Origin of the sequence: Neotabrizicola sp. VNH66 (assembly GCF_049445895.1) — a bacterium.
GTDB lineage: Bacteria > Pseudomonadota > Alphaproteobacteria > Rhodobacterales > Rhodobacteraceae > Pseudogemmobacter.
The window spans coordinates 219286-274326 of sequence record NZ_JBMSDW010000003.1; the positions used below are offsets into that span (position 1 = coordinate 219286).

Consider the following 55041-nt stretch of genomic DNA (forward strand, 5'->3'; position numbering starts at 1 on the left):
TCTGGATCGCGGGCACGCTGATGGCGCTGCCCCTGTCGGTGCCGCTGGTCAACCTGCTGGTCCCGGTGGTGGGCACGGCCACCTTTACCCATATCTTCCACAGGCTTGCCGCGGCAGGCCGGTAGCCGCGCGCTTTCAGGACGCTTGTGGAAACCCCGGAGGGCTTCGCGCCCTCCGGACCTCCCGCGGGATATTTATGAACAGATGAATGGGGCGCGAGTGCCCCGGGTCTGTTCGCCGCGGGGCGCCCTGCCGGGGCGCCCAGAGGGTTTCGGGCGGCCCGCAGCATGCGTTCAGACGGAGGGTTCCGCCCCCGCGGATCAGCCCGCGGGGCGGTTCAGCACATTCAGGAAGTCGATATCCTCGATCCCGATCCAGCCCGACAGGATGATCCCGGCGATCACCGCCCAGATCGCGGTGGCCCAGACCGTGGCGATTTTCGCGCTGCGGCCCACATCCTCGGTGGCGGGGGCACCTGCGGGGGTGCCGGGCACCACTTCTCCGGTGTCACCCTGGGTTTTCGTGCGGATCTGCAGCACGATGTAGAAGGTCAGGAACCAGATGACGGCATAAAGGACGACGGCGCCGGTGAGGTTCATACCTGTTCAAGCTCCACGAGGCAGCCGTTGAAATCCTTCGGATGCAAGAACAGCACCGGCTTGCCATGGGCGCCGATCTTCGGCTCTCCGGTCCCGAGGACGCGCGCGCCCTGGGCCTTCAGCCGGTCGCGCGCGGCAAGGATGTCTTCCACCTCATAGCAGATATGATGGATGCCGCCCGCCGGGTTCTTCTCCAGAAAGCCCTTGATCGGAGAGGCCTCGCCCAAGGGGTAGAGGAGTTCGATCTTGGTGTTCGGCAGTTCGATGAAGACCACGGTCACGCCGTGATCGGGTTCGTCCTGCGGGGCGCCGACCTTCGCGCCAAGGGTATCGCGGTACTGGGCCGAGGCGGCCTCAAGGTCGGGCACGGCGATGGCGACGTGGTTGAGGCGTCCGATCATTTGCGGCTCCTGTAGGGGCGTGTTCGCGCCGTTATGCCGGTGCGGGGGCGGCCGGGCAAGGGGGCGACAGGTCGCATGCGGGGCCGGGCAGGGTGGATACTGCCGGGAGAGGGTGTCTGATTGGGGCAGGGGTGATGTGGCTTCAGGGGGCGGACGGGGCGGTTATGCCTGTATCTCGCCGTCTGCGGTGCCCGGAGGCGGGCGTTAACGCGGTCTTCACCCTTTGCGGCCCAGACTGGCGCATCCCTTTTTGACGGAGCGCGGCCATGCCCCGACCGGATTCGGTTCCCGATCCCGCCACCCTCTCGCCGTCTGAGGCCGGGCCGGGCAGCAGCCTGCCCCTGCGGGGGCTGACCGTGCTGGCGGTGGAGGACAGCCGCTATGCCTCGGACGCGCTGCGGCTGATGTGTCAGCGGTCCGGCGCGCGGCTGCGCCGGGCCGGGGATATCGCCGCGGCGGAGACGCATCTGCGGCTTTACCGCCCGGATGTGGTGATCGTGGACCTCGGCCTGCCTGACGGGCGCGGGGAGGATCTGATCGCCCGTCTGGCCGCGGCGCGGGGATGGGCGGTGATTCTGGCCACCAGCGGTGATCCGGCCGGGCAGGCCGCGGCCCTTGCGGCGGGGGCCGCGGGTTTTCTGGAAAAGCCCTTGCCCTCGCTGGCTGCGGTTCAGGCGATGATCCTGCGGCACCTTCCTGATGCGCCGCTGCGGGCACCCGCGCAGGGCGGCGCCGTCACACCGGACCCGCTGGCGCTGGCCGATGATCTGCGCGCGGCGCAGGCGGTGCTGGCGGGCGATCCTGGCGCGGCGGAGCGGGCCTGGATCGAGGGGTTTCTGGCGGGTATTGCGCGGCAGACCCGGGATGGCGGGCTGGCCGCCGCGGCGCGGGGCCTGCGCGAACCGGGCAGCCCCACGGCGCGGCTGGCGGGGGTGCTGGCGGACCGGATCGCCCGCGGCGCGGGCTTTGGCCCCGGTTCAGCCCTGCAGGGCCGGGTCTGAGGTGACGCGGACCAGCCGGGTCAGATCGGACAGCCGTTCCTTCTGCCGTCCGGTCGCATCGAAATTGGTGGATGAGAACCACGCGGCAAAGGCTTCTGACAAGGCGGGCCAGTCGCCATCGGTCACCGCAAACCATGCGGTGTCGCGGTTGCGGCCCTTGACCACCGCGGCCTGCCGGAACACGCCTTCATAGCTGAAGCCCAGCCGTTGCGCCGCGCGGCGCGAGGCCAGGTTCAGCGCGTTGCATTTCCATTCATAGCGGCGATAGCCCGCGCGGAAGGCCCAGTCCATCATCAGCCACATCGCTTCGGTCCAGATGCGGCCGCGCTGAAGTTCTGGCGCGATGCAGATATGGCCGACCTCGATGGCGCCATTGGCCGGGTCGATGCGCAGAAAGCTGGCGATGCCGCCGCAATGGCCGGTGGCGCGGTCGCGCAGGACAAAGAACCGCGGATCCTCGCCCGCCTCACGCTCTTTCGCCCAGCGGTGATAGGCCGAGGCGGATGCGAAGGGGCCATAGGGCATGTAATCCCACAGTGCATCATGGCCGGAAAAGGCGCGGAACAGATCGGCGGCATGAAGGTCGGCGGACAGGGGCTCCAGCCGCACGCTGGCCCCCTCCAATGCGTCAAGGGGCGGGCGGGGCGGCGGGGTCCAGCCGGTCACAAACCTGCCCAGTCGGTCCGCCTCGTCCATGGTACCGTCCTTTGTTGTCCGGGGTCAGGCTATGTGCGCCGCGCGTGCGCCGCAAGTCCGGCCCTCAGGCGTCGAACCGGAAGCCCGGGGCATAGAGATGGAAACCGTCGAAATCCGCCTTGCCCAAGGCCACGCCCGCGGCCCGGAGCGCGGCATAGCCCATGGTGACATGAAAGAAAAAGTTTGGCAGGCCATAGAGATAAAGGAAATCCTCGGCGGTCTGCCGCAATTCGGCCTGTCCGGCGATATGGGTGATCACGCGGGCCTCGGCACCCTCGAACTCCGCCGGTTTCATCGCGCCGAGCAGCGCACGCGCCACCGCCAGCCGGGGGCCAAGCGCCTGCGGCAGGTCCGGCACCTCTCGCCCGGCCAGCGGGCAGGCGATGCGCAGGGAAAAGCCCGCCGCAGTGGCGAACTGCTGGCGGGCCGGGAAGGCGTCGGCGATCTGGTGGTCCAGCGCCTCGGGTCCCGCGATGGCCACCATATCCGCAATGCGGGAGAGGTAGTGGCGAAAGACGGGGACCGTGGCCTGATACATCAGCTTTCCTTGGGGATTACCCGCAGGTGCAGCTCGCGCAGCTGCGTGTTGGTCGCCTCGCTGGGGGCGTTCATCAAGAGGTCTTCGGCGCGCTGGTTCATCGGGAACATGATGACTTCGCGGATGTTGGTCGTGTCGGCCAGCAGCATGACCAGCCGGTCGATCCCCGCCGCACAGCCGCCGTGGGGCGGTGCGCCGTATTTGAACGCCTTGACCATGCCGCCGAACCGCTTGTCCACCTCGCTGTTCGGATAGCCCGCCAGCTCGAACGCCTTATACATGATTTCCGGCTTGTGGTTGCGGATGCCGCCCGAAATCACCTCATAGCCGTTGCAGGCTAGGTCATACTGGTAGGCATAAACGGCCAGCGGATCGCCGTTCAGCGCCTCCAGGCCCCCCTGCGGCATGGAGAAGGGGTTGTGGCTGAAGTCGATCTTCCCCTCATCCGTCTTCTCATACATCGGGAAATCGACGATCCAGGCAAAGCGGAAGCAGTCCTTCTCGGTCAACCCGAGCTCACGCCCGATCTCGTTCCGCGCGCGGCCCGCGACGGGTTCGAACACCTCGGCCTTGCCGCCCAGGAAGAAGACGGCATCGCCTTCCTTCAGCCCGAGTTCCGTGCGGATCGCCTCGGTCCGCTCCGGCCCGATGGCCTTGGCGATGGGACCGGCAGCCTCGGTCGAGCCATCCTCGGCCTTGCGCCAGAAGATATAGCCCATGCCCGGCAGGCCTTCTTTCTGGGCGAAGGCGTTCATGCGGTCGGCGAATTTGCGGCTGCCACCCGTGGGCGCGGGGATGGCGCGGACCTCGGTGCCTTCGTTTTCCAGAAGGTTGGCAAAGATCGCAAAGCCCGAGCCGCGGAAGTGGTCGGAGACATCCTGCATCTTAATCGGGTTGCGCAGGTCGGGCTTGTCTGAGCCATACCATTTCAGGCTGTCGCGATAGGCGATGCGGGGCCAGTCGCCATAGACCTTGCGGCCTTTGCCAAAGTGTTCGAACAGGCCCTGCAGCACCGGCTGGACGGCGGCGAACACGTCATCCTGCGTGACGAAGGACATTTCGATGTCCAGCTGGTAGAAGTCCGTGGGCGAGCGGTCGGCGCGGGGGTCTTCGTCGCGGAAGCAAGGCGCAATCTGGAAGTAGCGGTCGAAGCCCGCCACCTGGATCAGCTGCTTGAACTGCTGCGGCGCCTGCGGCAGGGCGTAGAATTTGCCGGGATGCAGGCGCGAGGGGACGAGGAAGTCGCGCGCGCCTTCGGGGCTGGAGGCGGTGATGATCGGCGTCTGGAATTCGTTGAACCCCTGATCCCACATCGCATTGCGCAGCCAGCGCACCACATTCGACCGCAGGATCATGTTATCGTGCATGCCCTGACGGCGCAGGTCGAGGAAGCGGTAGGTCAGCCGGGTTTCCTCGGGGTATTCGGTTTCACCGAAGACGGGCAGCGGCAGGTCGCCGTCCACCGGGCCCAGGACTTCGATATCAAGGGCATAGACCTCGATTTCGCCCGTGGGGATCTTGGCGTTCACAAGGCTGGCGTCGCGGGCCTTGACCCGGCCGTCGATGCGGATGACCCATTCCGAGCGGACCTTTTCCAGCGCGGCGAAGGCCGGGCTGTCGCTGTCGGCCAGCACCTGGGTGATGCCGTAATGGTCGCGCAGGTCGATGAAGAGGACGCCGCCATGGTCGCGCACCCGATGGACCCAGCCCGACAGGCGGACCGTTTCGCCCACATTGGCCTTGTTGAGGCCCGCACAGGTGTGGCTGCGATAGGCGTGCATCTTCGTTCCCCTTCCCGAGGCTGTTCGTTCCGCGCCGATAGAGCGAAGCGTTTGGGCGAAGTCAAGCCCGCAAGGCCGGCGCAGGGGTCCGCCCTTGCGGGCGGATGCCTCCGGCGGGAATATTTGGGCCAGTATGAAAGGGCTTTGGGACGGAATGCGCGGGGGTCAGAGCCCGTGCAGCGCGGCGATCTCGTCGATCCAGCCGCGGGCGAAGGCGTCGAACCGGGCCGAAGGCTGGCGTTTCTCCAGCGTCGTGGCCAGCGGGTCGGGCGCGCGGATGGGGCTGCCGGACAGTTCCTCGATCACCGCATGGCCGCAGAAGGGGACGTGGACTTCGGAATAGCCGCCTTCGTGGACAAGGACGAGGCGGCCCTGACACAGGGTTTCGGCGGCGGCTTTGATCCGGGCGGTCATCTGGCGGAAGGTTTCCGCCGTGCAGAACATCCGGCCCAGAGGATCGACGCCCGAAGCATCGTAGCCGCAGGCCACCACGATCACCTCTGGCACGAAGGCGTGAAGCGCGGGCAGCACGATCCGGTCGAAGGCATGCAGATAACCGGTGTGGCCAAGGCCGGGCGGCAGCGGCACGTTCAGGTTGAAGCCGAGGCCCGCGCCGCGGCCGCGGTCTTCGGCATCACCGGTGTCGAGGGGGTAGTTCCGCTCCTGATGCAGGCTGATGGTCAGGACGGAAGGGTCTTCGTAGAACAAAGCCTCGGTCCCGTTGCCGTGGTGCACGTCCCAGTCCACCACGGCGATGCGGCGGGCGAGACCTTCGGCCTGCATGGCGCGGATGGCGATGCCGATGTTGTTCAGGAGGCAGAACCCGTTTGGCCAGTCGGGAAGGCAATGGTGGCCCGGCGGGCGCGAGAGGGAATAGGCATTCCGGACATCGCCGGTCAGGACGGCACGCAGGGCGGCGGAGGCAAGACCCGCCGACAGGGCGGCGATCTCGAACCCGCCTTTGCCAAAGGGGGTGCGCAGGCCCAGTTCCCCGCCGCCCGCATCCGAGGCGGCCTTGAAGGCGAAGAGATAGCTTTCGGGATGGACGCGGGCCATCTCTTCCCAGGTCACCTCGGGTGCGGTGCGGACATCCAGCTCCCGCAGAAGGCCCGTCACCTCGAGCAGGTTTTTCAGCCTCCGCTTCGTCTCGGGGCTTTCGGGCAGGCCGCCACCGGGCTGGACCAGACCGCCCGCGGGCAGGGTGAAGGAATAGTTCCCGCCGCCATGCCAGAAGCAGCGTTCGTCGGTGAAAAAGGCGGTGGTCATCGGCGTTCTCCGGGGGCTTGCGGGCATGGTGGCGGCGGGGCAGGGTGGCCGCAAGGGGAAAGAGATGACGCTGCCTGACCTGTCCAGCCTTGCCCTGCCGGGGGCCGAGATCGCCGTGCGGGTGACGCCGAACGCCCGCCGCGCCGGGATCGAAGCCGGGCCGCCCCTGCGCATCAGCGTGACCGTGGTGCCCGAGGACGGCCGGGCCACCGCCGCCGCGCAGGAGATGCTGGCCCGCGCCATGGGGGTGGCGAAATCGCGGCTGACCCTGATCCGCGGGGCGAAATCGCGCGACAAGCTGTTCCGGCTGGATTGACCGGAACGCAGGGCCGCAGATGCAGAGAACCGCCCCGCCGCTGTTGTGCCGGGCCCCGAGAGAAGGGCAGCGCGCGGTCAGCCCGGTTTGCGGGTGACGCGGTAGCTGCCCTCCGGCAGGTTCAGCGCCGCGGCCAGATCGGCCAGCTGTGCCGTGGACAGGGTCAGGCGGACGGTTTCGTCCGTCTCGGGATCGGTCTGTTCGACGGTGATGCAATCCTCGAAGGCGGTGATGATGACATCGCCCTGCAGGGGCAGGCCATCGCCTTCGTCGATCAGGGTGACGACCGTGGCGTCGAATTCGTGCTCGATGGTGAACATGCGGGCAGGCTAGCCCGTGGCAGCGCGGCGGGCAACGGTTTTGCGCCGATCCGGCGGGGCGGATGCCACAGAGGGCCTTTCCGCCGCCGATCAGGGTGGTAGGAATGGGGGAAAGAACAGGCATGATCCCATGACACCCATCCTCCGGACCCTGACCCGCCTGTGCGGGATTGCCGTGCTGTCGCTGACGGCGGGCTGCGTCATGACCGGGGGGCCGGGGGCCGGGCGGGTGTCCGGCGTCTATCCGCTGTCGGGCAAGCCGCTGCCGGCGGGCCTGCCACTGGTGACGGTGGCCGCGCGGATGGAGCCGGTGGCCGAATTCGCCTGCGCCGAGGCGCGGCCGCATGCGGTCTGCGATTTCGTCATCGCGGTGGATGACGACCCCTCGCAGCCGCCGAATGCGTTCCAGACCTTCGATTCCGACGGCCGGCCGGTGATCGTCTTCACCTGGGCGCTGCTGCAGGCGGCGCGCAATTCGGACGAGCTGGCCTTCGTTCTGGGGCATGAGGCGGCGCATCACATCGCGGGCCATATCGCCAAGCGCGAGGTCGAGGCGCGGGCGGGTGCGGTTCAGGCGGCGACGCTGGCGCGCACAGCCGGGATGACGGGCGCCGCAGTGCGCCGGGCGGCCGCGGCGGGCGCGCAGGTGGGGGCACAGCGCTATTCCATCGAATATGAGCTGGAGGCCGATGCCCTTGGCGCCCGGCTGGCCTGGGAGGCGGGGTTCGATCCGATGCGCGGTGCGGCCTTCTTCCTGCGGCTGCCCGATCCGATGGATCATGCCATGTCCAGCCATCCGCCGAATGCCGCGCGCCGCGCCGTGGTGCAGGCGGTGGTGGCCGAGCTGGAAGGCCGCTGACGGGCCTTGATCTGCGTCAAGGCGCCGCGCCATCCCCGCGCGCAGGCTGTCCCGGACGCAGCGGGCAGGAGGCGGCGATGTTCGGATTTTCTGAGGCACCGAAGGCATGGTGGCTGACGCGGGGCATGGCGCGACTGGCCGGGGTCAGCCTGCCGCAGGCGGTGGTGGACGGCTGGCTGACCCGGGCAGAGCTGGCCGTTCTGGTCGAGCGTTGCGCGGGTTGCGGGTCAGGCGCGCGCTGTGGCCGCTGGCTTGCGGCGGCCGGGGCGCAGGAAATGCCCGTCTTCTGCCCCAACCGCCCCGCGATCGAGGCTTTGGTCCCGCATTGATTGACCGCGGGGCCGTGGCGGGCCAGAAGGCCTTATGCTGCGAATCGAAGATGTCGTCCGTGACCGCGGGTCGCGCTATGCCGTTTCGGGCGGGCCGGTGCAGGGCCGCGCCGGAGTGTCGGCCTTTCTGGCCACGCTGAAGCGCGAGAAGAAATATGCCAAGGCCACCCATAACACCTGGGCGGCGGTCCTGTCGGACGGCGGTCCACAGAAGAATGATGATGGCGAATCCGGGGCTGCGGCCATCATCCTGAAGATGCTGGAGCGTGAGGGGCTGAACGATCACATCGTGGTGGTCACCCGCTGGTATGGCGGCACCCATCTGGGCGGCGACCGCTTTGCCCATGTGGTGACCTGCGTGCGGGCCTGGCTCGACGCATGGCGCAAGGGCGGCTAACCTCTTCCGCAGGGACGAGGAGAGACGCGATGCACTTCATCCGGGCCGAGGCGCGGCGGCTGGCCAATACCTGTATCTGGTCGTGGCAGGGCTGGCGGGCGGCCTGGGCCAGCGAGAAATCCCTGCGGCAATGGACGCTGGCCAATGTTTTGTCGGCCGCGCTGGCCTTCGCCTTGGATCTGACCCCGGGGGAGCGCGGGGTGATCCTCGGTCTTGGCCTGCTGGTGCTGGCGGCGGAACTTTTCAACACCGCCATCGAAGAGGTGGTGGATGTGCTGTTTCCCGGCCCCGATCCGCGGGCCAAGAAGGCCAAGGATTGCGGCAGCGCCGGGGTGGCGCTGGCCGCACTGGCCGCAGGTGCGGCCTGGGCCGTCATCCTGACCGGCCTTCTGGCCTGACGCGCCTCAGCGCGCGGCGCGCCAGAGGTTCGCCAGCCAGAAGATCGCGCTCAGCAGCACCATGCCCTCGGCCACCGGCATCACCGGGCCCACCGTCTCGGGCGGCAGGGTGCCTGACATAAGGAGGTAAAGCGCGACCAGCAGCACCAGCCCGCCGATCTGGTGCAGCCAGAACTGCGCCACCCCCAGCCAGCCTGCATTCAGCCCGGGGATCAGCCGGTAGGCCAGCCCGAAGATGGTCATCAGGGTGAAGCCCAGAAGGTTGATATGCGCATGGACCGGGGCCAGGGAATGGTCGCCCGAAGCGCCCATATGTCCGCCAAGGGCGATGCCGATCAGCAGGTAGACCGCGCCTGTCAGTAGGAATCCGCGCGAGATGTTCATGATGTGTGGTCCTGATTTTTGAATGTGCAGTGCCCTGTGCAGGGCGTGAAAGAGGTGGACCCGGCGTCCTGCGGAGCGCGCCGGTCTCTGGTCCGCGGGTCATGGCTCCCCTTGGCGGGGAACTGCGGGGGCCGTCCGGAAAGTCCTGTGAAACAAGGTCATTCTTCAAATACTCGGGCAGGCTGACCCCAGAGGGACAAGCGGGCTGGAGAATTTGTGCTCTGCGCCTTTGCCGGATTTGCGTCAAGATGCCGCAGCAGGGCTGGCGCAGGAAATCTGCGGGAAAGATGCGGAATTCCTGCCCCTGCGGCGCGTTCCGCGGTGGTTCGGGTGGCTTTCGCGGCGGGGGCGGGCCTTTCCGGGACCGGCGGCAGCCCGCCACCGTTCCGCGCCCGATCGGCGGCGTCCTGCCGGTGCTGCCCCATCTTTTGACCCGGGCGGAACGGATGGGCGTGTGGGGTGTTGTGTCCGTGTGACCTGTAACGAATGGAGGACGACATGCAGCACGAAGCCCAGATCCCCTATGACGCCGCCCGCGCCGCGACCACGGTTTCCAGCGCGGATGTGAACGGGACCGATGTCTACAGCCCCTCCGGCGATCATCTCGGCAAGATCGACCATCTGGTGATCGACAAGGTTTCGGGCCAGATCTCTTATGCTGTGATGAGCTTTGGCGGCTTCCTTGGCCTTGGGGCCAGCGAGCATCCGATCCCGTGGAAGAAGCTGCGCTATGACACCCGGCTTGGCGGTTATGTGACCGACATCACCAAGGATCAGCTGGAAGGCGCTCCGGTCCGCCCGGATGACTGGCGCGGGAACCGCGACTACGAACGCCGTGCTTATGATTACTACGGCATTCCGCCCTACTGGCTGTAACGCCTGACCTTTTCGTTCTGTCTGCATCCCGGGGATGTCAAGGTCGCCCGCCGCAGACAGAGCGGGCCCCGGCGCCACCCGCGCCGGGGCCTACGATGGCAGACCGTCCGCTTCGGGCCGCCCCTCATGGCCCTCGGCGGGCGGTCTCTCGCTTTTCACATCCCGTCTATGGTTCGTTTGCGCGATCGCGCGGCCCCGGTTGAGTTTGCCGCGCCCCGCGCCTAGGGTCGCAACCTGAAAAGAGGGGCGGGTGGTGCGGGACAAGCGGATACTTCTGATCATCGGTGGCGGCATCGCAGCCTATAAAGCGCTGGACCTGGTCCGGCGGCTGAGGGAGCGCGGGGCGAAGGTGCGGGCGGTGATGACCGCGGCCGCGCAGCAGTTCGTCACGCCGCTGTCCGTCGGCGCGCTGACCGCGGATCATGTGTTCACCGATCTGTTCGACCGTCAGGATGAGCAGGACGTGGGCCATATCCGCCTTGCGCGCGAGGCGGACCTGATCGTCGTCGCCCCCGCCACGGCCGATCTGATGGCGAAACTGGCGCAGGGGCTGGCCGGGGACCTTGCCTCGGCCGTGCTGCTGGCCACCGACAAGCCGGTGCTGATGGCGCCTGCGATGAACCCGCGGATGTGGGCGCATCCGGCGACGCGGCGCAACCATGCGCAGCTCAAGGCCGATGGTGTGAGCTTCATTGGCCCCAACCGTGGCGAGATGGCCGAAAGTGGCGAGGCGGGCGAGGGCCGGATGGCCGAACCGCTGGAAATTGTCGCGGCGGTGGCGGCCCTTCTGGACGATGCGGCGAAGCCTTTGGCCGGAAAGCGGATTCTCGTCACCTCCGGTCCCACGCATGAACCGATCGACCCGGTGCGCTACATCGCCAACCGCTCCTCGGGCGCGCAGGGGACGGCGCTGGCCGCCGCCTTGCGCGATCTGGGGGCCAGCGTGGTCTTCGTGACCGGCCCGGCCAGCGTGCCACCGCCTTCGGGGGTAGAGGTGGTGCGGGTGGAAACCGCGCGCGAGATGCTGGCCGCCGTGCAGGCCGCGCTGCCCGCCGATGCGGCGGTGATGGCGGCGGCGGTGGCCGACTGGCGCGTTGCCAATCAGGGCGCGCAGAAGATGAAGAAAGACGGCTCCGGCCGGGCGCCCGCGCTGGAATTCGCCGAAAATCCCGACATCCTTGCCACCGTGTCCAAGGGCGACGCGCGCCCCCGGCTGGTGGTGGGGTTTGCGGCCGAGACCGAGACGGTGGTGGAGCATGCCACGGCGAAACGGCTGCGTAAGGGCTGCGACTGGATCGTCGCCAATGACGTATCGCCCGCCACGGGCATCATGGGCGGGGCCGAAAATGCGGTCACGCTGATTTCCGCCGCGGGGGCCGAGGTCTGGCCCCGCATGGCAAAGGATGAGGTCGCCCGACGGCTGGCCCAAAGAATAGCGGAGGCGCTGGCATGAGCGTGACAATCAGGGTTCTGCGCGAGGATTGGGCCGATCCCTCGGTGCCGCTGCCCGCCTATCAGACGGCAGGTGCCGCGGGGGCCGACCTCTGCGCCAACCTGCCGCCCGATCTGCGCGAGACGGGGCTGGTGCTGGCGCCGATGGCGCGGGCGATCTGCCCCACCGGACTGCGGGTGGAAATCCCCGACGGCTATGAGATGCAGGTCCGTCCGCGCTCCGGCCTTGCGACGAAGCACGGGGTGACGCTGCCCAACACGCCCGGCACGGTGGACAGCGACTATCGCGGCCCCTTGGGTGTGCCGCTGGTCAATCTGGGGGCGGAGCCTTTCGTGATCCGCCACGGCGACCGGGTGGCGCAGGCGGTGATCGCCCCGGTGATCCGCGCGACCTATGAGATCGTGGACGAGTTGGGCGATACGGCGCGCGGAACCGGCGGCTTCGGATCGACCGGGGTGCAATGAGCTCGGGGAAATGAACGGGCTTCTGGGCTTTGCCGTGATCTGGGGCCTTGGCCGCCGGTTCGGCTGGCCCGGGCGGGTTCTTCTGGCCGCGCTGGCGGGGTGGTGGCTGGTGCTGGTTGCGGCCACGGCGCCCGGCGGGCCGCTGCCCGGTCTGGGCGTGGCCTTGGGCGGCGAGTTCCGGCTGTGGGTGCTGGCCGGGCCGGTCGCGGCGCTGGTGCTGGCCTATAGTCATGGGCTGCGGCTGTTGCGCGCCCGCGCGCGGCCTGCCGCGGTGCCCGCCCCCGCGCCGCAGGGACCGTTCAGCCCGGCGGAGACCGAGCGTTATGCCCGCCACCTTCTCTTGCGCGACATCGGCGGGCCGGGGCAGCAGCGGCTGAAGGCGGCGCATGTCCTTGTGGTGGGGGCCGGGGGCTTGGGCGCGCCCGTGCTGATGTATCTGGCCGCCGCCGGGGTGGGGCGGATCACCGTCATCGACCCCGATGTGGTGGAGGTGTCGAACCTGCAGCGCCAGATCATCCATGCCGAGGACCGCCGCGGGCAGGCCAAGGTGCACTCTGCCACCACGGCGATGCGGGCGCTGAACCCGTTCGTGACGGTCGAGGCGGTGCAGGCCCGGCTGGACGAGGCAAATGGCCCCGCGCTGGTGGCATCGGCGGATCTGGTGCTGGACGGGACGGACAATTTCGACACCCGATATCTGGTGAACCGGCTGTGCGTCGCGGCGCGGGTGCCGCTGATCGCCGGCGCCATCACCCAGTGGGAGGGGCAGCTGTCGCTGTATGATCCCGCGCGCGGCGGGCCGTGCTACGACTGCGTCTTTCCGGTGCGCCCGGCGCCCGGGCTGGTGCCGACCTGTGCCGAGGCCGGGGTGGCCGCGCCGCTGCCCGGCGTTCTGGGCGCCATGATGGCGATGGAGGCGGTGAAGGAGATCACCGGCGCGGGGCAGGGGCTGCGTGGGCGGCTGCTGATCCACGACGCACTTTATGCGGAAACCCGGGTGGTCCGCACCCATGCCCGCACGGGCTGCCCGGTCTGCGGCGGCGCCGGGTAGACGCCCCGCCGCAGCCACGCCGTGCGGCCCACCCGCCCACCCCCGCCCGGCGGGCACGGCTTGCGCCGGAAGGACCTTCTCTGCCACCCGGGCCGGACGCGTGGTCTGTTCTCCCGGCGGGGGCCGGGGTCCCCTTGTCTCGGCCGCGGGCGGGCGGCATAGTCCGGGCACACCTCTGTGACAGGGAGCCCCCGATGAAACCGACTGCCGCCCTTGCCGGGCTGATGCTTGGCCTTTCCGCAACCGCCGCGCTGGCGCAGGACCTGCCCGATCTGGCGGGGCGCGAGGTGACGGTGGTGACCGAGAACGCCTATCCGCCCTTGCAGTTCATCGACAGCACCGGCGCGGCCATCGGCTGGGAATATGACGCCATGGCGGAAATCGCCAAGCGGCTGAACATCACCGTGAAATATGAGAATATCAGCTGGGATGCGATGATCCCCGCCGTCAGCGAAGGCCAGTTCGACCTTGGCATGACCGGCATCACCATCAAGGACGAACGCAAGGCGGCGGTGGATTTCTCGGCCCCCTATATGCGGTCCGAGATGCTGATGATCGTGCGCGGCGATGAGGCGCGGTTCACCGATGCGGCCAGCTTCGCGGCGATCCCTGATCTGCTGATCTCGGCCCAGCCCGGCACCTCGCCCTTCTATGCCGCGGTCTACAACATTCTGGACGGCAACGAAGAAAATTCGCGGATCATCAAATTCGAGACCTTCGGCGCCGGGCTGGAGGCGCTGAAGGCGGGGGATGTGGACCTGACCCTGTCGGATTCGACCGCGGCCAACGGCTATGTCGCGGCGTCGGACGGCGGGCTGAAGATCATTGGCGAGCCGCTGGCCTCGGAAGATTTCGGCTTCATCTTCCCCAAAGGCTCTGACCTCGTGGCGCCGGTCGATGCGGCGATTGCCAGCATGGCGGCCGATGGCACGCTGGAGGCGCTGAACAAGAAGTGGTTCCTCGACTACAAGTTCGGCGAGTGATCCGCGCGCAGGCGGGCTGCGGGGCCGTCGAATGACCCCGCAGGCGGCGCCCGAGAAGGATTTTCCGTGGTGGCTGGTGATCCTTGCGCTGACCGGCCTGTGGCTGTTCTGGGAAATCCTGTCGGACCCGGACTACACCGCCGCGCTGCGGACGCTGTCCAAGGGCATCTGGGTCACCATCGGCGTCGCGGTGGTGGCGTATCTGGGCGCCTGCCTCATCGGGCTGGGGCTGGCGGTGATGGGCCTGTCGCGCCGTATCGTGCTGCGGCAGGTGGCCCGGCTGTATATCGAGGTGATGCGCGGCGTTCCGATCATCGTGCTGCTCCTCTATGTGTCTTTCGCGCTGACGCCCTTGGTGGTGTCGGGGATCGGCTGGCTGATGGCGCAGGCGGGGCTGGAGCCTGTGCGGACCCGCGACGTTCCTCTGCTGGCGCGGGCAGTGATCGCGCTGATGCTGGCCTATTCGGCCTTTCTGGCGGAAATCTTCCGCGCGGGGCTTCAGGCCGTGGACAAGGGACAGGTGGAGGCTGCGCAGGCCCTTGGCCTGACCGGCTGGATGCGGTTCCGCCACATTGTCTTTCCGCAGGCCTTCCGCATGATCCTGCCGCCCTTGGGCAATGATTTCGTGGCCATGGTCAAGGACAGCTCGCTGGTGGCGGTGCTGGGGATCACCGATATCGCCCAACTGGCCAAGGTGACGGCGGCGTCGAACTTCCGCTATTTCGAGACCTATAACGTGGCGGCGCTGCTTTATCTGGTGATGACGGTGACGCTGTCGGTCCTCTTGCGGCGGTTCGAGCAGCGGATGCGGATGCGCGGACGGGAGGCCGGGTAGGGGGCGCTGCCCCCTCGGGCCCTTGCGGGCCCTCTCCCCCGGGATATTTATGAACAGATGAATGGGCTTTGGCAGGAGTGGTGATGAACGTTTTGCTGGAAAACTGGGACACGCCCTTCGGCCTGCCGCCGTTCGACAAGGTGCGGGATGAGGATTTCGGCCCGGCGTTCGATGCGGCGCTGGCGCTGGCGCGCGACCGGATCGCGGCGATTGCCGGGGGTCCGGCCACGGATTTTGCCGGTGTGATCGAGGCGCTGGAACTGGCCGAGGGCGAATTGGACCGGGTGTCGGGCCTGTTCTACAATCTGGCGGGTGCGGATTCGAACCCCGCGCGTGAGGCGCTGATGCGCGATCTGGCGCCGAAGCTGAGCGCGTTTTCCAGCGAGATCACCAACAACAAGGCGCTGTTCTCCAAGATCGAGGCGCTGTGGCAGGGCCGCGCCGCGTTGGAACTGAGTGCTGAACAATTGCGCGTGCTGGAGCTTTACCGGCGGATGTTCGTGCGTTCCGGCGCCGCGCTGGACGGGGCAGCGGCTGACCGGCTGACGGCGGTCAAGGCGCGGCTGGCGGTTCTGGGCACGCAGTTCGGCCAGAACCTGCTGGCGGATGAGCGGGACTGGTTCATGGAACTGGCCGAGGGCGATCTGGAAGGCCTGCCGGGCTTCGTGGTGGATGCCGCCCGCGCGGCAGGGCAGGAGCAGGGGCTTGGCGCCGTGGTCACGCTGAACCGCAGCCTGATCGTGCCCTTCCTGCAATTCTCGCCGCGCCGTGCACTGCGGCAGAAGGCCTATGAGGCTTGGGTCGCACGGGGGGCGAATGGCGGAGCCACCGACAACCGCGGCATTGCGGCGGAAATCCTGAAACTGCGCGAGGAACGGGCACATCTCCTCGGCTATGCGGATTTCGCGGCGTTCAAGCTGGAACCGGAAATGGCCAAGACACCGCAGGCGGTGCGCGACCTGCTGATGCGGGTCTGGGAGCCGGCCCGCGCCAAGGCCAATGCCGATGCCGCGGTGCTGGAGACGATGCTGCGCGCCGACGGGATCGCCGGGCCGCTGGAGGCCTGGGATTGGCGCTATTACAGTGAGAAACGGCGGAAGGCGGAGCATGACCTCGATGAGGCGGTGCTGAAGCCCTATCTGTCGCTGAATGCCATGCTGGGCGCGATGTTCGATTGCGCGACCCGTCTTTTCGGGTTGGAATTCCGCGAGATCGACGGACCCTTCTACCACCCCGATGTGCGGGGCTGGGAGGTGACACGGGGCGGCCGGCACATCGCCGTCTTCCTTGGCGATTATTTCGCGCGATCGTCGAAACGGTCCGGCGCATGGTGCAGCGCGATGCGCAGCCAGCGCAAGCTGGGCGGCGACGTGCGGCCCGTCGTGGTGAATGTCTGCAACTTCGCCAAGGGCGAGCCGGCCCTGCTGTCCTATGACGATGCGCGGACGTTGTTCCACGAATTCGGCCATGCTTTGCATCAGATGCTGTCCGATGTGACCTATGGCTTCATCTCCGGCACCTCCGTGGCGCGGGATTTCGTGGAACTGCCCAGCCAGCTTTATGAACACTGGCTGGAGGTGCCCGCCGTGCTGGAGGCGCATGCCCGCCACTGGCAGACCGGAGAGCCGATGCCCGCGGACCTGCTGAAGCGCCTTCTGGCCGCGGGAACCTATGATCAGGGCTTTGCCACGGTGGAATTCGTGGCTTCCGCTCTGGTGGATCTGGAGTTCCACAACGGCCCCGCCCCCGCCGGTCCGATGCAGAAACAGGCCGAGGTGCTGGAGGCTTTGGGCATGCCGCGCGCGATCCGCATGCGCCACGCCACGCCGCATTTCGCCCATGTCTTCAGCGGAGACGGCTATTCCTCGGGTTATTACAGCTACATGTGGTCCGAGGTTATGGATGCCGACGCCTTTGCGGCATTCGAGGAAACCGGCGATGCCTTCGACCCCGCCACCGCGAAGAGGCTGGAAACCTTCATCCTCTCCGCCGGTGGCTCGCAGGAGGCCGAGGCGCTCTATCTTCAGTTCCGCGGCAAGATGCCGGGGGTGGAGGCGCTGCTGAAAGGGCGGGGCCTGCTGGAACCGGCGTAAGGGGCGCTGCCCCTCGCGCTGGCGCGCTCACCCCGGGATACTTGTGCAAACTGGAAAGGGCTTTCCACTTTGTGCAAATATCCTCGCCGAAGGCAAACCTGAGGAGGAGCGCGAAAGCGCGACGACGAGGCAAAAGCAATGCGGCGCAAGCCGCGCCTTGAGGTTACCGGCGAGATCACCGCCGTAACCGGCCGGGCGGGTGGCCGAAAGTCTTGGCGAAGGCCCGGCTCAGCGTGGCGGGGCCGGAAAATCCCGTGCGCAGTGCCACTTCCGCCAAAGGGTGGCGCGTGTCGGTCAGCATCCGCCGCGCAGCCTGCAGCCGCAGGCTCAGCGCATAGGCGCCTGGGGTGGTGCCAAGGGTCTGGCGGAAGAGCGTCTCCAGCCGTCGCGGCGACAGGCCCACGGCGGCGGCGGTCTCCGTCACCGCTTCGGGCGTGTCGATCCGCGCTTCCATCCGGGCGGCGGCGGCGGCCACGCGCGGATCCAGCCCTGGCGCGGGGCGCTGGGCCACCTGCGGCTCGGCCCCCGGGCGGGCGACGGTCAGGAAGCTGTTGGCCACCTGCCGCGCGAGCGGGCCGCCGTGGCGCGCGCCGATCAGATGCAGCATGAAATCCGCCGCCGGGGCCGCGCCGCCGATGGTTACGCGGTTGCGGTCGATGACCCAGCGGTCGGGCACCACCTCGACCTCGGGGTGGGCGGCGGCCAGATCCTCCAGATCCTCCCAATGCACGGTCGCGCGGTGGCCGTCCAGCAGCCCCGCCCGCGCCATGACCCATGGTCCGGCGTCGATCCCGCCCACCAGCGCGAAGCGCGGCGCGATCCGGCGTAGTTCCCGCATCAGCGGGCGGGTCGCCACCTCGGCCAGCCGGTAGCCCGCAATGATCATCAGCACCTCATTGCCCACGGCATCGGCCATCGTGCCGGTGGCGGGCAGCGACAGGCCGCAGGTCAGCGGCACCGGCGCCCCGTCGGGCGAGACGACGCGCCAGCGGAACGCCTCGCGCCCCAGCTGGCGGTTCGCATTGCGCAACGGGTCCAGCGCCGAGGCGACCTCAAGGATGGACGCCTGTGGCAGCACCAGAAGCGACAGGCCGAGGGGAGCGGTGGCCGGAGCGAAGATTGCCTTTTCCGTCATGCGAATTTCGTAAATCGCAAAGCCGCGCCGTGCAAGACCGCTAGTCTGGCGGCAGAGAAGGAGTGAGCCCATGCCGCTGACCATGAACCGCGAGGTTTTCATCACCTGTGCCGTGACCGGATCGGGCGGGACGCAGGACCGCAGCCCGCATGTGCCGCGCAGCCCGGCCCAGATCGCCGAAAGCGCCATCGCCGCGGCCAAGGCCGGGGCGGCGGTGGTCCACTGCCATGTGCGTGATCCCGAGACGGGCAAGCCCGCGCGTGACCCGGCGCTGTATCGCGAGGTGACAGAGCGCATCCGCGACAGCGACACCGATGTCGTCCTGAACCTGACCGCAGGTATGGGCGGCGATATCTATTTCGAGGGCACCGAGGATATGGGCCGCCTTGGCCGGCGCAGCGATATGGCGGGCGCGGCCGAACGGGTGGCCCATGTGGTGGAATGCCGCCCCGAGATTTGCACGCTGGACTGCGGCACGATGAATTTCAACGAGGCCGATTATGTGATGGTCAACACCCCCGGCATGCTGCGGGACATGGCGAAGCGGATGACGGCAGCGGGAGTGCGGATCGAGATCGAGGCTTTTGACACCGGCCATCTGTGGCTGGCAAAGGCGCTGGTGGACGAGGGCGTGATCCCCGATCCGGTGCTGGTGCAGCTGTGCATGGGCGTGCCGTGGGGCGCCCCGGACGATCTGAACACCTATCTGGCGATGGTGAACAACGTGCCGAAGGGCTGGCACTGGTCGGCCTTTGCGCTTGGCCGCCATCAGATGCCCTATGTCGCGGCGGCGGTGATCGCGGGCGGCAATGTGCGGGTCGGGCTGGAGGATAACCTCTGGCTGGACAAGGGCGTGCTGGCCACCAATGCGCAGCTGGTGGAGCGTGCGGCGACGATCATCGAAAACCTGGGCGCGCGGGTCATCACCCCGGCCGAGGTCCGCGCCCGGCTGAAGCTGGAAAAGCGCGCGCCGGTGGCGAAGTAGCCCCTATCCCTCCCCCATAAAGGGGAGGGAAGCGCCCGGCTGGCCGGGGCGCGCATCTGTGATGAGACGAGCGCCTCCCTCCCCCCTTTGTGGGGGAGGGATGGGGTGGGGGGATCCCCGGGGAAGGAAAAGACATGACACGGAAAGCGGCAATCATTGGCGGCGGGGTGATCGGCGGGGGCTGGGCGGCGCGGTTCCTGCTGAACGGCTGGGATGTGGCGGTGTTCGATCCTGACCCCGAAGCCGAGCGCAAGATCACCGCGGTCATGGCCAATGCGCGGCTTGCGCTGCCCGCGCTGTCGGATGTGCCGATGCCGCCCGAGGGGGTGCTGACCTTCGCGGGCACCATGGCCGAGGCGGTGGAAGGCGCGGAATATGTGCAGGAATCCGTCAGCGAGCGGATCGAGCTGAAGCACAAGGTCTATGCCCAGTTGCAGCAGGCCAATCCGGGCGTGCTGATCGGCTCCTCCACCAGCGGCTTTACCGCGACGGATCTGCAGAAGGGCAGCCCGGCGCCGCAGAACATCATCGTCGCGCACCCGTTCAACCCGGTCTATCTGCTGCCCTTGTCCGAGGTTTCGGGCAGCCCGGCCAACCCGCCCGAGGTGGTCGAAAAGACCGTGCAGATCATGAAGGACATCGGGATGTTCCCGCTGGTGATCCGCAAGGAGATCGACGCCTTCCTGGGCAACCGCTTCCTTGAGGCGGTCTGGCGTGAGGCTTTGTGGATGCTCAAGGACGGCGTCGCCACCACCGAAGAGATCGACGAGGCGATCCGCATGGGCTTTGGCCTGCGGTGGGGCCAGATGGGCCTGTTCGAGACCTATCGCATCGCGGGGGGCGAGGCGGGGATGCGGCATTTCATGGCTCAGTTCGGCCCGGCGCTGAAATGGCCCTGGACCAAGCTGATGGATGTGCCTGAGTTCAATGACGAACTGGTGGAGCTGGTCTCCAGCCAGTCCGACGCGCAGTCCGGCCAATATGGCATCCGCGAACTGGAACGCATCCGCGACCAGAACCTCGTGGGTTTCCTGCGGGTGCTGAAAGAACGCGACTGGGGCGCGGGCAAGGTGCTGCGGGAACATGATGCCGCGCGCGCCGCGGCCTTCCATGCCCAGACCGACTCTGCGCCCAAGAGCGAACCGCTTGTGATGGCGCATATGCAGGTGTTGCCGGGCTGGATCGACTACAACGGCCACATGACCGAAAGCCGCTACTACTTCGCCAATTCCGAGACGATCGATGCCTTCCTCCGGCTGATCGGGGCGGGGATGGATTACGTCGCGGCGGGCCACAGCTACTATTCCGCCGAAACCCATATCCGCCATCTGGGCGAGGCCAAGCTGGGCGACCGGCTGACCGGCACGCTGCAGATCCTCAGCGCGGATGAGAAACGCTTCCGCTCCTTCGTGCGGGTGATGAAGGGGGACAGCTGCGTCGCCACCATCGAACAGCTGTGCCTGCATGTGGATATGGCCGCGGGCAAGACCGTCCCCGCCGCCCCGGAGGTCTGGGAGAAGCTGCGCGCCGTGGCCGAGGCCCATGCCGCCCTGCCGCTGCCCGAAGGGGCGGGCCGGGCCATCGGCCAGAAGAAGGGCTAGGCGATGGACTTCGGCCTGACCGACGAACAGAAGATGATCGTCGAGACGACGCGCGCCTTCGTCGAGACCGAGCTTTACCCGCATGAGCAGGAGGTGGAGCGGACGGGCGTCCTGCGCGCCGACCTGCGGCGGGAGTTGCAGCAAAAGGCCATGGCCGCAGGGCTTTACGCCGCCAACATGCCCGCCGAACTGGGGGGCGCAGGCCTCGATACGCTGACTTGGCTGCTGTATGAAAAGGAACTGGGCCGGGCGAATTACGCGCTGCACTGGACCTGCGTCTGCCGCCCGTCCAACATCCTGCTGGCCTGCGAAGGCGAACAGCGCGACCGCTATCTGATGCCCGCCATCCGCGGCGAACGCCACGATGCGCAGGCGATGACCGAGCCGGGCGCCGGATCGGACCTGCGCGGGATGAAGGCCTTCGCGCGGCAGGACGGCGGCGATTTCATCCTGAACGGCACGAAACATTTCATCAGCCATGCCGATGTGGCCGATTTCGTCATCGTCTGGGTGGCGACCGGCGAAGAGGCGACACCGCGCGGCCCGAAAAAGCGGATCACCGCCTTTCTGGTCGACAAGGGCACCCCCGGCTTCACCGTGCGCGAGGGCTACAGGAACGTCAGCCACCGCGGCTACAACAACTGCGTGCTGGAATTCGATGACTGCCGCCTGCCCGCAGCCCAAGTGCTGGGCGAGGTGCACAAGGGGTTTGAGGTGGCAGGCAAATGGCTGGGCGCCACCCGGCTTCAGGTCGCCTCCACCTGTCTGGGCCGGGCGGAACGCGCGCTGTCCCATGCGCTGTCCTATGCCGCCGAACGCAGGCAGTTCGGAAGCCAGATCGGCAAGTTCCAGGGTGTCAGCTTCAAGCTGGCCGATATGGCGACGGAGCTGAAGGCGGCCGAGCTTCTGACGCGCGAGGCCGCGTGGAAATACGATCAGGGCACGGTGACCGAAGGCGACATGGCCATGGCCAAGCTGAAGGCCACCGAGGTGCTGGCGATGATCGCGGATGAGGCGATCCAGATCCATGGCGGCATGGGGCTGATGGACGAACTGCCGCTGGAGCGCATCTGGCGCGACGCGCGGGTGGAACGGATCTGGGAGGGGACCTCGGAGATCCAGCGCCACATCATCAGCCGCGAGCTTCTGCGGCCTCTGGGGGCATGATGACGGGACCGGCGATCACCATCACCTATTGCACGCAATGCAACTGGATGCTCCGCGCCGCCTGGCTGGCACAGGAGCTGCTGCAGAGCTTCGGGCAGGATCTTGGGTCTGTCACGTTGGTGCCGGGGACCGGCGGGATCTTCGTCATCACCCTGGACGGCAGGCAGATCTGGGAGCGGAAGGCCGACGGCGGCTTCCCCGAGGCCAAGGTGCTGAAGCAGAAGGTGCGCGACATCCTCTGGCCCGAGAGGGACCTCGGCCACGTCGACCGCCCGCGCGAAGGTCCGGGCTGAACCGCCCCGCCGCACCGGCCGGGGGCGCTTCGCCCCCCGGACCCCCCGAGGATATTTATGAACAGATGAAAGATACGAAGTGTTAACCCTCTGCATCCATTCTGGTGAGGCCGAACAGGCGGGGACGCCGATGACGGTAACAGGTGAAGATTCCCTGCCTCGTTGGATCGGGGCAGGGCGTCTCTTCTATCATTCATCTGTTCAAAAATATCCCACGGGGGTCCGGGGGTGTGAAACCCCCGGTCCGCGGTCAAAGCAGGGCGCGGCGACATGACCCGTCTCGACCGCCTTCTCCGCCCGCGGCACATTGCGGTTCTGGGCGCTGGCTGGGCGCTCAACGTCATCGACCAATGCCGCAAGATGGGCTTTGCCGGGCCGGTCTGGCCGGTGCATCCGACCAAGGCCGAGATCGGCGGGCTTCGGGCCTATGCCAGTCTTGGGGACCTGCCGGAGCCGCCGGATGCTACCTTCATCGGGGTGAACCGTTTCGCCACGGTGGAGGTGGTGGCGGAGCTGGCCGCTATGGGCGCGGGCGGCGCGATCTGTTTTGCCTCCGGCTGGGAGGAGGCGGGTGCGCCCGAGTTGCAGGCGCAGCTGGTGGCGTCGGCGGGCGGGATGCCGATCCTCGGCCCGAACTGCTACGGGGTGATCAACTATCTGGACGCTGCGCTTTTGTGGCCGGACCAGCACGGCGGCGTTCGTGTGGACCGCGGGGTGGCGCTGTTGAGCCAGTCGTCCAACATCGTCATCAACATGGGGATGCAGGCCCGCGGCCTGCCGGTGGCCTATGTGGCCTGTCTGGGCAATGCCGCGGTGGTCGGGCTGGCGGAGCTGGCGGGCGCGTTGCTGGACGATCCGCGGGTCACCGCGCTTGGGCTATATATCGAGGGGATCGATGATGCCCCGGCCTTTGCCGCGCTGGCCGAGCGGGCGCGGGCCATGGGCAAGGGGATCGCGGCGATCAAATCCGGCAAGACCGAGCTGTCCCGCACCGCGGCGGCCTCGCATACGGCTTCGCTGGCGGGGAGTGGGGCGGCCTCGTCGGCCTTCCTGCGGCAGGTGGGCGTGGCGGAGGTCAATTCGCCCTCCGAGCTGATCGAGGCGCTGAAGATCCTGCATCTGCACGGGCCGGGATTGGGACCGCGGCTCTGTTCGCTGTCCTGTTCGGGCGGCGAGGCGGGGCTGGTCGCTGATCTGGCGGCACCCTACGGGTTGGATTTCCCGCCGGTGCCGCAATCCACGCATGACCGGCTGCGCGCGGTGCTGGGCGAGATCCCCGCCATCGCCAACCCGCTGGATTATCACACCTTCATCTGGGGAGACGGGCCGAAGACGACCGAGGTCTTCACCGCCATGCTGGAGGCCTATGACGCGGGTCTCTACATCATCGACACCCCGCGGGAGGACCGCTGCGATGCGTCGAGCTATCAGCCCGCGCTGGAGGCGATCGTGGCGGCGCGGCGGGCGACGGGGCGGCCTGCCTTCGCCTTGGCCTCGATGGCGGAGAACATGGGCGAGAGGCGGGCCGGGCAGTTGATGGCCGAGGGTGTGGTGCCGCTTCTGGGGCTGGAGAGCGGGCTGGCCGCGGTCCGTGCGGCACAGACCCCGGCCGGGGCCGAGGGCTGGCGGCCACTGGTGGCCCGGCCGGAGCGGGAGGCGCAGCTTCTGTCCGAGGCGGAGGGCAAGCGGCTGCTCGCGGCGGCCGGTCTGCCGGTGCCACGGGCGGTGGCGGGCCGGACGCTGGCCGGGGTGACCGCCGCCGCCGCCGGGCTCACGCCGCCCCTGGCGCTGAAGGGCCTTGGCTTTGCCCACAAGACCGAGGCGGGTGCCGTGCGGCTGGGCCTTGCCACGCTGGAGGGGCAGGCCGAGATGCCCGGCGCCACCGGCTATCTGGCCGAGGAAATGGTAACGGCTGTTGTCGCCGAATGCCTGTTGGGGCTGCGGCGCGATCCGGTCTATGGCCTGACGCTGACGCTGGGCATGGGCGGCGTCACGGCAGAGGTTCTGGCCGATACGGTCACGCTTGTCTGGCCCGTTTCGGAGGCAGAGGTCATCGCGGCCCTGCGTGGCCTGCGGCTCTGGCCGCTCTTGGACGGCTATCGCGGGCGGCCGCGGGCGGATGTGGCGGCGCTGGCGCGGATGGCGGTGCAGTTGGGTCAGCTGATGGCGGGCGACGACAGCCTTGAGGAAATCGAGATCAACCCGGTGCTGCTGCGCGAAACGGGCGCGGTGGCGGTGGATGCGCTGATACGGAGGGTGTGAGATGATGGAGATGCGGAGCGAAGGCCCGTTGAAGACCCGGCGCGAGGGGGCGATCCTTGAGGTGACGCTGGACGCCCCCAAGGCCAATGCCATCAGCCTGAAGACCAGCCGGGTGATGGGTCTGGTCTTCCGCGACTTCCGCGATGATGACAGTCTGCGGGTCTGCATCGTCCGCGCGGCGGGCGAGAAATTCTTCTGCCCGGGCTGGGACCTGAAGGCCGCGGCCGAGGGTGATGCGGTGGATGGCGATTATGGCGTGGGCGGTTTCGGCGGGCTGCAGGAGCTGCCCAATCTGAACAAGCCGGTCATCATGGCGGTGCAGGGCATCTGCTGCGGCGGCGGGCTGGAACTGGCGCTGTCGGGCGATATCATCATGGCCTCGTCCAAAGCGACCTTCGCTCTGCCGGAAATCCGCTCGGGCACGGTGGCGGATGCGGCTTCGATCAAGCTGCCAAAGCGCATCCCCTATCATGTCGCGATGGACCTCTTGCTGACGGGCCGCTGGTTCGATGCCGAAGAGGCGCTGCGGTGGGGCCTGATCAAGGAGATCTGCGCCCCGGAAGAGCTGATGGACAAGACCTGGGCGCTGGCGCGGCTTCTGGAAAGCGGCCCGCCTCTGGTCTATGCCGCGATCAAGGAAGTTGTCCGCGAGGCCGAGAATATGCGGTTCCAGGACGCGCTGAACCGGGTGACCAAACGGCAGATGCCCACGGTGGACCGGCTCTATTCCAGCGAGGACCAGCTGGAAGGCGCCCGCGCCTTTTCCGAGAAACGCGATCCGGTCTGGAAAGGGCGCTAGACCCCACCCGTCGCAAAGCGGAGCGGCTGCGCCGCAAGTCTTTTGCCTCGTCGTCGCGCTTGCGCGCTCCTCCTCTGGAGCACCTTCGGCGAGGATATTTGGACCAATGTGAAAGGGCTTTCATACTGGTCCAAATATCCCGGGGTGAGCGCGTCAGCGCGAGGGGCAGCGCCCCTTTCTTCGGATGGTGATCCGGTGCAGCCTGTCCGCAAAGGAGTGCTCTGATGACCAACGACTACACTTCGCGCATTGTCTGGACCGGCAACCGGGGGGAGGGGACGGCGCATTATCGCGCCTATGATCGGACTTGGGATATCGCCGTGCCGGGCAAGGCGCCGGTCCATTGTTCGAACGATCCGCTTTTGGGCGGCGATCCGGCGAAGATGAATCCCGAGGATCTGCTGCTGTCGGCGCTGTCGGCCTGCCATATGCTGTGGTTCCTGCATTATGCCTCGGAGGCGGGGATTGTGGTGCTGGGCTATGAGGACAGTCCGCTCGGCAAGGGGGAGGTCGGGCGCGGCGGGGCGGGACGGTTTGTCGAGGCGACCCTGCGTCCGGTCATCACCGTCAGGCGCGGTGCCGATCTGGCCTTGGCCGACGCGCTGCACCACCGGATTCCGGAGGTGTGTTTCATCGCCCGCTCGGTGGCGTTTCCGGTGCATCACGCGCCGCGCTATGTCGAGGTCGACTGATCCGGCGGCGACATTTCCTGTCGCATCCGGCGCAGGGCGCGGCGACCGGCGCGCCTAAGCTGGCCCAGCTTCGGGGGACGGCTGCGGATGGACGGCGAGATCGACTATATCATCGTGGGGGCGGGCAGCGCGGGTTGCGTGCTTGCCAACCGGCTGAGCGAGAGCGGCGGCCATCGGGTCGTGCTGCTGGAGGCCGGGGGCACGGACCGGCGGTTTTTCGTCCAGATGCCGCTGGGTTATGGGAAGCTGTTCTATAATCCCGCGGTGAACTGGATGTATCGGGCGGAGCCGGACCCGGGTCTTGCCGGGCAGGCCGACCATATTCCGCGCGGGCGGCTCTTGGGCGGGTCGTCCTCGATCAATGCCATGGTCTGGATCCGCGGCCACCGGCAGGATTACGACGACTGGCGCGCTGCGGGAAACATCGGCTGGGGCTGGGACGACGTGCTGCCCGCCTATCGCGCGATGGAGGACAACGAGGCGGGGGCGGACGCGTTCCGCGGCACCGGTGGACCGCTTTACATCAGCCGCAACCGCAAGGGGCTGCATTGGCTGGTCGAGGATTATATCGCCGCCTGCGGCGAGGCCGGGCTGGCCTATAACCCCGATTTCAACGGCGCTGAACAGGAGGGTGCCGGGACCTATCAGATGACCATCCGCGGCGCCCGCCGGAACTCGGCCGCGCGGGCCTTTCTGCGCCCGGCGATGCGGCGGCGGAACCTGCGGGTGGAGACCGGGGCGCAGGTGATGCGGGTTCTTCTGGAGGGACGACGCGCCGTGGGGGTGGAATACCGGCAGGGCGGCCAGACCCGCCTGCTGCGCTGCCGGGGCGAGGTGATCCTTTCGGGCGGCGCGATCAACTCCCCCCAGGTGCTGCAACTGTCCGGGATCGGGCCGGGCGCGCTGCTGCAGGGGCTGGGCCTGCCGGTGATGCAGGACAATCCGAATGTGGGCGACCATTACAGCGACCATCACGGCATCAACTACACCTGGGCGATGAAAGTGCCCACCTACAACAACATCCTGCGTCCCCTTTGGGGCAAGGCGCTGATGGGGCTGTGGTGGCTGGCTCTGGGCGGCGGGCCGCTGGCCAAGTCGATCAACCACGGCGGCGGGTTCTTCCGCACCCGGCCCGGTCTGCCGCGGCCGAACATGCAGCTGTATATGCAGGCCTTTTCCACCCTGCTGCCCCGCGCAGGCGAACGGCCGCTACTGACACCGGACCCATTTCCCGGCCTGTCGATCGGCCTGTCGAACTGCCGCCCCACCTCGCGCGGGCATGTGCGGATTGCCTCGCCCGATCCTTTCGCGCCGCCGCGGATCGTGGCAAATGCGTTTTCCACGCCCGAGGATGTGGCCGAGATGCTGGAGGCGGTGAAATTCCTGCGGGTGATCGCCGCGCAACCCAGCTTTGCCCGCTGGGTGGACCACGAACTGCGCCCGGGGCCGGAAGTGCAGGAGGATGAGGCGCTGATCGCGGATTTCCGGCAGCGGTCAGGCACGGTCTATCATCAGAGCTGCACCTGCCGGATGGGGCCGGATGCGGCCACTTCAGTCGTCGGGCCGGATTTGCGGGTGCACGGGATCGCCGGGTTGCGGGTGGCCGATGCCTCGGCCTTTCCGAACCTGATCGCGGGCAATACCAATGCGCCGTCGATGCTGATGGGCTGGATGGGGGCCGACCGCATCCTGTCCGACGCCCGCTGAGCGGAGCGGCTTGCGCCGCATTCCTCTTGTCTCGCCTCTGGCGCGTGCCGCGCCAACCGGCTCGGCGTTTTCGGATATTTGGACAAAGTGGAAAAGCCCATTCCACTTTGCCTAAATATCCCCGCGCGGAGCGCCCCTGAGGAGGAGCGCGTCCGCGCGACGACGAGGCAAAAGGAATGCGGCGCAAGCCGCTCCGCTTTATTCGCCGCGGGGGAAGCGTTTGCTTTCTTCCAGGATGTTCAGATCCATATGGTTGCGCATGTAGCGTTCGCTGGCGGCGCGCAGGGGCTGGTAATCCCAGGGGAAATAGGCGCCGTTGCGCAAAGCCTCATAGACGACCCACCGGCGAGCCTGGCTTTCGCGCACCTCGGCGTCATAGGCGGCAAGGTCCCATTTCGCCTCGGCCATGGCGCGGAAATGGGCCAGAACCTCCACCGCACGCGGGTCTTCGGCAAGGTTCTCGCGCTCGCCCGGATCGTTCGCCACGTCGAACAACAGGTCCGGGTCGGCGGCGCAGCGGATGTATTTCCACGCGCCCTGCCGTAGCCCGACGAGGGGCGTGATCGAGCCTTCGGCGGCATATTCCATCGGCACCGCGCCGCGGTCGGCCCCCGCCGCCACCGGCAGAAGGTTCATGCCATCGGTCCAGGGCGCCACCTCGCTGAGGTCGATCCCCGCCAGCGCGGCCAGCGTCGGCACCACGTCGATGGTCGAAACCGGTGTTTCCACCAGCCCCGGCGTCAGGCCCGGGGCGGCGATCATCAGCGGGACCCGGGCCGAGCCTTCGAAGAAGTTCATCTTAAACCACAGGCCCCGGTCGCCCAGCATGTCGCCGTGGTCCGAGACGAAGATCACGATCGCCTCCTGCCGGGTCGCCTCGACCACGTCGAGGATTTCGCCGATCTTGTCATCGACATAGGATATATTGGCGAAATAGCCCTGCCGCGCGCGGCGGATGTGGTCGGGCGTCACCTCCAGCCCGCGCCAGTCGCAGGCGTCCATCAGGCGCTGCGCATGCGGGTCCATTTCGTCATAGGGCAGGGCGGCGGGCGGTTCGCATTCGGGGGCGCCTTCGTAAAGGTCCCAGTATTTGCGGCGCGCGACATAGGGGTCATGCGGATGGGTGAAGCTGACGGTCAGGCACCACGGCCGGGCATCGGCGCCGCGGGACAGATCATAGATCTTCTGCACCGCCTGATGCGCGACGTCGTCGTCATATTCCAGCTGATTGGTGATCTCTGCCACGCCCGCGCCGGTGACGGAGCCGAGGTTGTGATACCACCAGTCGATCCGCTCGCCCGGTTTGCGATAGTCCGGGGTCCAGCCGAAATCGGCGGGGTAGATGTCGGTGGTCAGCCGTTCCTCGAAGCCGTGCAGCTGATCGGGGCCGACGAAATGCATCTTGCCCGACAGCGCGGTCTGATAGCCCGCCCGGCGCAGGTGGTGGGCATAGGTCGGGATGTCCGAGGTGAACTCGGCCGCATTGTCATAGACGCGGGTGCGGCGCGGCAGCTGGCCCGACATGAAGCTGGCGCGGGCAGGGGCGCAGAGCGGGCTGCCGGTATAGGCATGGGCGAAGCGCGCGGAATGTTGCGCCAGGCGGCGCAGATTCGGCGTGTGCAGAAAGGCCGCCGGACCGTCTGGAAACAGCGTTCCGTTCAGCTGGTCCACCATCAGGATCAGGATATTCGGTCTGTCGGACGGCGCATTCATGGGCAACTCCGGAGGCGGTTTGCCCATGGGTGGCGCGGGCTGCAGAACCGTGCAAGCGGCGTTTTGGGCCGGTGTCGCAAACGGCAGGAGAAACGGCGGAAACCTTCCTGATAATTGCGCGCGGGGGTGTGCTTATGGTCATGTTAGCGCTGCCTGGAAGGTGAGGATGACCGTCAGGACCGAGTTTCCCCGCCACGTGACCGAGACCGAGGATATGGGCATCCCGATGCCCGACGGGGTGCGCCTGTCCGCCCGGGTCTGGATGCCGGAGGATGCCGCCGAAAATCCGGTGCCGGCCATTCTGGAATACATCCCCTATCGCAAGCGCGACGGGACCCTGCCGCGGGATGAGATGATGCATCCCTGGTTCGCGGGCCATGGCTATGCCGCCGTCCGGGTGGACATGCGCGGCAATGGCGACAGTCAGGGCCTGATGGACGACGAATACAGCGCGCAGGAAATGGCCGATGCGCAGGCGGTGATCGACTGGCTGGCGGCACAGCCGTGGTGCACCGGCGCCGTGGGGATGATGGGCAAGAGCTGGGGCGGCTTCAACTGCCTGCAGACGGCCTTCAATCAGGGCGCGGGCAACCTTGGCCCCGAGGAGGGGCCGCTGAAGGCGGTCGTCTCGGTCTGTTCGACGACGGACCGCTTTGCCGATGACATCCATTTCAAGGGCGGCTGTCTTCTGGGCGAGAATTTCGGCTGGGGGGCGGTGATGCTGTCCTATTCCTCACGCCCGCCGGACCCGGTGCTGGTGGCCGACTGGCGGGGTGAATGGCTGCGGCGGCTGGAGGCGGAACCGTGGCTGGCGCCCCGCTGGGCGGCGCATCAGGCGCGGGATGGCTATTGGGCCCATGGCTCAATCTGCGAGAATTGGGCGCAGAACCGGGTGCCCATGATGATCTGGGGCGGCTGGGCCGACAATTACATGAACACGCTGGCGGCGGCGGTGGCGCATGTGCCCGCGCCCGCGAAGGCGGTGATGGGGCCCTGGGTGCACCAGTATCCGCATACGGCGGTGCCGGGGCCGCAGGTGGGGTTCCTGCAGGTGGCGCTGCGCTGGTGGGACCGCTGGCTGAAAGGGATGGAGAACGGGGCCGAGGATGACCCCGCCTATCGCGCCTATATCCTGCATTCCGAACCGCCCGATGCCAGCCCGCGCCACCGGGCCGGGCATTGGGTGGCCGAAGCGGAATGGCCCTCGCCGCGGGTGAGGCCGGTTCTTTGGCATCTGGCCGCGGAGGCGGGGGTTTCACACCCCCGCACCCCCGTGGGATATTTGAGCCAAGATAAAGGCGAGGCATTCCGTCTGGACATTGCGACCCCGCAGCACCTTGGGCTGGCGGCGGGTGAGTTCTTTCCGATGGGGCTGAACGCCGAGATGCCGGGCGATCAGGCGGGCGACGATGCCATGTCGGTCTGTTTCGACGGGCCGGAGCTGGAGGCGCCGCTGGAGATGCTGGGCGCGGCGCGGCTGCGGTTGCAGCTGAGTTCGGACCAGCCTCTGGGCTTTGTCGTGGCGCGGCTCTGCGATGTGGCGCCGGACGGGCGGTCGGTGCGGATCGCGCATGGCATGCTGAACCTGTGCCACCGCGACGGGATGGCGGAGCCTGTGCCGATGGTGCCGGGGCAGACGGTGGAGGTGGCGTTCACGCTGGACCAGATGGGATACCGGCTGGCGGCGGGGCACCGGCTGCGGCTGGCCTTGTCGAACAGCTATTGGCCCTTCGTCTGGCCTTCGCCCGCGGCGGGGCGGCTGGTGCTGACCGGCGGCAGTCTGGAACTGCCGGTGCATCAGATGTCGCAAACGGAATGGGACCCCCCGCCGACAGAACATGCAACCCAATGGAAACACAAGGTCTTGCGTCCGGGCAAGACAAGGCGATATGTTGAAACCGACATGATTGCCGGAACCCATGCCCTGATCGTCGAGGATGATCTGGGCGACAGCGAAAATCTGGACCATGGTCTTTGCACGGGCGAGACCATGACCGAACGGTGGGAAATCCGCCCTGACGACCCTCTGTCCGCGCGCGCCGTCCACATCTGGGAGCAGCGTCTGTCGCGCGGGGACTGGTCCGTCCGCACCGAGGCGCGGGCCGAGATGACCGCCAGCGTCAGCCATCTGCGCATGACAGCCCGGCTGGTGGCCTTTGAGGGCGACAGGGTGGTTTTCGAACGGAACTGGGATGAGGAGGTGCCGCGCCGCTTCGTCTGAGCCTTCGCAAAAATCGTTGCCCGGTTGTCGGGTTCGCGGTTTATTGATTCGCAAGTCAACAAAGAATCCCGGGAACACCGGGCTGGACAGGGAGAATAGGAATGACCGAGAAACTGGACTGGATCGTTGGCCAGGCCCGCAGCGGCCGCATGAGCCGCCGCGAATTCCTGGGCCGCAGCACCGCGATGGGACTGTCGGCAGCGCTGGCGGGGGCATTATATTCCAAGGCGGCGCTGGCGCAGGAGCCGAAGAAGGGCGGGCTGATCCGGGCCGGTCTGGCCGGGGGCGAAAGCACCAACTCGCTGGATCCGGCGCTGGCGGCATCGGAAGTGCCGTTCATGACCAACGTGACCTGGGGCGAAACCCTTGTGCGCGAGGGCGCGACCGGCGGCGTCGAGATGCGGATTGCCGAGGAAGTGTCCTCCTCGCCCGATGCGAAGGTCTGGACCTTCAAGATCCGGCAAGGGGTGGAATTCCACGACGGCAAGACCGTGACGGCCGAGGATGTGGTGGCCACGCTGAAGCGCCACACCGACGAGGCCGCGCAATCCGGCGCACTGGGCGTGGTCAAGGACATTGCCGAGATGAAGGCCGAAGGGGACATGGTGACCCTGACGCTGAACACCGCCAATGCCGACCTGCCCTATCTGATGGCCGATTATCACCTTGTGATCCAGCCGGGCGGCGGCGTGGACAATCCGGCGGCGGGCATTGGTGCCGGCCCCTATAAGGTTGAAGTGTTCGAGCCGGGTGTCCGGATCGGATTTACCAAACATGCGAATTACTTCGACAGCGGCACCGGCCATGCCGATCAGGTGGAGTTCCTGATCATCAACGACAACACCGCCCGGACGGCGGCGCTGCAGTCGGGGCAGGTCCATATGATCAACCGGGTGGACCCGAAGATTTCGGAGCTGCTGAAAGGCGCGCCCGGGGTTTCGGTGAAATCGGTGCCGGGCCGCGGCCATTATGTCTTCATCATGCATGTGGACAAGGCGCCCTTCGACAACAACGACCTGCGCATGGCGCTGAAGCTGGCGATCAAGCGGCAGGAGATGGTGGACAAGATTCTGGGCGGGCTCGGCTCGGTCGGGAACGACTTTCCGATCAATGCTGCCTATCCGCTGTTCGACGACACCATCCCGCAGCGGGAATATGATGCGGCGGCGGCGGCGGAAGCCTACAAGAAATCCGGCCATGACGGCAGCCCGATCGTGCTGCGCGCGGCGCCGGGCGCCTTCCCCGGCGCGGTGGATGCGGCGAACCTTTTCGCGGCTTCGGCCAATGCGGCGGGCATTCCGCTGACCGTGCAGCTGGAGCCCGATGACGGCTACTGGTCGAACGTCTGGAACGTGCAGCCGTTCTGCGCCAGCTACTGGGGCGGGCGTCCGGTGCAGGACCAGATGTATTCCACGGCCTATCTGTCGACGGCGGACTGGAACGACACCAAGTTCAAGAATGCCACCTTCGACGAGCTGCTGCTGGCGGCGCGGGGCGAGCTGGACCAGGCCAAGCGCAAGGACGAATATTCCAAGATGGCCCATATCCTGCGCGACGAGGGCGGTCTGATCCTGCCGATGTTCAACGATTTCGTGGACGGTGTACGCGACGAGGTGCAGGGCTGGACCGAAGACCCGAACGGCGAGCTGATGAACGGCCGCGCCATGGTCAAGTGCTGGCTGGCCTGAGGCGGCGCCGGTGCATCCGATCCTGAAACTGGTGATCCAGCGCGTGGCGCTGGGTCTCCTCCTCATGCTGGCCGTGTCGGCGGTGATCTTTCTGGGGGTAGAGGCCCTGCCGGGCGATACCGCGCAGCAGATCCTTGGACAATCGGCCACGCCGCAGGCGCTGGAGAATCTGCGCGCGCAGCTGGGGCTGAACGATCCGCCGCTGGTGCGGTATTTCAACTGGCTCGGCGGTGTGGTGACTGGCGATCTGGGCAAGTCGCTGACGAACGGCACCGACATCGCGCAGGCCATCGGCCAGCGTCTGGGCAACACGCTGTTCCTTGCGGTCACGGCGGCCATCATCTCGGTGCCGCTGGCGCTGATCCTTGGCATCGTGGCCGCGCGCTATGCCGGGCGCTGGCCGGACAAGGTGATCTCGGGGATCACGCTGTCCACCATCTCGCTGCCGGAATTCGTGGCGGCCTATTTCGTCATCTTCCTGCTGACACAGGTTTTCCCGGTGTTCCAGCCGGTGGCCATGGTCTTCCCGGGGATGAGCCTCTGGGCCAAGCTGAATGCCGTGGCGCTGCCGGTCATCGTGCTGGTCCTTGTGGTGCTGGCCCATATGATGCGGATGACCCGCGCGGCCATCCTGAACGTGATGCAATCGGCCTATGTCGAAACGGCCGAGCTGAAGGGCCTGCGCCCGATCACGATCATCTGGAAACATGCCTTCCCCAATGCCATCGCGCCCATCGTCTCGGTCGTGGTGCTGAACCTCGCTTATCTGGTGGTGGGGGTCGTCGTGGTCGAGGTGGTCTTCGGCTATAACGCGCTTGGCCAATATCTGGTGGATCATGTGACCAAGCGCGACCTGCCGGTGGTGCAGGCGGTGGGGCTGGTCTTTGCCGCGGTCTATATCGGGCTGAACATTCTGGCCGACGTGGTTGCCATTCTGGCCAACCCGCGTCTGCGGCATCCGAAATAAGGGGGTGGCGATGCGCATTCCGCTTTCCGCCCTGATCGGCATGATCTTTACGGCGGGCTTTGTCCTTGCGGCGATCTTCGCGCCGCTGATCGCGCCCTATGGCGTGGGTGAGACGGTCGGCGGTGTCTGGGACCCGCCCTCGGCGCAGAACTGGCTGGGCACAGACACCATCGGCCGGGATATCCTGTCGCGGCTGATCTATGGCGGGCAGATCACGATTTTCGTGGCGCTGGCCTCTTCGGTGCTGGCCTTCGGGCTGGGGTCGTTCTTCGGCTTCCTCGCCGCGGTCAAGGGCGGCTGGACCGACCAGATCCTGAGCCGGATCGTCGATCTGATGATGGCCATTCCGTCGCTGATCGTGGCTTTGGTGATGCTGTCCGTGCTGCCGCTGAACCTGACGGTGCTGATCCTTGTGATGGGTGTGCTGGATTCCACCCGCGTCTTCCGGCTGAGCCGGGCGGTGGCCATGGACATCACGGTGATGGATTATGTCGAGGCCGCCCGCCTGCGGGGGGAGCGTCAGGGCTGGATCATCTTCCGCGAGATCCTGCCCAATGCGCTGTCGCCCTTGGTGGCGGAATTCGGGCTGCGGTTCATCTTTGCCGTCCTCTTCATCTCCACCCTGTCCTTCCTTGGCCTTGGCGTGCAGCCGCCACTGGCGGACTGGGGCGGCATGGTGAAGGAAAACAAGGACGGGCTGATCTACGGCAAATCCGCCGCCATGGTCCCCGCCGCCGCCATCGCTGTGCTGGCGATTTCGGTCAACCTTGTCGCCGACTGGGTGCTGACGCGCACCTCCAGCCTGAAAGGGGGCCGCGGTGGCTGACGATCTGCTTCTGGACATCAAGGGCCTTGTGATCGAGGCCACCTCCTACCCGCCCGGAGAGCCGCCGAAGAATGTCACGCTGGTGCATGGCGTGGACCTTCAGCTGAAGAAGGGCCGGGTGCTGGGGCTGATCGGCGAATCCGGCGCCGGGAAATCGACCATCGGCCTCTCGTCCATGGCCTATGGTCGCGGCGGGGTGCGGCTGACCGGCGGTACGATCCGGCTGAACGGGCGCGAGATCCGCACCGCCGGCCCCGATGTGCTGCGCAGCCTGCGCGGGCGCGAGGTCACCTATGTCTCGCAATCCGCCGCGGCCAGCTTCAACCCGGCCAAGCGGCTGATGGAGCAGGTGATCGAGACCACGCTGGCCCGCGGCCTGATGCCCAAGGCCGAGGCGGAGGCCCGCGCCGTGGGCCTGTTCCGCAAGCTGGGCCTGCCCAACCCCGAAACCTTTGGCCGCCGCTATCCCCATCAGGTGTCCGGCGGGCAGCTGCAGCGGGCGATGACGGCCATGGCCCTGTGCCCGAAGCCCGATCTGGTGGTGTTCGACGAACCCACGACCGCGCTGGATGTGACGACGCAGATCGACGTTCTGGCCGCCATCAAGGAGGCCATCGCCGACACGCAGGTCGCAGCCCTCTATATCACCCACGATCTGGCCGTGGTGGCGCAGGTCGCCGATGAGATCATGGTGCTGCGGCACGGGCGCATGGTGGAGCTGGGACCGACGGCCCAGATCATCCACGACCCGCGCGAGGACTATACCCGCGCGCTGGTGTCTGTCCGCGGGCTGGAACATGCCGAAAAGCCCGAGGCGCCGCCGGTGTTGAAGGTCGAAGGCGTGACGGCGCGCTATCGCGGCACGAATTTCGATGTGCTGAAGAATGTTTCGGTCGATCTGGCACCGGGGCAGACGCTGGCGGTGGTGGGCGAATCCGGCTCGGGCAAATCCACGCTTGCGCGGGCGATCACCGGGCTTTTGCCGCCGGCCAAGGGGCGGATCAGCTTTGCCGGGCGGCAATTGTCGGCGGATTTCGCAAACCGGACCAAGACCGATCTGCGCGAAATCCAGATGATCTATCAGATGGCCGATACGGCGATGAACCCGCGGCAGACCGTGGGCACCATCATCGGCCGTCCGCTGGAGCTGTATTTCGGTCTGCGCGGGGCGGACCGCGACCGCCGGGTGCAGGAACTGCTGGATCAGATCGAAATGGGCCGCGGCTTTGCCGACCGCTATCCGGCGGAACTGTCGGGCGGGCAGAAGCAGCGGGTCTGCATCGCCCGCGCGCTGGCGGCGAAGCCCAAGCTGATCATCTGCGACGAGGTGACCTCGGCCCTCGACCCGCTGGTGGCGGATGGCATCCTGAAGCTTCTCCTGAACCTTCAGGCCGAGGCGCAGGTGGCCTATCTGTTCATCACCCATGATCTGGCGACGGTGAAGGCCATCGCCGACAAGATTGCCGTGATGTTCAAGGGGCAGGTGGTCCGCTACGGCCAGAAATCCGATGTTCTGGCCCCGCCTTTCGACGATTACACCGACCTGCTGCTGTCCTCGGTCCCGGAGATGGAGATCGGCTGGCTGGAAGGCGTGATCGCCCGGCGCAAGATGGCCAGCGGCGGGAACTGAGACTGTCCCTGCCGCCGCACGGGGGGCAGGGCGTGCGGAGAGTGAGATGACGAAACTTCTTCTGATCATCCTGGACGGGGTGCCCTATGCCAACTGGCGGCGGCTGTTCGGCAATCTGGAGGGCTGGGTCGAACAGGGCGAAGCGCGGGTGCGGCGGATGCGGGCGGTGTTGCCCTCGACCAGCGCCTGCTGCTATGCGTCCATCCACACCGGGCTGCCGCCGCAGGTGCACCGGATCTGGGACAATGCGGGCATTCGCCGGCTGGAATTTCCCGACATCTTCAGCGAGGCGACAAAGGCCGGTCGGAAGACCGGGGCGGTCACCCATTCCTACTGGTCGGAATTCTTCAACCGCGCGCCCTTCGATGTGGTGCGCGATATCGAATATGATGAGCCGGAGGGGCCGATCACCCATGGCCGGTTCCATACGATGCACGGCTACGGTCATGTGAACCAGATGACCCCTGCCGACTATGACCTGTTCGGCACGCTGACCCGGCTGGCCGAGGTGAAGGGGATCGACTACGGCATCCTCCACACCTGCACGCTGGACAGTATGGGGCACCGTTTCTATCACGACTGCGAAGAGATGGACGATGCCTGCTTCAAGATGGATGCGACGCTGGCCCCGTTCATCGACCGATGGCGGCGTGGCGGATATGAGGTGATCGTGACCGCCGACCACGGGCAGGATGCCCGGGGGCATCATGGTGGCACGGGTGAGGCGCAGCGCGATTTCGCCTTCTATTATTTCGGCGACAGCCCGCTGCCGCCGGAGGATCAGGTGCTGAACCAGCTGGCTCTGGCGCCGTCGATCCTGACGCGGATGGGGGTTCCGGTGCCGGAGACGATGACGGCGCCGCCGTTCCTGTCGCGTTGACGGCTCCTCCTGCGCCCTGGGCTTGTCATCGCAGGGGCCGGTGGCGAGCAGCCACGCCTGGAACGGCCGCTTAGAACGGCCAGCGTCCCGCGGCAAAGGCGCCGACCGCTGCCAGAATACGTTCGAAACTGTCTGCGGCCCTCGGCACCGTGCTGCGGGCCCGCAGATAGCCGTGCACGAGGCCGCGTTCGGTGACCGCATGGGCCCGTCCGCCGGCGGCGGTGATCCGCGCCGCATATTCCGCCGCATCATCGGCCAGCGGGTCACATTCCGCCGCAATGGCCAGCGTCATCGGCAGGCGGGTGAAGTCGGTGTCCTGCAGCGGTGCGACCGTGGCATCCCCCGGCGGAGGTTCCACGCCGCCATGGCGGATGCCTGCATAGAATTCCACATCCGCCCGCGTCAGCATGGGCGCATGGGCATGGGTCTGATAGCTGCCGCGGCTGCGGTCCCCGCCAAGGCCCGGATAGATCAGAACCTGCCCGAGGATTCGCGGATCGCGCAGCCTGTGCGCCGCTGCCGCCGCCAGATTGCCGCCCGCGCTGTCCCCCGCCAGCACCAGCGGGCCGGGCGTGGCGGCGATCACCGCGCAGGCATCCTCCAGCGCGGCGGGGTGGCGATGTTCGGGCGACAGGCGGTAGTCGACCGCAATGACCCGCAGGCCGGTGGCATGGGCCAGCCCCGCGCAAGCCTCGTCATGGCTGTCGAGCCCACCCACCACATAGCCGCCGCCATGCAGCCAGATCACCGTGGCGGGGCCGGTCCCGTCATAAACCCGGCAGGGCACGCCGCCGATCCTGCGGTCTTCGACCCGCAGGCCTGCGGGGCGGGGCAGTCGGAAGGTCGCGCACATGGCATCATAGATCGCGCGTTGCTCGGCAATGCTGCGGCTGGCGGTATCGGGCGGATAGGCCGCCTCGGTCCTGCGGATGAACTCCCAGGTCGGGGCGTCGATAAGGGTTTGGTAATCCGGAGCGGTCATGATTCCCGTATCAGGGCGCGGGTCCAGTCTGCGTCAGCCGCCAGCATGGCGCAATCGGGCAGAACGGTGGCAGACACGCGCAATGTTACCCGATTGATCTCACAATCCTACCGTTTTTCCCGGCAAGACTGGAGGCCGGTATCAATGCATGGGGGCTATCATGCAGGCATTTCACGATTTCGACCGCAGTTCGGCGCTTCCCGTGGGCTGGGGCGTCCGCATTCTGGCGCTGACGGCCAGCGCCTCCGATCCGGTCATCAACCGGCTTGCCGCGCTTGGCGGCCCGGTTGAGGTCGAGACAGAGCTTTACGCCGCCCTTGCCGCGCTGATCGACGATCCTTCGGGCTATGGCCTCTTCGTCATGCAATGCGACGATCTGGGCGGGGCCGAGACGGGGCGGCTTGCGATGCAGACGCTGGCTGCCGTAGGCAGCCGGGTGCCGGTCATCCTGATCAGTGCCGAACACCGCCTGCAGGATTTCCCGTTTTCCAGGGATGAACCCGTCTGCCTGCGCGCGCCTTTGTCGGCGGTCAGCCTGCGGGTGGGGTTCGAACATGCCCTGCGCGGCCGGCTGATGTGGAACGCCGCCTGACCCCGCGCCGGATATGAAAAAGGCGGCCCCGACCGGGACCGCCTTTTCCGTTTGGCGCGGCCCGAAGGCCGCGGCAGATCAGGCCAGAGCGATGTTGGTGGCCGATTCACGGCCGTCGCGGCTGGTTTCCAGATCGAAGGTCACGGCCTGGCCGTCCTTCAGGCCACGCAGGCCAGCACGCTCCAGCGCGGTGATGTGGACGAACACGTCCTTACGGCCGCCCTCGGGGGCGATGAAGCCGTAGCCTTTGGTTTCATTGAACCATTTCACGGTGCCCTTGGCCATCGTGAAGTCTCCTGTCGAATGCGCCACCCGCGGAATGCGGCGGCCCGGCTCAGTCAGCTTGGATCGAGAACTGCTGCCGAGGCCGGTGACAGGTCGAGAAAAGATAACGTCGCAGATTCCAATATGCCCTTTCTGGCCACAAAACTCAAGCCGTGGCGCAAGGGCGCAGGGATGTCGCACCCGTCATGGCTGTGCGTCCCCACGGTTTGTCGCTATGCTGCGCCGCAGCGAAGGGAGAATCGCCATGGGTCGCGTCATCACTGTGGCACAGCAGAAGGGCGGCGCGGGCAAGACCACGCTGGCCGCGAATCTGGCGGTGGCGTTCCGGCGCCGCGGCCTGAAGGTCGCGCTGCTGGACACCGATCCGCAGGGATCGCTGGGCCGCTGGTTCATGCTGCGGCGGGAACGGCTGGGCGATCCGGGGATGGAATTCTCCACGGCCTCGGCTTGGGGCGTGGGCTACGAATGCGAAAAGCTGCGCAAACTGGCCGATATCGTGCTGGTCGATACCCCGCCCAAGGTGGACGCCGACCTGCGCCCCGCTTTGCGCGAGGCGGAACTGGTGCTGATCCCGGTGGCGGGGTCGATGGTGGACCTTTGGGCGGTGGATGGGGTAATGGATCTTGTCCGGCGCGAGGGGCGGCAGGCGCTGATCGTGCTGAACCGCATCCGCGCGGGCACACGGCTGACGGCCGATGTCGCCGCCGCAGCCGAAGCCGCAGGCGGTGTCGCGGCGTCGCGTCTGGCCTCACGCGTCAGCTATGCCGAAAGTCTGGGGCAAGGGCAGGGTGCTGCCGAACGCCCCGGCCCCGCCGCGGCCGAGGTGGACGCTTTGGCCGATGAAGTACTGGCCGCGCTGGACTAGGCGCTGCGGTCCCAGACCAGAAACCGGGTGGTGGCGAACCGGCCGAATGGCAGGAACTGGCTGTGCCAGTTGTCGCGGAACCAGCGCAGCGGCACCGCATAAGATCCCGGAATCATTGCCGTTTGCGGGATGCTGCCCAGGATCAGCCGCGACCCGGCCTTGAAGCCCAGCCAATTGATCATCGCCATCTGGCCCAGAAGATCGTCAAACACCATCATGTAGCATTTGGCATCCTGCGCGGGCGGCGTCGGGAAATACATCAATGTCCCGGCCCAGAGCAGCGTATCCGGTTTCCGCACCTCGACATAGTGCTCACCCAGCACCTCCAGCCGGAACAGCGGCCGGGTCATCACACGTCCAGCTCCTCCACGAAGCGGGCATTTTCCTGAATGTACTGGAACCGCAGTTCGGGCTTCTTGCCCATCAGCCGCTCGACCAGATCGCCGGTCGAGCCGCCTTCTTCCTCGTCGATGGAGACGCGGATCAGCTTGCGCGTCTCGGGGTTCATGGTGGTGTCCTTCAGGTCCTTGGCATCCATCTCGCCCAGCCCCTTGAAGCGCTGCACGTCGATCTTGCCCTTGCCGCCCAGACCCTTCTGCAGCCATTCTTCTTTCTCGGCATCGTCGGCCACATAAAGCCGCTTCGCCCCCTGCGTCAGCCGGTAAAGCGGCGGGCAGGCCAGATAGAGGTGGCCCTTGTCGATCAGCGGGCGCATCTGCGTGAAGAAGAAGGTCATCAGCAGGCTGGCAATGTGGGCGCCGTCCACATCGGCATCGGTCATGATGATGATCTTGTCATAGCGCAGATCATCCACTTTGAACCGGGTGCCCATCTGCACGCCAAGCGCCTCACAGATGTCGCGGATTTCGGCATTGTCGCCCAGCTTGTTGGAGGCCGCGCCCAGAACGTTCAGGATCTTGCCCTTCAGCGGCAGCAGGGCCTGATAATTCCGGTCGCGCGCGCCCTTGGCGCTACCGCCGGCCGAATCGCCCTCGACCAGAAAAATCTCGGTCCCGGAACGGTTGGAGGCCGAGCAATCGACCAGCTTCCCCGGCAGCCGCAGCTTCCGCGTGGCGGTCTTGCGCTGCGTCTCTTTCTCGGCCCGGCGGCGCAGGCGTTCCTCAGCCCGCAGGACAAGGAAATCAAGGATCGCCCCCGCCGATTTCGGGTCCGCCGCCAGCCAGGTGTCGAAATGGTCGCGGACCGCGTTTTCCACCCATTTCGCCGCCTCTTCAGTGGCCAGCCGGTCCTTGGTCTGGCCCACAAACTGCGGTTCGCGCACGAAGACCGAAATCAGCGCACAGCCCCCGGTCAGCATGTCCTCGCGGGTGATCTGATCGGCCTTGCGGTTCTTCACCCGCTCGCCATAGGCGCGGATGCCCTTCAGGATCGCCGCCCAGAAGCCGGTCTCATGGGTGCCGCCCTCGGGCGTGGGCACGGTATTGGTGTAGGAGGAGATGAAGCCGTCGCGCATCGGCGTCCAGTTGATCGCCCATTCGACTGATCCGGGAACGCCGAACTTCTCCTTGAAGCTGACCTTGCCCGCAAAGGGGCGATCGGCATAGGTCTGGTCCTTTTCCAGCTGCTCGCTGAGATACTGGCCCAGACCGCCGGGGAAGTGGAACACCGCCTCCATCGGCATATCGCCGTCCGGGATGGCGGATTTCCAGCGGATTTCCACGCCCGAGAACAGATAGGCCTTGGACCGCGCGGCCTTCATCAGACGCGCGGGTTTGAAGGCCTGATGCCCGAAGATCTGAGCATCCGGGTGAAAAGTCACCGTGGTGCCGCGGCGGTTCTGCGTGGCGCCGACCTTCTGGATCGGGCCAAGCGGCTTGCCCCGGGAAAACTCCTGAACGAACAATTCCTTGTTCTTCGCCACCTCGACCCGCATGTGGTCGGACAGCGCGTTCACGACCGAGGAGCCGACGCCGTTCAGCCCGCCGCTGGTTTCATAGGCGTCACCGTTGAACTTGCCGCCCGCGTGCAGCGTGCAAAGGATGACCTCCAGCGCGGATTTGTCGGGGAATTTGGGATGGGGGTCCACCGGGATGCCGCGGCCGTTGTCGCGGATGGTCAGGCTGCCATCGGCGTTCAACTCCACCTCGATGCGGGTGGCATGACCGGCCACCGCCTCGTCCATCGAATTGTCGAGGATTTCCGCCGCAAGGTGGTGATAGGCCCGTTCGTCGATGCCGCCGATATACATGCCCGGCCGCATCCGCACGGCTTCCAGAGGCTCCAGCACCTGAATGGACGAGGCATCATAGGTCTGGGCCGCCGGAGAGGCGAGAAGGTCATTGGGCATGGGCACCGCTGCTCGGAGATTTCGTGGTTGCAGCCATTAGACCACTGACCGGGGGGCGGGCGCAAGATGTGGGGGAAGAGGAGGGGGGCGCTGCCCCCGTCTCTGGCTGCGCCAGAGCCTCCCCCGGGATATTTGTGCAAACTGGAAAGGCAATTCCACTTTGTCCAAATATCCTCGCCGAAGGCATCCGGCCCCCGCGGGGGCCGGAAGTCTTTTCAGCGCCAGCCGAGCGCGGGGGCGACGTGTTTGACGATGTTTTCGATCACATGGGCGTTGTAGTCCACGCCCAAGGTATTCGGCACCGTCAGCAGAAGCGTATCGGCCTCGGCGATCGCCTCGTCACGGCGCAATTCCTCGATAAGCTTCTCCGGCTCCGCGGCATAGCTGCGGCCAAAGACGGCGCGGGTGTCGTCGATCACCCCGACCTGATCGCTTTCCGGGCGGGAGGAGCCGAAATACATCCGGTCCAGATCATTGGTGATGGCGAAGATCGACCGGCTGACCGAGACGCGGGCCTCGCGCTTGTGGCCGGCGGCTTTCCACGCTTCGCGGTATTTGCGGATCTGCTTGGCCTGCTGGACATGGAACGGCTCGCCCGTTTCATCCCATTTCAGGGTGGAGCTTTGCAGGTTCATCCCCATTTCTGCCGCCCAGACCGCGGTGGCATCCGAAGCGGCGCCCCACCAGATCCGGTCGCGCAGGCCTTCGGAATGCGGCTCCAGCCGCAGAAGGCCGGGCGGATTGGCGAACATCGGGCGCGGGTTCGGCTTGGCGAAGCCCTTGCCTTCCAGGAGTTGCAGATAGACCTGCGTGTGGTTGCGGGCCATGTCCTGATCCGTCTCGCCCTCGGCCGGGGCATAGCCGAAGTAGCGCCAGCCTTCGATCACCTGTTCGGGCGACCCGCGCGAGATGCCCAGTTGCAGGCGCCCGCCCGCGATCAGATCGGCGGAGCCGGAATCCTCGGCCATGTAGAACGGGTTTTCATAGCGCATGTCGATGACGCCGGTGCCGATCTCGATCCGCTTCGTGCGGGCGCCGACGGCGGCCAGCAGCGGGAAGGGCGAGGCGAGCTGGCGGGCGAAATGGTGCACCCGGAAATAGGCGCCATCCGCGCCCAGTTCTTCGGCCGCTTCGGCCAGTTCGATGGATTGCAGCAGCACGTCCGCGGCGGAGCGCACGGCCGAGCCACGTTCATTCGACCAATGGCCGAAGGACAGGAAACCGATCTTTTTCATGGGCGGGTCCTTTGAAAATGCGGGGAAGGCCGATGCCTTCGTTCCCGGCAAATCTAGGCAGCCTGCGCCCCCGGTGCCAGTGCGGCATCTGTGCGCGAATGGCGGAGTGCGGGGCCATTCGCGCACGGATGTGCGGTATCACGCAGGCTCAGCCTCGCGCGCGGCCCAGATTGCGCGGAAGGCGGGGCGGGACTGGCAAAGCTCCAGCCAGTCTTTCACCGCGGGAAACTCGGCCAGGAGACCGGGATGGGCCTGCGCATAACGGAGGCATTCGGCGATGTTGAGATCGGCCACCGTGAAGCGGCTTCCCACCACCCATCCCTCATCCGCCAGATGCGTTTCCAGCCGCCGCAGCGGGCGGCGCAGCTTTTCGGCGCTGACGGCGATGCCGGCCTGACCTTCGGGCTGGCTGGCCGCGCCCGAACCATAGGCCAGCTGGATTTCCAGCGCGGGCGTCTCGATCGCGGACAAAGCGAACATCGACCATTGTTCCATCAGCGCCAGTTCGGCATCGCCGGTCGGGCCAAGCGGCCCGCCATGGCGGCGCGCGATATGGAGCGTGATGGCCAGCGACTCGGTCAGGATCAGGTCATCCTCCTGCAGGACCGGGATCTGGCCCTGCGGATTGACGCGCAGGAATTCGGGCGAGGCGGTGTTCAGCAGCGTGGCGCGGGTCGCGTCATCGGGCAGGCGATAGGCCTGAATCACCGGCACATGGGTGAAGGGCGTGCCCGTCTCGGCCAGAAGCCACAAAGGCCGCAACGCGCGAGAGCGGTGGACGCCGTAGAGGGTGATCATGGGGCCTACTCCCTGAAGGATTTCGCCCGTTTTTCGCGCAAGCGGCGGGCGGCGTCCATGGGGCAGAGAGAAGGCCCGTATCAATCTTTGCGTCGCGGCAGGGGAAAGCCGCCATTTTCCTTGAAACCGGGCGGCCGCCGCGCCTAGGAAAGGCATATGACGGAACCGGGCCCGCGTCAGCAAAGCGCCGAATTCGTCCAGCGCGACCACAAGGCCGAGATCGTGGACCGGCTTTACGATGTGGCGCTGGACCCGATCCGGCTTGAGGAATTGCTGGAAGTCTGGGAGGGCCATGCCGCGGCCCTGCGCGTGGGGCCAGTGGATCGCGCCATGACGCTGGACGATCCAGAGATCGTGGCCCATCTTCGGCGCGCCACGGTGTTTCTGGATCGCTTCGAACCGGCGCGGGAAGGCGGGGCCTTCCGATCCATCCTTGATGACATTCCGCGCTCGGCCGCCTTCGTCTCGGACGGGGGCAGCATGGTGACAGCCTGCAACCGGGCGGCGGCGGTGGCGTTCGGCCTGTCCGAGGGCTGTGCCTTCGCCACCCTGCCGTTCGAGGCCGAGGACCGCGCGCTGCTGGCGGGCGAAATCCGTCGCGTTGCGGGCGGGCGGGCCGAGAAGGTGGTAACGCTGCGCATCCGCTCGGCCGTCACCGGGGGGCCGGTGATCCTGCGCGTCAGCCGGGTCGAGGCGGAGGCGCCGCTGGCCCTTGTCCTGTCCACCGAACTCGTCTGGCCCGAGGGCTTTGCCGGGCTGGTGCAGGAGGCCTTCGGCCTGACCGGGGCCGAGGTGGAGATCGTGCGCGGCATCACCCTTGGTCTGCCCGTCCGCGAGATTGCCGAGGCGCGGGGCCGGTCGGCGGAAACCGTGCGCACGCAGCTGCGGTCGATCCTGCAGAAGACCGAGACGCACAGCCAGTCAGAGCTGGTGCGGGTGGTTCTGGGGCTGATGGATGTGGCCGGCATCCCGGTTGAAGGCGGCGGGGCCGCGGGACGGCCGGGCGGGCTGCCGCCGCGCATGCTGGAAGAGCTGCGTCTGGCCGACGGGCGGCGGCTGACCTGGATCGAATTCGGTGATCCGCAGGGGGCACCGGTCCTGTTCCTGCATCTGGATTACGGGCTGATCCGCTGGCCCGCCGCGGCCGAGCGGGCGGCGCAGGCGCGCGGATTGCGGATCATCGTGCCGGTGCGGGCCGGCTATGGCCGCACCGATCCGCATGGGCGCGGGACCGATCACATCCTTGGCGTGACGCTGGATTATGCGGCGGTGCTGGATCATCTGGGCGTGACGGATGCCATTGCGCTGCCACTCGGGGCCGATCTGCGGTTCGCGATGAACCTGTCCATCCTGCGGCCGGATCTGATCCGCGGCATTCTGGGCTGTGCCTGCCAGCTGCCTTTGCGCACCGCCGCGCAGTATGAGCGCATGGACAAATGGCAGCGGTTCATTCTGGCCAATGCGCGTTATGCGCCGAAGGTGCTGCCGTTTCTGGTGCAGGCGGGGTTTGCGCTGGCCCGGCGTCTGGGGAAAGAGGCGTTCTTCCGTCAGGTCAATGGCGGCAGCCCCGCCGATCTGGAGACCTTTGCCCGGCCCGAGGTTGCCGAGGCGATCCTTGAAGGGTCCGACACCTGTCTGACGCGGAAATGGTCCGCGCATGAGGCCTTTACCCGCGAATGCATCAGTTCGGAAAAGGACTGGTCGGGCATCGTTCTGGCGACGAAGGTGCCGGTCACGCTGCTGCAGGGCGATCAGGACCCGCAGACCCCGGTGCAGACCGTGCGCGAGCTGATGGCCGAATTTCCGCATCTGTCGGTGCGGTTCGTGCCGCAGACCGGGCAGCTTCTGTTCTTTGCCGAATGGCCTATGGTGCTGGATATGCTGGCGGTTCAGGTCCGGAAATCCTGACCTCCCGGTTAATATTCCCGGCCTTACCGCAAACAGGGTATGCGGCCCGCGGCGGGCCTGCCTAGGCTCCGGTCATGTTGTGGTGGCATTCCCGACATGCCTTTTGACCAAGACCTTTGTCCCCGTCTGGCAGGGCGGTCCGATCTTCGGTCGGGCCGCCTTGTTCTTTCCCCGATGTGTCTTTTCCGGCCCGCAAAACCGGCTCGCTTGACCGGGATCAAGGCGAAAGGCCGGTTTGCGGCATAGAATTGCGGCTGTTCCCGTCAGGAGGTGCCGCATGGACGATCAGACCGTTTCGCTTGAGCCCGCAACCATCGTTCCGGCCGCCGGAGACGGGCTGACCGGCCCGCAGCATTTCCCCCGCGCCGATGCCGATGCCATCCGCGAGGCGTTCGAAAGCGGGCGCTATCCCTATGCCCGGCAGATGGGCCGGATCAGCTATGAGACCGAAAAGGCACGGCTGCAGGCCGAGCTTCTGAAAGTGCAGATCTGGGCGCAGGAGACCGGGCAGAAGTTCGTCCTGATCATGGAAGGCCGCGATGCCGCCGGAAAGGGTGGCACGATCAAGCGGTTCATGGAACATCTGAACCCGCGTTATGCCCGGGTGGTGGCGCTGACCAAACCGTCGGACAAGGAAAGGGGAGAGTGGTATTTTCAGCGCTACATCAATCCCTTGCCGACGGCGGGTGAGATCGTCTTCTTCGACCGGAGCTGGTACAACCGCGCAGGCGTCGAACGGGTGATGGGCTTCTGCACCCCCAGCGAATATCTGGAGTTCATGCGCGAGGTGCCGGAGCTGGAACGGATGTTCGTCCGCTCGGGCATCCGGCTTTATAAATACTGGTTCTCGGTCACGCAGGAAGAACAGCGCAAGCGCTTCATCGCGCGCGAGACGGACCCGCTGAAGATGTGGAAACTGTCGCCCATCGACAAGGCATCGCTGGACAAGTGGGACGATTACACCGAAGCGAAGGAGGCGATGTTCTTCTATACGGACACCGCCGACGCGCCATGGACCATCATCAAGTCGAATGACAAGAAGCGCGCCCGGCTGAATTGCATGCGGCATTTCCTGTCCACGCTGGACTATCCGGGCAAGGATGCGGCGGTGGTGGGCACGCCCGATCCGCTGATCGTGGGCAGCGCGGCACAGGTCCTGCGCGGCGTGGGGCGGATTCCGGATGCGGCCAGTCCTCCCGCGGCACGGCTGCGATAGGCGGCCCCTGCGGTTTCCCCAAGGCAGGCCGGGCGCGCATATGTCAGGGATGCGATGGCGGGCCCCCGCCGCCCTTTGCAAAGCCGGGCTGGTCGCGACATTCGCTGTCGCAACCGCACTTGCCGCAAAACCGGGCTCAGGATAGACGGGCGGGATGACCACACGTCCGATCTCCTTTGCCGCGCATGCGCGCGCCACGTTGTCGCTTGGCCTGCCGCTTGTCGGTTCCAGTCTGGCGCAGATGGCGCTGCATGTCGTCAACACCGTGATGGTGGGCTGGTATGGCGTGGTGCCGCTGGCCGCGCTGGTCATCGGGTCGTCGTCCTTCTTCATCCTCTTCGTGTTGGGCTCCGGCTTTGCCAAGGCGGTCATGCCGCTTGCGGCCGAGGCGCGGGCGCGGGGCGACGATGCCGAGCTGCGCCGCGCAGCGCGGATGGGGCTGTGGCTGTCCATCGGCTATGGCCTCGTGATCTATCCGGTTTTCTGGTGGGCGGAGCCGATCCTGCTGGCGCTGCACCAGAAGCCCGAAGTCGCGGCCGAGGCCGAGGTTTACCTGCGCCTTGTGGGCTTTGGCATGATTCCCGCGCTGGCGGTGGCCGTGCTGCAGGGCTGGCTGGCGGCACTGGGCCGGACGCAGGTTGTGCTTTGGGTGACCCTGGCCGCCGTGGGCGTGAACATCGGCATGAACTGGTTCCTGATCTTCGGCAACGGCGGCGCGCCCGAGCTGGGGGTGCTGGGCGCCGGTGTCGCCTCGCTGGTGGTGCAGGCGGTGTCGATGGTGTTGCTGGGGCTATACGCGGCCTTCCTGCCCGCACTGCGTCCCTATCAGCTGTTCCGCCGGTTCTGGCGGCTGGATGCGCCTGCGATGCGGCAGGTGTTCCGTCTGGGCTGGCCTATCGGCCTGACCGGGCTGGCCGAGGGCGGTTTGTTCGAAGCCTCGGCCATCATGATGGGTTGGATCGGTGCGGCGCAGCTGGCCGCCCATGGCATCGCGCTGGAGGCGGCCGCGCTGGCCTTCATGGTGCATGTGGGGCTGTCCAGCGCGGCGACCATCCGCGTCGCGGGCTTTGCCGGCACCGGTGATCCGCGTGCGCTGCGCGATGCGGCGCTGGTCGCCATGGGCCTGTCGGTCGCGGTGGCGGTGGTGGTGATCGGGCTGTTCCTGACCGAGCCTGCGGTGATCGTGGGCCTGTTCCTGGATGAAACCCGCCCCGATTCGGCGGAAATCCTGACCTTCGGCGTCACGCTTCTGGGGCTGGCGGCGGTGTTCCAGCTGGCCGATGCGACACAGGCCATGGCACTTGGCCTTCTCCGCGGCATTCAGGACACCAAGGTGCCGATGGCGCTGGCCGCGGTCAGCTATTGGGTGATCGGCGTGCCGTCCAGCTACCTCTTGGCCTTCCGCTTCGGTTATGGCGCGCCGGGGCTGTGGATGGGGCTGGTGGTCGGGCTGGTCTGCGCGGGAATCAGCCTTATGATCCGGTTCTGGATGCTAGCGCCAAAGGCGCGCATGGCTGGCGAACCGGCCCTGTAATTTCGCCAGCAGGCGGTTCAGCCGCCCGGGATGCGGGATGTCGCCCGTGGCCAGCCGGTCCAGCGCGACCTCAGGCGGGCAGGGGCGGCGGCTGACCGGGTCCCAGTAGCGCGGATAGGCGATCAGCGCCGCATGCACCAGATGGGCCAGATCGGGCCGTGGTTGCAGACTGCCATCCTCGCGCCGCAGGCGGCGGGCAGGCACGGGGCCAAGGTCGGTGGTCAGCCCCCAACCGGCATAGAAGGGCGCGCCCAGAGTAGTGACGCGCTTGCCGCGGATCAGCGCCTCGAACCCGGTGCCGGAGGTCAGAGTCCAGACTTCATCCACCTGATCCAGAAGCGCGCCCATGTCCGCGCCGTCCAGCACCAGATCGGCATAGTGCCGCGCCTCTGCCGCCGGGATCGCGCCCGTCCGCAGGCCCGCAGCCACATCGGGATGCGGTTTATAGAGGATCACCGCATCAGGATTGGCCGCCCGCGCCGTGCGCAGCAGGTCAAGGTTCGTGCGCAGATCGCCGCAGCCCTTCAGGATCGAGGCGTCATCCTCCACCTGTCCCGGCACAAGAAGGCGGGGACCGGGCGGCAGGTCGGGCAGCGCGCCGCCCAGATTGTATTTCGTCAGCCGCGACGCCCGCAGCCTGTCGATCAGCCGCTCTGCCCGCGCCTGCCCGCCGGGGGGTAGTGGTGACAGGATCAGCTGTTCCAGCCGCGAGGGGCGGGTGGGATCGTAGTAGATGCCCAGATCGTCCACCACCAGCGACAGGGGCGGCACCAGTTCCGCGCCAAGGCCGCGAGAGCGGAGAAACCCGTCCTCCACCCGCAGGGCGGGCAGGTCCGGCGGGGCCTTTCCGGCCCAGACCAGCAGGCCGTTGCCTTGCCGTGCTGCGACAGGCGCAGCCTGCGCGGGATCGTCCACAAAGCGCAGCGGCTTTTCCGCGCCAAAGAATTTCTGCAGCCGCCCGCGTTTCCAGAGCCGCATCCCCGCTGCCACATGGCCGTGACGGTCCTGCCGGAAGGCGCGGGTCTCGGCCTCCAGCTGGTCGATCACCTCTTCCAGTGCGCAAAGCCGGTCGCGGCAGGGGTCATACCAGACCGGCGCCAGGATCATCGCCGCGGCAAAGAGCTGCGCCTTGGTCAGGCGGCGGCTGCGGCGTGGCAGGGGCGTACGGTCTTCGGTCAGGCCCCAGCCGGCGTAAAAGGGCTGGCCCCAGACCTGCGGGCGGTGGCCGGCCAGAATGGCCTCGAACCCCAGTTGCGAGCTGACGGTATAGACCGCCACCGCGCCCTCCAAGAGGTGCCACGGCGAATGCGGCGCAGTGACCAGTTCCGCCCCATTGCGGGCATGCTGCGGGCCGTAATGCCCGGCGCGCAGGCCCGCGGCGGTTTCGGGATGGGTCTTCAGCAGCAGCCGCGCACGGGGATGGGCGGCACGGGCGGCCTCCAGCATCTCCTCGAAGGTGGATTGATCCGCACCTGAGGCGCGGAGCGAGGCATCGCCCGCCGTCTGGTCCACGACCAGCACATAGCCCGGCGCGGGGGGCGGCAGCGCCGGATCATGGGCGTTGTATTTCGACAGATGCAGGTGCCTCAGCCGGGCCATCGCCTCCTTGGCGCGGGCCAGCAGGGCCGCATCATCCAGCGGATCGGTGGCAAGGATATGTTCCAGCCGCGACGGGCGGGCCGGGTCGAAATGCACCCCGTCCGCGTCCAGCATCAGCCCCAGCGTTGCATCGCCCGCCCGCCCGGGGCGAAGGCTGCGCAGAAAGGCATCCTCGATCCGCACCAAGGGCGCGCCCCGGCGTTCGGCCACCCGCTCCCCCCGCCAGGCGGTGGGGCTTTGGCCCCAGACCGCTACACCGTCGCCGGGGCGTGGCAGGCCCGGCACCAGATCATGCCCGGCCAGCGCCAGAATGCGCCGCAAGCGCCGGTCGCGCAGGAAGGACAGGTTCAGATGGCAAAGCCGCCGCGGAATCTCCGCGGCGGCCTGTGGTTTCGGATCGCGTTCGATGGCCAAGATGGCCTCAGGGGCTGGAGGAGAACGAGTCGGCCGTGGAGGCAAGGTTCGCCGTGGCCCCGGTGGCCCCGGTCAGCGCCGAGAGCGTCTTGTTCCACTGCACATAGGGCGCCTCGGTCACATAGACGGTGTCGCCGTCGCGGATCAAGAAATCGCGCGCCTCGAACATGCCGGTGGGGGCGGTCAGGTCCAGCACATAGACCATGCGCTGGTCGCCGACGAGGTCCTTGCGCCCCAGAACGACATTGGCGATGGCCGCCGGTTCGTTGCGGAACACGAAGACGCCGGTCGGGTCGGCCGCCGCGGTCTGCAGTCCGCCCACGGTGGCGATGGCCTCGATGGCGGAAAGCGTCTCAGATTCAAACGGCACCAGCGCCTGCGTTCCGGTGGCGCCAAGGGCCACGAACTTGCGCTGATCCTGTTCGATGACGATCTGGTCGCCGGGGCGCAGGGCGATGTCCAGCGCGGGGTTTTCCCACAGATCCTTCAGCCAGACCTTGCCGGTATGCTTGCCGCGGGTCACCCGCACGATGGCAACGGCAGGTTCGATGGCCACGCCGCCCGCCTTGGCCAGCATCGAGGCCAGCGTCCGCGTCGGCCGTTCGATCGGATAGACGCCGGGACCGGCCACCATGCCCGAGATCGACACCGATGATCCGTCGCCCGCCAGCCGCGTGACGGTGATCTGCGGGTCGGGCGTCTGGGCGTCCAGCTTGCGGGTGATCGCCTGACGCAAGCCGTCCGGCGTCTGGCCCGCCGCCTTGATCCGCCCGGCATAGGGGATGAAGATATAGCCTTGGCCGTCCACCTGCACCTCGGTCAGGGCGCTGACGCGCTGGCCGGTGTTGCCCAGAAGCGGGTCGTCCTTGACGTTTTCGAAGATGGTGATGCCCAAGACATCGCCCGGCGCCAGCGTGTCCGACCCGACGACACCCGCACTGCGGAACGCATCCGAAAAGCCGAAGGAGGGCAGCACCGCAGTGGCGCGCGTCACCCGCGGGTTCACCGTGACGATGAAGGCGTCGCCCTCTTTCAGGACGGAACCTGCGAAGATTTCCTTCTTGTTGGGCCCCGGTCGCGGCAACCCGCAGCTTGCCGTCACCGAAAGGGCCGCAAGCAAGGCAAGGGCCTGTGCCCCCCTCGTCGAAATCCTGATCACTGCTCGGGCCCCTTTATGGTTTGCCTCAAGTTTTTTTGGTCTGCCTCAACTTTTGTCCGCAACGATACGGAATCCCGACAGAAAATGAAAGCGCCACGTTCCGCGCCCGTCAGGTCACGACACGCAACTGTTGCCGCGGTGCCGCGTTTCCGGACAAGAGCGCATCATAGGGATCCTGCTCGGACAGCATCATATCCACAACCTGTCGTAGCAATTCGCGCCGCCCCCGCGAGGAGTAGAAGCCGCCCGCCACCTGCGAGGTTTCCAGCAGATAATGCCGGTAATCGCGGTAGGCGCGGGTATCGGGACGCTTCGGCTGGGCAAAAAACCGCTCTGCCGGCTGATTGGAGACGAATTCCGGCTTGGAATAGACCGCCCGGCCGAAGGCGCGCAGCGGCAGACCGCGCCACAGGGCCTGTTGCCCGGCGGTGGAATTCACTGTCACCGCGCTGCGGGCATGGTTCAACAGCGCCGCCAGCTTGCCCCCACGCACGAAATGCACCCGGTCGGCCACACCATGCTGGCGGGCGAGCGCGTAGATCTCCTTTTTCACCGGCACCCGCCCGTCTTCCAGCGGATGCGCCTTGAAGACCAGATGGTGATGTGGCGGCGCGCCTTTGGCAAAGCCCTCGGTCACCAGCGCCAGAAATTCGGCCATGGTGGAGAAGGGGGAATGTTCGCGGAAACTGGCGTCATGCTCCAGCTGCAGCATGACCAGATGATAGGGAAAGCCGCCGAACCGGATGCGCCAGGTGGCCACCCGCCGTTCCAGCGCGTGAAACGGCAGCAGGGCAAGGCGACGCAGATACAGGAGGAATTCCTGCCGCACGGTCAATGCGCGATGCGGGCGGAAATTGCGGAAATCCCAGAAGCCGGTCATGACGAACCAGTGGTAGATCGCGCCCCAGAACATGTGTTGCCGCATGTCACCCCAGCGGGCGGGCGCGTCCGGCATCTCCATATCGGCGCGGGCCAAAGCCTCGCGCATCGCCTCGACCGGGGTGTCCATCAGCCGCGAATGGCCGTTCGATCCGCCGCGTTCATAGGTCACCCAATAGGGGCGCAGATAGCCTTCCTCGAAGACATGGATCGTCAGGCCCTTGTCGCGGGCAATGGCGACCGCCTTGGCATGGATCGGCCGGGTGTCGCCATAAAGCACCAGATCGGTGATGCCTTTTTCCGCGACCACAGCGGCAAAGGTGGCGGGCCAGTCCCCGGCCGCGCCCCGGAAAGGGATGAAGCTTGCCCGGTCATGCCAGAACGCCCGGTCGCCCCGGTTGAAGCCGATGCGCCACACCTCGGCCCCGGACCGTTTCAGCATCCGGCCCAGACGTGAGAAATAGGGCCCGTGCGGACCCTGTAGCATCAGGAAACGCCTGCCCTGTCCCGAAAGCCGCATCTGCCGCCCCATTCTCCCCTTCAATCCCTTGATGCCGCAGGGATGCCCGCTGCGCCAGTCGGCAGGATCGCCTATATTCGTGAACGATTGCCAGAAAGAACGGCGAAAATTGGACCCGGGCAGGGCTTGCCTCGGGCGGGCCCGCGCGGGATAGATCGGAAAACGGAAAGGACGGCGGCAATGTTCACCGGGATCGTGACGGATATGGGCGAGGTGCTGGAGCTGGAGCAGCGCGGCGACCTGCGGGCGCGGATCGGCACCGCCTATGATGTGGCAGGGGTCGAGATCGGCGCCTCGATCTCCTGCGAGGGGGTCTGCCTGACCGTGGTGGCCAAGGGCAAGGCGCCGCGCGACTGGTTCGACGTGGAAATCAGCGCCGAGACGGTGTCGAAGACCAATCTGGGCGGCTGGACGGTCGGCAAGCGGCTGAACCTTGAACGCGCCCTGCGGGTGGGGGACGAACTGGGCGGCCACATCGTTTCGGGCCATGTCGACGGCGTGGCGCAGGTGGTGCGGCTGCGGCCCGAGGGGGACTCGCTCCGCGTGACCTTCCGCGCGCCTGAGGCTTTGGCCCGGTTCATCGCGCAGAAGGGATCTGTCGCGCTGAACGGCACCTCGCTGACGGTGAATGAGGTGGAGGGGACCGATTTCGGCATCAACTTCATCCCCCACACCCGCAAGGTCACCACATGGGGCAGCGTGGCCGAGGGCGATGCGGTGAACCTCGAGGTGGATACGATGGCGCGCTACGTGGCGCGGCTGCGGGAATGGGAGTGACGGCATGAGCGGGATCGGCCACAACCGCGGCCCGTCGATGGAGCCGGGCAAAACCTGGCGGACCCATTGCTGGACCGCCGCCCGGACCGCGTTGCTGCCCACCCTGCCCATCGAAGTGGTGCGCAACCGGGTGAAGCGCGCGGCCGAACTGGGGCTGGATTATCGCACCTATGCCTCGGTCCGGGCGCAGACCGGGCATGATGTGGTGGCCTTCCTGTTCTCGTCGAATGCGCTGCGGGTGACGGCGCAGCGCCCGGCCATGCCGGAGGCCAAGGCCGCGAAACTGGCCAATGTTGCGGCGTCACGGCGCGGGCTGGCGGTGGCGCCGCTGACGGCGGACCTGATGACCGCGGGAAATCCGGTG

The 55041-nt window shown here is 67.0% G+C and carries 54 protein-coding genes (2 of these 54 cut by a window edge); 35 read left to right on the top strand and 19 right to left on the bottom strand.

Annotated features, from left to right (window positions below):
* A protein-coding gene (locus ACO2Q5_RS05815; protein ID WP_423288851.1) for an EI24 domain-containing protein crosses the window boundary here: on the top strand, positions 1-125 show its 3' portion. 571 nt of this gene lie to the left of the window's left edge; 125 of the gene's 696 nt are visible here — the last part of the coding sequence; its start codon lies off the left edge, out of view; the stop codon is at positions 123-125.
* A 195-nt stretch (positions 126-320) separates the two neighbouring features.
* Here the strand turns inward: ACO2Q5_RS05815 and ACO2Q5_RS05820 are convergent, their stop codons facing one another.
* Positions 321-599 (bottom strand): DUF1467 family protein, encoded by a 279-nt coding sequence (locus ACO2Q5_RS05820; protein WP_423288853.1) that lies wholly within the window; start codon positions 597-599, stop codon positions 321-323.
* On the bottom strand, positions 596-1000 hold the full coding sequence (gene mce / locus ACO2Q5_RS05825) for a methylmalonyl-CoA epimerase (protein WP_423288855.1): 405 nt from the start codon (positions 998-1000) through the stop codon (positions 596-598). The genes ACO2Q5_RS05820 and mce overlap by 4 nt, the downstream gene beginning before the upstream one ends.
* A gap of 266 nt (positions 1001-1266) precedes the next feature.
* Between mce and ACO2Q5_RS05830 the strand changes: the two genes are divergently transcribed.
* The gene (locus tag ACO2Q5_RS05830) at positions 1267-2001 is read left to right on the top strand and encodes a response regulator (RefSeq protein ID WP_423288857.1); all 735 of its coding nucleotides are present in this window, start codon (positions 1267-1269) and stop codon (positions 1999-2001) included.
* Here ACO2Q5_RS05830 and ACO2Q5_RS05835 read toward each other — a convergent pair.
* The 4 genes from ACO2Q5_RS05835 to ACO2Q5_RS05850 form a co-directional block, all read right to left on the bottom strand.
* A complete protein-coding gene (locus ACO2Q5_RS05835; RefSeq protein WP_423288859.1) occupies positions 1978-2697 on the bottom strand; it encodes a GNAT family N-acetyltransferase in 720 nt (239 codons plus the stop codon). The two genes, ACO2Q5_RS05830 and ACO2Q5_RS05835, sit on opposite strands and share 24 nt — an antisense overlap.
* 64 nt (positions 2698-2761) lie before the next feature.
* Positions 2762-3235 carry a DUF1993 family protein gene (locus ACO2Q5_RS05840; RefSeq protein WP_423288861.1) on the bottom strand — a complete coding sequence of 158 codons (474 nt, stop codon included), beginning with the start codon at positions 3233-3235 and terminating at the stop codon, positions 2762-2764.
* Positions 3235-5016, bottom strand: coding sequence for an aspartate--tRNA ligase (gene aspS / locus ACO2Q5_RS05845; protein ID WP_423288863.1), 1782 nt, complete (start codon positions 5014-5016; stop codon positions 3235-3237). Before aspS ends, ACO2Q5_RS05840 begins: the two co-directional genes overlap by 1 nt.
* Before the next feature lie 165 nt (positions 5017-5181).
* The gene (locus tag ACO2Q5_RS05850) at positions 5182-6282 is read right to left on the bottom strand and encodes a class II histone deacetylase (protein ID WP_423288865.1); all 1101 of its coding nucleotides are present in this window, start codon (positions 6280-6282) and stop codon (positions 5182-5184) included.
* Positions 6283-6346: 64 nt separating this feature from the next.
* Between ACO2Q5_RS05850 and ACO2Q5_RS05855 the strand changes: the two genes are divergently transcribed.
* Complete coding sequence (locus ACO2Q5_RS05855; protein WP_423288867.1) at positions 6347-6598, top strand: DUF167 domain-containing protein; 252 nt, start codon at positions 6347-6349, stop codon at positions 6596-6598.
* Between the two features lie 77 nt (positions 6599-6675).
* Here ACO2Q5_RS05855 and ACO2Q5_RS05860 read toward each other — a convergent pair whose 3' ends face one another.
* A complete protein-coding gene (locus tag ACO2Q5_RS05860; RefSeq protein ID WP_423288869.1) occupies positions 6676-6918 on the bottom strand; it encodes a hypothetical protein in 243 nt (80 codons plus the stop codon).
* 130 nt (positions 6919-7048) lie between these two features.
* Here ACO2Q5_RS05860 and ACO2Q5_RS05865 point away from each other — a divergent pair, with 130 nt between their 5' ends.
* The 4 genes from ACO2Q5_RS05865 to ACO2Q5_RS05880 all read left to right on the top strand — a co-directional run bounded on the left by ACO2Q5_RS05865 (position 7049) and on the right by ACO2Q5_RS05880 (position 8901).
* Positions 7049-7777 carry a M48 family metallopeptidase gene (locus tag ACO2Q5_RS05865; RefSeq protein ID WP_423288871.1) on the top strand — a complete coding sequence of 243 codons (729 nt, stop codon included), beginning with the start codon at positions 7049-7051 and terminating at the stop codon, positions 7775-7777.
* Positions 7778-7854: 77 nt separating this feature from the next.
* The gene (locus tag ACO2Q5_RS05870; protein WP_423288873.1) at positions 7855-8106 is read left to right on the top strand and encodes a DUF6455 family protein; all 252 of its coding nucleotides are present in this window, start codon (positions 7855-7857) and stop codon (positions 8104-8106) included.
* Between the two features lie 34 nt (positions 8107-8140).
* Complete coding sequence (locus ACO2Q5_RS05875) at positions 8141-8503, top strand: YigZ family protein (protein WP_423288875.1); 363 nt, start codon at positions 8141-8143, stop codon at positions 8501-8503.
* Positions 8504-8532: 29 nt separating this feature from the next.
* The gene (locus ACO2Q5_RS05880) at positions 8533-8901 is read left to right on the top strand and encodes a diacylglycerol kinase (protein WP_423288877.1); all 369 of its coding nucleotides are present in this window, start codon (positions 8533-8535) and stop codon (positions 8899-8901) included.
* A 6-nt stretch (positions 8902-8907) separates the two neighbouring features.
* On the opposite strand, the gene ACO2Q5_RS05885 is transcribed toward ACO2Q5_RS05880, so the two are convergent.
* Positions 8908-9285, bottom strand: a complete 378-nt coding sequence (locus ACO2Q5_RS05885) for a hypothetical protein (protein ID WP_423288879.1) — start codon at positions 9283-9285, stop codon at positions 8908-8910.
* A gap of 498 nt (positions 9286-9783) precedes the next feature.
* Here ACO2Q5_RS05885 and ACO2Q5_RS05890 point away from each other — a divergent pair, with 498 nt between their 5' ends.
* The 7 genes from ACO2Q5_RS05890 (at position 9784) to ACO2Q5_RS05920 (ending at position 17040) form a co-directional block, all read left to right on the top strand.
* Positions 9784-10161, top strand: a complete 378-nt coding sequence (locus tag ACO2Q5_RS05890) for a PRC-barrel domain-containing protein (protein ID WP_423288881.1) — start codon at positions 9784-9786, stop codon at positions 10159-10161.
* Between the two features lie 250 nt (positions 10162-10411).
* On the top strand, positions 10412-11614 hold the full coding sequence (gene coaBC / locus ACO2Q5_RS05895) for a bifunctional phosphopantothenoylcysteine decarboxylase/phosphopantothenate--cysteine ligase CoaBC (protein ID WP_423288883.1): 1203 nt from the start codon (positions 10412-10414) through the stop codon (positions 11612-11614).
* Positions 11611-12078, top strand: coding sequence for a dUTP diphosphatase (dut, locus tag ACO2Q5_RS05900; protein WP_423288885.1), 468 nt, complete (start codon positions 11611-11613; stop codon positions 12076-12078). The genes coaBC and dut overlap by 4 nt, the downstream gene beginning before the upstream one ends.
* Before the next feature lie 10 nt (positions 12079-12088).
* On the top strand, positions 12089-13129 hold the full coding sequence (gene moeB / locus ACO2Q5_RS05905; RefSeq protein ID WP_423288887.1) for a molybdopterin-synthase adenylyltransferase MoeB: 1041 nt from the start codon (positions 12089-12091) through the stop codon (positions 13127-13129).
* Positions 13130-13323: 194 nt separating this feature from the next.
* A complete protein-coding gene (locus ACO2Q5_RS05910; RefSeq protein ID WP_423288889.1) occupies positions 13324-14112 on the top strand; it encodes a transporter substrate-binding domain-containing protein in 789 nt (262 codons plus the stop codon).
* A 31-nt stretch (positions 14113-14143) separates the two neighbouring features.
* On the top strand, positions 14144-14947 hold the full coding sequence (locus tag ACO2Q5_RS05915) for an amino acid ABC transporter permease (RefSeq protein ID WP_423288891.1): 804 nt from the start codon (positions 14144-14146) through the stop codon (positions 14945-14947).
* A gap of 80 nt (positions 14948-15027) precedes the next feature.
* Positions 15028-17040: a M3 family metallopeptidase gene (locus tag ACO2Q5_RS05920; RefSeq protein WP_423288893.1), complete on the top strand. Its 2013-nt coding sequence runs from the start codon at positions 15028-15030 to the stop codon at positions 17038-17040.
* A gap of 175 nt (positions 17041-17215) precedes the next feature.
* Here ACO2Q5_RS05920 and ACO2Q5_RS05925 read toward each other — a convergent pair whose 3' ends face one another.
* Positions 17216-18175: a GlxA family transcriptional regulator gene (locus ACO2Q5_RS05925; RefSeq protein ID WP_423288895.1), complete on the bottom strand. Its 960-nt coding sequence runs from the start codon at positions 18173-18175 to the stop codon at positions 17216-17218.
* Positions 18176-18245: 70 nt separating this feature from the next.
* Here ACO2Q5_RS05925 and ACO2Q5_RS05930 point away from each other — a divergent pair, with 70 nt between their 5' ends.
* From ACO2Q5_RS05930 to ACO2Q5_RS05965, 8 genes are all read left to right on the top strand, one after another.
* Positions 18246-19160 (top strand): 3-keto-5-aminohexanoate cleavage protein, encoded by a 915-nt coding sequence (locus tag ACO2Q5_RS05930; RefSeq protein ID WP_423288897.1) that lies wholly within the window; start codon positions 18246-18248, stop codon positions 19158-19160.
* A 134-nt stretch (positions 19161-19294) separates the two neighbouring features.
* On the top strand, positions 19295-20761 hold the full coding sequence (locus ACO2Q5_RS05935; protein WP_423288899.1) for a carnitine 3-dehydrogenase: 1467 nt from the start codon (positions 19295-19297) through the stop codon (positions 20759-20761).
* A gap of 3 nt (positions 20762-20764) precedes the next feature.
* Positions 20765-21928, top strand: coding sequence for an acyl-CoA dehydrogenase family protein (locus ACO2Q5_RS05940; protein ID WP_423288901.1), 1164 nt, complete (start codon positions 20765-20767; stop codon positions 21926-21928).
* Positions 21928-22221 carry a SelT/SelW/SelH family protein gene (locus ACO2Q5_RS05945; RefSeq protein WP_423289252.1) on the top strand — a complete coding sequence of 98 codons (294 nt, stop codon included), beginning with the start codon at positions 21928-21930 and terminating at the stop codon, positions 22219-22221. Before ACO2Q5_RS05940 ends, ACO2Q5_RS05945 begins: the two co-directional genes overlap by 1 nt.
* A gap of 270 nt (positions 22222-22491) precedes the next feature.
* Positions 22492-24483, top strand: a complete 1992-nt coding sequence (locus ACO2Q5_RS05950) for an acetate--CoA ligase family protein (protein ID WP_423288903.1) — start codon at positions 22492-22494, stop codon at positions 24481-24483.
* A gap of 1 nt (position 24484) precedes the next feature.
* A complete protein-coding gene (locus tag ACO2Q5_RS05955; protein ID WP_423288905.1) occupies positions 24485-25282 on the top strand; it encodes a carnitinyl-CoA dehydratase in 798 nt (265 codons plus the stop codon).
* Positions 25283-25506: 224 nt separating this feature from the next.
* Positions 25507-25974, top strand: a complete 468-nt coding sequence (locus ACO2Q5_RS05960; RefSeq protein ID WP_423288907.1) for an OsmC family protein — start codon at positions 25507-25509, stop codon at positions 25972-25974.
* A gap of 87 nt (positions 25975-26061) precedes the next feature.
* Entirely contained in the window at positions 26062-27681 is a 1620-nt protein-coding gene (locus tag ACO2Q5_RS05965) for a GMC family oxidoreductase (RefSeq protein WP_423288909.1), read from the top strand.
* A 198-nt stretch (positions 27682-27879) separates the two neighbouring features.
* Here ACO2Q5_RS05965 and betC read toward each other — a convergent pair whose 3' ends face one another.
* Positions 27880-29394, bottom strand: a complete 1515-nt coding sequence (gene betC / locus ACO2Q5_RS05970) for a choline-sulfatase (protein ID WP_423288911.1) — start codon at positions 29392-29394, stop codon at positions 27880-27882.
* A gap of 166 nt (positions 29395-29560) precedes the next feature.
* On the opposite strand from betC, the gene ACO2Q5_RS05975 reads away from it, so the two are divergent.
* The 6 genes from ACO2Q5_RS05975 to ACO2Q5_RS06000 all read left to right on the top strand — a co-directional run bounded on the left by ACO2Q5_RS05975 (position 29561) and on the right by ACO2Q5_RS06000 (position 37606).
* Positions 29561-31615, top strand: a complete 2055-nt coding sequence (locus ACO2Q5_RS05975) for a CocE/NonD family hydrolase (RefSeq protein ID WP_423288913.1) — start codon at positions 29561-29563, stop codon at positions 31613-31615.
* 101 nt (positions 31616-31716) lie between these two features.
* Positions 31717-33303 (top strand): ABC transporter substrate-binding protein, encoded by a 1587-nt coding sequence (locus ACO2Q5_RS05980; RefSeq protein WP_423288915.1) that lies wholly within the window; start codon positions 31717-31719, stop codon positions 33301-33303.
* A 10-nt stretch (positions 33304-33313) separates the two neighbouring features.
* Positions 33314-34270: an ABC transporter permease gene (locus ACO2Q5_RS05985; RefSeq protein WP_423288917.1), complete on the top strand. Its 957-nt coding sequence runs from the start codon at positions 33314-33316 to the stop codon at positions 34268-34270.
* A gap of 10 nt (positions 34271-34280) precedes the next feature.
* Positions 34281-35096 (top strand): ABC transporter permease, encoded by an 816-nt coding sequence (locus ACO2Q5_RS05990; RefSeq protein WP_423288919.1) that lies wholly within the window; start codon positions 34281-34283, stop codon positions 35094-35096.
* Positions 35089-36726, top strand: coding sequence for an ABC transporter ATP-binding protein (locus ACO2Q5_RS05995; protein WP_423288921.1), 1638 nt, complete (start codon positions 35089-35091; stop codon positions 36724-36726). The genes ACO2Q5_RS05990 and ACO2Q5_RS05995 overlap by 8 nt, the downstream gene beginning before the upstream one ends.
* 46 nt (positions 36727-36772) lie before the next feature.
* The gene (locus ACO2Q5_RS06000; protein ID WP_423288923.1) at positions 36773-37606 is read left to right on the top strand and encodes an alkaline phosphatase family protein; all 834 of its coding nucleotides are present in this window, start codon (positions 36773-36775) and stop codon (positions 37604-37606) included.
* A 70-nt stretch (positions 37607-37676) separates the two neighbouring features.
* Here the strand turns inward: ACO2Q5_RS06000 and ACO2Q5_RS06005 are convergent, their stop codons facing one another.
* Positions 37677-38588 carry an alpha/beta hydrolase gene (locus ACO2Q5_RS06005; protein ID WP_423288925.1) on the bottom strand — a complete coding sequence of 304 codons (912 nt, stop codon included), beginning with the start codon at positions 38586-38588 and terminating at the stop codon, positions 37677-37679.
* A gap of 160 nt (positions 38589-38748) precedes the next feature.
* Between ACO2Q5_RS06005 and ACO2Q5_RS06010 the strand changes: the two genes are divergently transcribed.
* Positions 38749-39180 (top strand): hypothetical protein, encoded by a 432-nt coding sequence (locus ACO2Q5_RS06010; RefSeq protein WP_423288927.1) that lies wholly within the window; start codon positions 38749-38751, stop codon positions 39178-39180.
* A 78-nt stretch (positions 39181-39258) separates the two neighbouring features.
* Here ACO2Q5_RS06010 and ACO2Q5_RS06015 read toward each other — a convergent pair whose 3' ends face one another.
* A complete protein-coding gene (locus ACO2Q5_RS06015) occupies positions 39259-39465 on the bottom strand; it encodes a cold-shock protein (protein WP_423288929.1) in 207 nt (68 codons plus the stop codon).
* 244 nt (positions 39466-39709) lie between these two features.
* Here ACO2Q5_RS06015 and parA point away from each other — a divergent pair, with 244 nt between their 5' ends.
* The gene (parA, locus tag ACO2Q5_RS06020; protein ID WP_423288931.1) at positions 39710-40330 is read left to right on the top strand and encodes a ParA family partition ATPase; all 621 of its coding nucleotides are present in this window, start codon (positions 39710-39712) and stop codon (positions 40328-40330) included.
* Here parA and ACO2Q5_RS06025 read toward each other — a convergent pair.
* The 4 genes from ACO2Q5_RS06025 to ACO2Q5_RS06040 all read right to left on the bottom strand — a co-directional run bounded on the left by ACO2Q5_RS06025 (position 40327) and on the right by ACO2Q5_RS06040 (position 44671).
* Positions 40327-40680: a hypothetical protein gene (locus tag ACO2Q5_RS06025; protein WP_423288933.1), complete on the bottom strand. Its 354-nt coding sequence runs from the start codon at positions 40678-40680 to the stop codon at positions 40327-40329. The genes parA and ACO2Q5_RS06025 overlap by 4 nt on opposite strands.
* Complete coding sequence (parE, locus tag ACO2Q5_RS06030) at positions 40680-42638, bottom strand: DNA topoisomerase IV subunit B (protein WP_423288935.1); 1959 nt, start codon at positions 42636-42638, stop codon at positions 40680-40682. The genes ACO2Q5_RS06025 and parE overlap by 1 nt, the downstream gene beginning before the upstream one ends.
* 215 nt (positions 42639-42853) lie before the next feature.
* The gene (locus tag ACO2Q5_RS06035) at positions 42854-43873 is read right to left on the bottom strand and encodes an LLM class flavin-dependent oxidoreductase (protein WP_423288937.1); all 1020 of its coding nucleotides are present in this window, start codon (positions 43871-43873) and stop codon (positions 42854-42856) included.
* Between the two features lie 138 nt (positions 43874-44011).
* Entirely contained in the window at positions 44012-44671 is a 660-nt protein-coding gene (locus ACO2Q5_RS06040) for a glutathione S-transferase family protein (protein ID WP_423288939.1), read from the bottom strand.
* A 156-nt stretch (positions 44672-44827) separates the two neighbouring features.
* Here ACO2Q5_RS06040 and ACO2Q5_RS06045 point away from each other — a divergent pair, with 156 nt between their 5' ends.
* The 3 genes from ACO2Q5_RS06045 (at position 44828) to ACO2Q5_RS06055 (ending at position 49329) form a co-directional block, all read left to right on the top strand.
* Entirely contained in the window at positions 44828-46579 is a 1752-nt protein-coding gene (locus ACO2Q5_RS06045; RefSeq protein ID WP_423288941.1) for a LuxR C-terminal-related transcriptional regulator, read from the top strand.
* A gap of 277 nt (positions 46580-46856) precedes the next feature.
* Entirely contained in the window at positions 46857-47795 is a 939-nt protein-coding gene (gene ppk2, locus ACO2Q5_RS06050) for a polyphosphate kinase 2 (protein ID WP_423288943.1), read from the top strand.
* Positions 47796-47949: 154 nt separating this feature from the next.
* Positions 47950-49329 carry an MATE family efflux transporter gene (locus ACO2Q5_RS06055; RefSeq protein WP_423288945.1) on the top strand — a complete coding sequence of 460 codons (1380 nt, stop codon included), beginning with the start codon at positions 47950-47952 and terminating at the stop codon, positions 49327-49329.
* Here ACO2Q5_RS06055 and ACO2Q5_RS06060 read toward each other — a convergent pair.
* The 3 genes from ACO2Q5_RS06060 to ACO2Q5_RS06070 form a co-directional block, all read right to left on the bottom strand.
* Positions 49288-51342 (bottom strand): capsular polysaccharide biosynthesis protein, encoded by a 2055-nt coding sequence (locus ACO2Q5_RS06060; RefSeq protein WP_423288947.1) that lies wholly within the window; start codon positions 51340-51342, stop codon positions 49288-49290. The genes ACO2Q5_RS06055 and ACO2Q5_RS06060 overlap by 42 nt on opposite strands.
* A 7-nt stretch (positions 51343-51349) precedes the next feature.
* Entirely contained in the window at positions 51350-52498 is a 1149-nt protein-coding gene (locus tag ACO2Q5_RS06065; RefSeq protein ID WP_423289254.1) for a polysaccharide biosynthesis/export family protein, read from the bottom strand.
* A gap of 112 nt (positions 52499-52610) precedes the next feature.
* A complete protein-coding gene (locus tag ACO2Q5_RS06070) occupies positions 52611-53867 on the bottom strand; it encodes a capsule biosynthesis protein (protein ID WP_423288949.1) in 1257 nt (418 codons plus the stop codon).
* A gap of 213 nt (positions 53868-54080) precedes the next feature.
* Here ACO2Q5_RS06070 and ACO2Q5_RS06075 point away from each other — a divergent pair, with 213 nt between their 5' ends.
* A complete protein-coding gene (locus ACO2Q5_RS06075; protein WP_423288951.1) occupies positions 54081-54677 on the top strand; it encodes a riboflavin synthase in 597 nt (198 codons plus the stop codon).
* 4 nt (positions 54678-54681) lie between these two features.
* A protein-coding gene (locus ACO2Q5_RS06080) for a hypothetical protein (protein ID WP_423288953.1) crosses the window boundary here: on the top strand, positions 54682-55041 show its 5' portion. The gene runs 189 nt beyond the window's last position; 360 of the gene's 549 nt are visible here — the first part of the coding sequence; the start codon lies at positions 54682-54684; its stop codon lies off the right edge, out of view.

Excerpts from the sequence above, each read along its gene's own strand:
- ACO2Q5_RS06055 (WP_423288945.1), top strand. The coding sequence starts at position 47,950 with ATGACCACACGTCCGATCTCCTTTGCCGCGCATGCGCGCGCCACGTTG.
- parE (WP_423288935.1), bottom strand. The coding sequence starts at position 42,638 with ATGCCCAATGACCTTCTCGCCTCTCCGGCGGCCCAGACCTATGATGCC.
- ACO2Q5_RS05880 (WP_423288877.1), top strand. The coding sequence starts at position 8,533 with ATGCACTTCATCCGGGCCGAGGCGCGGCGGCTGGCCAATACCTGTATC.
- ACO2Q5_RS06025 (WP_423288933.1), bottom strand. The coding sequence starts at position 40,680 with ATGACCCGGCCGCTGTTCCGGCTGGAGGTGCTGGGTGAGCACTATGTC.
- ACO2Q5_RS05855 (WP_423288867.1), top strand. The coding sequence starts at position 6,347 with ATGACGCTGCCTGACCTGTCCAGCCTTGCCCTGCCGGGGGCCGAGATC.
- ACO2Q5_RS05955 (WP_423288905.1), top strand. The coding sequence starts at position 24,485 with ATGATGGAGATGCGGAGCGAAGGCCCGTTGAAGACCCGGCGCGAGGGG.
- ACO2Q5_RS06035 (WP_423288937.1), bottom strand. The coding sequence starts at position 43,873 with ATGAAAAAGATCGGTTTCCTGTCCTTCGGCCATTGGTCGAATGAACGT.
- ACO2Q5_RS05835 (WP_423288859.1), bottom strand. The coding sequence starts at position 2,697 with ATGGACGAGGCGGACCGACTGGGCAGGTTTGTGACCGGCTGGACCCCG.
- ACO2Q5_RS05990 (WP_423288919.1), top strand. The coding sequence starts at position 34,281 with ATGCGCATTCCGCTTTCCGCCCTGATCGGCATGATCTTTACGGCGGGC.
- ACO2Q5_RS05830 (WP_423288857.1), top strand. The coding sequence starts at position 1,267 with ATGCCCCGACCGGATTCGGTTCCCGATCCCGCCACCCTCTCGCCGTCT.
- ACO2Q5_RS05925 (WP_423288895.1), bottom strand. The coding sequence starts at position 18,175 with ATGACGGAAAAGGCAATCTTCGCTCCGGCCACCGCTCCCCTCGGCCTG.
- ACO2Q5_RS05940 (WP_423288901.1), top strand. The coding sequence starts at position 20,765 with ATGGACTTCGGCCTGACCGACGAACAGAAGATGATCGTCGAGACGACG.
- aspS (WP_423288863.1), bottom strand. The coding sequence starts at position 5,016 with ATGCACGCCTATCGCAGCCACACCTGTGCGGGCCTCAACAAGGCCAAT.
- ACO2Q5_RS05885 (WP_423288879.1), bottom strand. The coding sequence starts at position 9,285 with ATGAACATCTCGCGCGGATTCCTACTGACAGGCGCGGTCTACCTGCTG.
- betC (WP_423288911.1), bottom strand. The coding sequence starts at position 29,394 with ATGAATGCGCCGTCCGACAGACCGAATATCCTGATCCTGATGGTGGAC.
- ACO2Q5_RS05820 (WP_423288853.1), bottom strand. The coding sequence starts at position 599 with ATGAACCTCACCGGCGCCGTCGTCCTTTATGCCGTCATCTGGTTCCTG.
- moeB (WP_423288887.1), top strand. The coding sequence starts at position 12,089 with ATGAACGGGCTTCTGGGCTTTGCCGTGATCTGGGGCCTTGGCCGCCGG.
- ACO2Q5_RS05840 (WP_423288861.1), bottom strand. The coding sequence starts at position 3,235 with ATGTATCAGGCCACGGTCCCCGTCTTTCGCCACTACCTCTCCCGCATT.
- ACO2Q5_RS05945 (WP_423289252.1), top strand. The coding sequence starts at position 21,928 with ATGACGGGACCGGCGATCACCATCACCTATTGCACGCAATGCAACTGG.
- ACO2Q5_RS05935 (WP_423288899.1), top strand. The coding sequence starts at position 19,295 with ATGACACGGAAAGCGGCAATCATTGGCGGCGGGGTGATCGGCGGGGGC.
- ACO2Q5_RS06010 (WP_423288927.1), top strand. The coding sequence starts at position 38,749 with ATGCAGGCATTTCACGATTTCGACCGCAGTTCGGCGCTTCCCGTGGGC.
- ACO2Q5_RS05960 (WP_423288907.1), top strand. The coding sequence starts at position 25,507 with ATGACCAACGACTACACTTCGCGCATTGTCTGGACCGGCAACCGGGGG.
- ACO2Q5_RS05850 (WP_423288865.1), bottom strand. The coding sequence starts at position 6,282 with ATGACCACCGCCTTTTTCACCGACGAACGCTGCTTCTGGCATGGCGGC.
- dut (WP_423288885.1), top strand. The coding sequence starts at position 11,611 with ATGAGCGTGACAATCAGGGTTCTGCGCGAGGATTGGGCCGATCCCTCG.
- ACO2Q5_RS06000 (WP_423288923.1), top strand. The coding sequence starts at position 36,773 with ATGACGAAACTTCTTCTGATCATCCTGGACGGGGTGCCCTATGCCAAC.
- ACO2Q5_RS06015 (WP_423288929.1), bottom strand. The coding sequence starts at position 39,465 with ATGGCCAAGGGCACCGTGAAATGGTTCAATGAAACCAAAGGCTACGGC.
- ACO2Q5_RS05930 (WP_423288897.1), top strand. The coding sequence starts at position 18,246 with ATGCCGCTGACCATGAACCGCGAGGTTTTCATCACCTGTGCCGTGACC.
- ACO2Q5_RS05915 (WP_423288891.1), top strand. The coding sequence starts at position 14,144 with ATGACCCCGCAGGCGGCGCCCGAGAAGGATTTTCCGTGGTGGCTGGTG.
- ACO2Q5_RS05965 (WP_423288909.1), top strand. The coding sequence starts at position 26,062 with ATGGACGGCGAGATCGACTATATCATCGTGGGGGCGGGCAGCGCGGGT.
- ACO2Q5_RS05875 (WP_423288875.1), top strand. The coding sequence starts at position 8,141 with ATGCTGCGAATCGAAGATGTCGTCCGTGACCGCGGGTCGCGCTATGCC.
- ACO2Q5_RS05980 (WP_423288915.1), top strand. The coding sequence starts at position 31,717 with ATGACCGAGAAACTGGACTGGATCGTTGGCCAGGCCCGCAGCGGCCGC.
- ACO2Q5_RS06045 (WP_423288941.1), top strand. The coding sequence starts at position 44,828 with ATGACGGAACCGGGCCCGCGTCAGCAAAGCGCCGAATTCGTCCAGCGC.
- ACO2Q5_RS05890 (WP_423288881.1), top strand. The coding sequence starts at position 9,784 with ATGCAGCACGAAGCCCAGATCCCCTATGACGCCGCCCGCGCCGCGACC.
- mce (WP_423288855.1), bottom strand. The coding sequence starts at position 1,000 with ATGATCGGACGCCTCAACCACGTCGCCATCGCCGTGCCCGACCTTGAG.
- ACO2Q5_RS06005 (WP_423288925.1), bottom strand. The coding sequence starts at position 38,588 with ATGACCGCTCCGGATTACCAAACCCTTATCGACGCCCCGACCTGGGAG.
- ACO2Q5_RS06075 (WP_423288951.1), top strand. The coding sequence starts at position 54,081 with ATGTTCACCGGGATCGTGACGGATATGGGCGAGGTGCTGGAGCTGGAG.
- ACO2Q5_RS05950 (WP_423288903.1), top strand. The coding sequence starts at position 22,492 with ATGACCCGTCTCGACCGCCTTCTCCGCCCGCGGCACATTGCGGTTCTG.
- ppk2 (WP_423288943.1), top strand. The coding sequence starts at position 46,857 with ATGGACGATCAGACCGTTTCGCTTGAGCCCGCAACCATCGTTCCGGCC.
- ACO2Q5_RS05975 (WP_423288913.1), top strand. The coding sequence starts at position 29,561 with ATGACCGTCAGGACCGAGTTTCCCCGCCACGTGACCGAGACCGAGGAT.
- ACO2Q5_RS05860 (WP_423288869.1), bottom strand. The coding sequence starts at position 6,918 with ATGTTCACCATCGAGCACGAATTCGACGCCACGGTCGTCACCCTGATC.
- ACO2Q5_RS05865 (WP_423288871.1), top strand. The coding sequence starts at position 7,049 with ATGACACCCATCCTCCGGACCCTGACCCGCCTGTGCGGGATTGCCGTG.
- ACO2Q5_RS05870 (WP_423288873.1), top strand. The coding sequence starts at position 7,855 with ATGTTCGGATTTTCTGAGGCACCGAAGGCATGGTGGCTGACGCGGGGC.
- ACO2Q5_RS06040 (WP_423288939.1), bottom strand. The coding sequence starts at position 44,671 with ATGATCACCCTCTACGGCGTCCACCGCTCTCGCGCGTTGCGGCCTTTG.
- ACO2Q5_RS06070 (WP_423288949.1), bottom strand. The coding sequence starts at position 53,867 with ATGCTACAGGGTCCGCACGGGCCCTATTTCTCACGTCTGGGCCGGATG.
- parA (WP_423288931.1), top strand. The coding sequence starts at position 39,710 with ATGGGTCGCGTCATCACTGTGGCACAGCAGAAGGGCGGCGCGGGCAAG.
- ACO2Q5_RS05910 (WP_423288889.1), top strand. The coding sequence starts at position 13,324 with ATGAAACCGACTGCCGCCCTTGCCGGGCTGATGCTTGGCCTTTCCGCA.